Source organism: Pseudomonas sp. MT92, from assembly GCF_058792515.1.
Genome location: NZ_JBXAFA010000009.1, coordinates 214,809 through 272,479 on the forward strand (window position 1 = coordinate 214,809; position 57,671 = coordinate 272,479).

Here is a 57,671-nt window from a genome sequence, read left to right on the forward strand (position 1 = left end):
GACAACTACTCCACCCTGCGTAACATCGGCGCCAGTTTCAATTACAACTTCGACCTCTGGGGTGGCCAGCGAGACGCTTGGGAAGCCGCATTGGGCCAGGCCCGTGCCGCTGAAATCGATCAGCAGGCCGCACAGTTGACCTTGTCCGCTGACGTGGCCCGCGCGTACAGCGATCTGGGGCAGGCGCACATCGTTTATGACTTGTCTGCCGAAGACCTCAAGCGCACCCGGCAGATGCTCGATTTGAGCCAGCGCCGCCTGAGCGCCGGGATCGACAGTCAGTACCAGTTCCAGCAGACCGAAAGCCTGGAGGCCACCTCTGAAGCGAACCTGATCGACGCCGAGAAACGCCTGCAAAGCGCCAAAATCGCCCTGGCCGTACTGCTGGGCAAGGGCCCGGACCGCGGTAACGAGATCGCCCGGCCGAAAGTCCTTCAGGCCAGCGCCGTGGCGTTGCCATCGGTGCTGCCGGCCGAGTTGCTCGGTCGTCGCCCGGACCTGGTAGCGGCGCGCTGGCGGGTTGAGGCAGCCAGTAAAAACATCGACGCTGGCAAAACCCAGTTTTATCCCAACTTGAACCTGAGTGCGGCGGCTGGTGCCCAATCGTTGTTGGGTGACGCGATGTTCGGTTCGGCCAGTCGTTTCTTCAATGTCGGGCCGACGATTTCACTGCCGATCTTCGATGGCGGCCGCCTGCGCGCCGACCTCGACTCCCGCGACGCCGATTACGACCTCGCGGTGGCGCAGTACAACAAAAGCCTGGTGAAGGCGTTGGGGGATGTCAGCGACAGCATCAACCAGTTGCGTGACATCGGCCGGCAAATCGCCGCCCAACAACACGCCACTGACATCGCCCAGGACTCTTACAACACCGTGGTCCAGCGGTACGGTTCCGGCATCGGTAACTACCTGGACGTGCTCAGCATCGAGCAACAACTGCTCCAGGCCCAGCGGCAGCTGGCCAACCTGAATGCCGAGCAGATCGACTTGTCGATCCAACTGATGCAGGCGCTGGGTGGCGGGTTTGCACCCGACAACCTCGCGTCTGCCAACACATCGCCAGCCACGCTGAGCCACTAATTCAAGGTATTTGCCATGGCCACTGCCGATACAACTCAAACTGCTGAAAACACTCCAGGCAATCCCAACTCGGGCAAGCGCAAGTTCATGCTGCTGATCCTCGCGGTGGCGGTGGCGCTGAGCGGTGCGGGCGTCTGGGCCTACCACGAGTTTTACGGTCGCTGGAGCGAAAGCACCGACGACGCCTACGTGAATGGCAACGTGGTGGAAATCACTCCGCTGGTGACCGGCACCGTGGTCAGCATCGGTGCCGATGATGGCGATCTGGTGCACGAAGGTCAGGTATTGGTGAACTTCGACCCGAACGATGCCGAAATCGGTTTGCAAAGTGCCCAGGCCAATCTGGCCCGTACCGTGCGTCAGGTGCGCGGCCTGTATAGCAACGTCGACGGCCAGAAAGCCCAGGTCAATGCCCAGCAGGCAGAAGTGCAGAAAGCCCAGGACAACTTCAATCGCCGCAAGAACCTCGCGGCGGGCGGGGCGATTTCCCAGGAGGAACTGTCCCACGCCCGTGATGACCTCACCTCGGCGCAAAACGCCTTGGCCGATGCGAAGCAGCGACTGAAAACCACCAGCGCCCTGGTGGATGACACCGTGGTGTCGTCGCATCCGGACGTGATGGCCGCCGCCGCGCAATTGCGTCAGGCGTACCTGAACAATTCGCGCAGCACCTTGATCGCGCCGGTCACCGGTTACGTGGCCAAGCGCACCGTGCAGCTTGGCCAGCGTGTGCAGCCGGGCACGGCGCTGATGGCGGTGATCCCGCTGGATCAGTTGTGGATCGACGCCAACTTCAAGGAAACCCAGTTGCGTGACATGCGCATCGGCCAGCCAGTGGAAATCGAAACCGACCTTTACGGAAGTGCCGTGAAATACAGCGGCACCATCGACAGCCTTGGCGCCGGGACTGGCAGCGCGTTTGCCCTGCTGCCCGCGCAGAACGCCACCGGTAACTGGATCAAGATCGTGCAGCGCGTGCCGGTGCGGATTCACGTCAACGCCGATGAGCTGGCCAGGCACCCGCTGCGGGTCGGCCTGTCGACCGTGGTCGATGTGAACCTGCATGACCAGAGTGGCCCGGTGCTGGCGCAACAGCCACCGCAAAAGGCGTCGTTCAGCACCAACATCTATGACCGTCAGCTGGCCGAGGCCGACGCGATGATTACTCAGCTGATCCACGACAACAGCGCGGCAGTCAGCAAAACCGCGCAACGCTGATGCAGCACGCCGCCCCTCTGTGGGAACGAGCAAGCTCGCTCCCACAGGGTCAGCTGCGTCTGTAACAGGCGCAGCGCCAATCCCGCTGCAAAAAATTCAGCTCCAAAGGATTCGCGATGAGCAATAACGCGTCTTTTTCCCCGCCCAGCCTGCTGCTGAGCACCATCGGCCTGTCGCTGGCGACCTTTATGCAGGTGCTCGACACCACCATCGCCAACGTGGCGCTGCCGACGATTTCCGGCAACCTCGGGGTGAGTTCGGAGCAGGGCACCTGGGTGATCACTTCATTTGCCGTCAGCAACGCCATCGCCTTGCCGCTGACCGGCTGGCTCAGTCGGCGTTTCGGTGAGGTGAAGCTGTTTGTCTGGGCGACGCTGCTGTTCGTGCTCGCCTCGTTCCTGTGCGGCATTTCCACGTCCATGCCGGAATTGGTGGGCTTTCGCGTGCTGCAAGGCGTGGTGGCGGGGCCGTTGTATCCGATGACCCAGACACTGCTGATTGCGGTTTACCCTCCGGCGAAACGGGGGATGGCGCTGGCGCTGTTGGCGATGGTCACGGTGGTGGCGCCGATTGCCGGGCCGATCCTCGGCGGCTGGATCACCGACAGTTACAGCTGGCCGTGGATTTTCTTCATCAACGTGCCGATCGGTTTGTTCGCCGCATGGGTGGTCACCCAGCAGATGAAGACGCGTCCGGTGGTCACCAGCCGCCAACCCATGGATTACGTGGGTCTGATCGCGTTGATCATCGGCATCGGCGCATTGCAGATCGTCCTCGACAAAGGCAACGATGCCGACTGGTTCGAGTCCAGTTTCATCATTATCGGCTCGGTGATTTCCGTGGTTGCCCTGGCGTTTTTCGTGATCTGGGAAATGACTGATGAGCACCCGGTGGTGAACTTGCGGCTGTTCGCCCACCGCAACTTCCGCTTTGGCACCATCGTGTTGGTGCTGGGCTATGCCGGATTCTTCGGGATCAACCTGATCCTGCCGCAATGGTTGCAGACCCGCTTGGGCTACACCGCGACCTGGGCCGGTTTTGCCGTGGCGCCATTGGGCATTCTGCCGGTGCTGCTGTCGCCTTTCGTCGGCAAATACGCACCGCGATTCGACATGCGGGTACTGGCGGGCGGGGCATTCCTGGCCATCGGTCTGAGTTGTTTCATGCGCGCCGGCTTCACCAATGAGGTGGATTTCCAGCACATCGCCCTGGTGCAGCTGTTCATGGGGATTGGCGTGGCACTGTTCTTCATGCCGACCCTGACCATCCTGCTGTCGGACCTGCCGCCGAGCCAGATTGCCGACGGCTCGGGCCTGGCGACGTTCCTGCGTACGCTGGGCGGTAGTTTCGCGGCGTCGTTGACCACCTGGATCTGGATCCGCCGCGCCGACCAGCACCATGCCTACCTGACGGAAAGCATCACCCCGTTCGACCCGGCCACCCGCGAGGCATTGCATCAATTGGGCGGGGCAGGGGCCAAGGCTTATACGCAGATGGACCAAATGGTGATCAGCCAGGCGTACATCATGTCCACGGTGGACTATTTCACGCTGCTGGGCTGGATGTTCATGGGGTTGATCCTGATCGTATGGCTGGCCAAGCCCCCCTTTACCGCCAAGGCCGGGCCAGCGGCTTCCGCCGGACATTGATACAAGCACAATCCCTGTAGGAGCGAGCAGGCTCGCTCCTACAGGTTATTTGTTGTGCAAATTAGTTGGCGGGGGCAGCCAATTGCGGCGGCGGGGCGAAATCGAACGGCGCCAACGCAAACCCGTGATCATCCACTTGCAACGCCCACCCTTGACGATCCCAATCCCCCAAGACAATACGCCGGGCGGCTTGATCGCCCAGTTGCAGCTTGTGCACGGCGGGGCGATGGGTGTGGCCGTGAATCAGGGTTTTCACCCCGTATTCCTGCATGATTCGCGGAATTTCTTCGGGGGTGACATCAACGATGTCGTTGGCCTTCATCCGCGTTTGCGCACGGCTTTCACTGCGCAGCTTGCGCGCCAGTTTATGCCGCGTGCGCAGCGGCAGATGCCGCAGGATGAACAACGTGACGGGGTTACGCAGGTAGCGACGCAGCTTCATATAGGCTTCGTCGCGGGTGCAGAGGCTGTCGCCGTGCATCAATAGCACCGGCTCGCCTGCCAGTTGCACGACACTCGGATCCTTCAGCAAGGTGCAGCCGGCCTGTTTGCAAAAGGCCTGGCCGAGCAGGAAGTCGCGATTGCCGTGCATCAGAAAAATGGCCGTGCCGCTGTCGCTGAGGTCGCGCAGGGCCTGGCAGATGGAGCGCTGGAACGGCGTCATGGCATCGTCGCCAATCCATGCCTCGAAAAAGTCGCCCAGAATGTACAGCGCACTCGCCGAGCGGGCGCGTCCGGCGAGCAAATCCAGAAACGCCCGGGTGATGTCCGGGCGCTCCTCTTCCAGATGCAAGTCTGAAATCAGCAATATCACTCAATGATCTCGGCTTTCTCGATGATCACGTCGTCTGCTGGTACGTCCTGGTGGCCGGCCTTCATGGTGGTGGAAACGCCCTTGATCTTGTCGACAACGTCGGTGCCTGCAACGACTTTGCCGAACACGGCGTAGCCCCAGCCCTGAGTGGTCTTGGCGCTGTGGTTCAGGAAGCTGTTGTCAGCCACGTTGATGAAGAACTGGGCGGAAGCCGAATGCGGCTCCATGGTGCGCGCCATGGCCACGCTGTACTTCTCGTTCGGCAGACCGTTGTCGGCTTCGTTCTGGATGCTTGGGCGCTTGTCTTTCTTTTCTTTCATGCCAGGCTCGAAACCGCCGCCCTGGATCATGAAGTTACCGATGACGCGGTGGAAAACAGTGTTTTCGTAGTGACCGGCTTTGACGTATTCGACGAAGTTGGCCACGGTGATCGGGGCTTTCTCGGCGTTCAGTTCCAGGACGATGTCGCCATGGTTGGTGGTCAGTTTGACTTGGGTCATGATTACTACTCATTCAGGGAATTCGTGGATTTCGGGACATTGCGGTCCCTTCACCGGTTCAGCCGTTTTCGGCCAAGGTGCGCAGTTTAGCGTGCCAGACGCGAATTTCGAGGCTGTTTTTCATTTACGCCCCATTAAATGCGACCGTTTGCAGGCCTGCTCTGTCAGCTGCTTGACGGCATCGGCTATGATAGCGGCTTTGTTTTGTCCGGCCTTTATTACGGCCACGCACTTGTACGTTCAAGGATCCTATGAGCAAGCCCACTGTCGACCCTACCTCGAATGCCAAGACCGGCCCTGCTGTGCCGGTCAATTTCCTGCGGCCGATCATCCAGGCAGACCTGGACTCGGGCAAGCACACGCAGATCGTCACGCGTTTCCCGCCTGAGCCCAACGGCTACCTGCACATCGGTCACGCCAAGTCGATCTGCGTGAACTTCGGCCTGGCCCAGGAGTTCGGCGGCGTCACGCACCTGCGTTTCGACGACACCAACCCGGCCAAGGAAGACCAGGAATACATCGACGCAATCGAAAGCGACGTCAAATGGCTGGGCTTCGAATGGTCCGGTGAAGTGCGCTATGCCTCGCAGTATTTCGACCAGTTGCACGACTGGGCCGTCGAGCTGATCAAGGCCGGCAAGGCCTATGTCGACGACCTGACCCCTGAGCAAGCCAAGGAATACCGTGGCAGCCTGACCGAGCCAGGCCGCAACAGCCCGTTCCGCGACCGCAGCGTCGAAGAGAACCTGGACTGGTTCGCCCGCATGCGCGCCGGCGAATTCCCGGACGGTGCACGTGTGCTGCGAGCCAAGATCGACATGGCCTCGCCGAACATAAACCTGCGCGACCCGATCATGTATCGCATCCGTCACGCCCACCACCACCAGACCGGTGACAAGTGGTGCATCTACCCGAACTACGACTTCACCCACGGTCAGTCGGACGCCATCGAAGGCATCACCCACTCGATCTGCACCCTGGAATTCGAAAGCCACCGTCCGCTGTACGAGTGGTTCCTCGAGAACCTGCCCGTGCCGGCCAACCCGCGCCAGTACGAGTTCAGCCGCCTGAACCTGAACTACACCATCACCAGCAAGCGCAAGCTCAAGCAGTTGGTCGACGAAAAGCACGTCAACGGCTGGGACGACCCGCGCATGTCCACGCTGTCGGGCTTCCGTCGCCGTGGCTACACGCCGAAATCGATCCGCAACTTCTGCGAGATGATCGGCACCAACCGTTCCGACGGCGTGGTCGACTTCGGCATGCTCGAATTCAGCATCCGCGACGACCTCGACCACAGCGCCCCGCGCGCGATGTGCGTACTGCGTCCGCTGAAAGTCGTGATCACCAACTACCCGGAAGGCCAGGTCGAGAACCTCGAACTGCCATGCCATCCGAAAGAAGACATGGGCGTGCGCGTCCTGCCGTTCGCCCGTGAGATCTACATCGACCGTGAAGACTTCATGGAAGAGCCGCCAAAAGGCTACAAGCGCCTGGAGCCAAACGGCGAAGTGCGCCTGCGCGGCAGCTACGTGATCCGTGCCGACGAAGCGATCAAGGACGCCGACGGCAACATCGTCGAGCTGCGTTGCTCGTACGACCCGGACACCCTGGGCAAGAACCCCGAAGGCCGCAAGGTCAAGGGCGTGGTCCACTGGGTGCCGGCCGCTGCCAGCGTCGAGTGCGAAGTCCGTCTGTACGATCGTCTGTTCCGCTCTCCGAACCCGGAGAAGGCTGAAGACAGCGCGAGTTTCCTGGACAACATCAACCCTGATTCGCTGCAGGTACTCACCGGTTGTCGTGCTGAACCCTCGCTGGGCAATGCACAGCCGGAAGACCGTTTCCAGTTCGAGCGCGAAGGTTACTTCGTCGCCGATATCAAGGATTCGAAACCAGGTCAGCCGGTATTCAACCGTACCGTGACCCTGCGTGATTCGTGGGGCCAGTGATTCTGCGTCAAGGAAATTTAAAGTGCTGACGATCTACAACACGCTCACCAAGAGCAAAGAAGTCTTCAAGCCGCTGGATGGCAACAATGTGCGCATGTACGTCTGCGGGATGACCGTGTATGACTACTGCCACATAGGCCACGGCCGCAGCATGGTCGCGTTCGACCTGGTGACCCGCTGGTTGCGGTTCAGCGGTTACAACCTGACCTATGTGCGCAACATCACCGACATCGAAGACAAGATCATCAATCGTGCCCGCGAGAACGGCGAGCCGTATGACGCGCTGACCGAGCGCATGATCGCCGCAATGCACGAGGACGAGGCGCGCCTCAACATCCTCAAGCCGGACATGGAGCCACGTGCCACGGACCACATCCCGGGCATGCTGTCGATGATCCAGACCCTGATCGACAAGGGTTACGCCTACGCCCCGGGCAATGGCGACGTGTACTACCGCGTCGCGAAGTTCATGGGTTACGGCAAGCTGTCGCGCAAGAAGGTCGAGGACCTGCGCATCGGTGCGCGGATCGAGGTCGACGAAGCGAAGGAAGATCCGCTGGACTTCGTGCTGTGGAAAGGCGTCAAGCCGGGCGAGCCGAGCTGGGAATCGCCGTGGGGCGCCGGGCGTCCGGGCTGGCACATCGAGTGCTCGGTGATGTCCACCTGCTGCCTCGGTGAGACCTTCGACATTCATGGCGGCGGCAGTGACCTCGAGTTCCCGCACCATGAAAACGAAATCGCCCAGAGCGAAGCGGCCACCGGCAAGACCTACGCCAACGCGTGGATGCATTGCGGCATGATCCGCATCAATGGCGAGAAGATGTCCAAGTCCTTGAACAACTTCTTCACCATTCGCGACGTGCTTGCCAAGTACCACCCGGAAGTCGTGCGTTACCTGCTGGTGTCGAGCCACTACCGCAGCGCGATCAACTATTCGGAAGACAACCTCAAGGATGCCAAAGGCGCACTGGAGCGTTTCTACCACGCGCTGAAGGGCCTGCCGAGCGTGGCTCCGGCTGGCGGCGAAGCGTTCGTCGAGCGCTTCACCACGGTGATGAACGACGACTTCGGCACGCCTGAAGCCTGTGCGGTGTTGTTCGAGATGGTGCGCGAGATCAATCGCCTGCGCGAGACCGATCTCGATGCGGCGGCCGGTCTGGCGGCGCGCCTGAAAGAACTGGCCAGCGTGTTGGGTGTGTTGCAGCTTGAGGCTGACGACTTCCTGCAGGCCGGTGCCGAAGGGCGCGTGGATGCCGCTGAAGTGGAGGCGCTGATTGCTGCGCGTCTGGCGGCACGTGCCGGCAAAGACTGGGCCGAGTCCGACCGCATCCGCGACCAGCTCACCGCCATGGGCGTGGTGCTGGAAGACGGCAAGGGTGGGACGACCTGGCGTCTGGCTGACTGATTGCTTGATCCGTAAAAAACAAAACCCGCCTTGTGCGGGTTTTGTTTTTTTGTGGCGGGCGTTAGCTCAGGAGTCCGGTGCTGACCGCGACAATCAGGAAGATCCCGAGCACCGCGCGGTAGATGACAAACGGCCAGGTGGAGAACTTCTCCAGAAAGCGCATCAGGCCCCAGATGGCAAAAAACGCCGAGATGCTGGCGATCACCAGGCCAAAAAACAGGTGCGCCCAGGCTTGCGCGGGAAGATCAGCATGGAACAACACCCACAGCTCCTTCAAGCCGGCCAGGGCGATCGCGGGCAGCCCCAGCAGGAAGGAGAACCGCGCGGCCTCTTCACGTTTGAAATTGAGGAACAGCGCCGCCGTCAACGTTGACCCCGATCGCGACACGCCGGGAATCAGCGCGCCGATCTGGGCAATGCCAACGATCAGTGCATCACGCAGGCGCATTTCGCCAACGGTGCGGCGATGCCGGCAACTGAGTTCGGCGGCCGCGAGCAAAACCGCCATGACCACGCAGGAAATCCCGATCACCATCAGCCCCCGCAACGGCGAGTTGCAGGCATTGAGCGTCGAGGACAAGGCCACGCCGGCAATACCGATGGGAATGGTCGCCAGCACGATGGCCACCGCGAGGATGAACCACTGGTTGTTGTAATCGCGTTGGCGTACCGCGCCGACACTGCCGCTGACAACTTGCCTGACGTCACGCCAGAAATAACTGACCACCGCCGCCAGTGCGGCCAACTGCATGGCCGCGGAAAACGCCGAGCCGGGATCGGGCCAGCCGAGCAGGGCGGGCACGATGCGCATGTGCGCGGTGGAGGACACGGGCAACAATTCGGTGATGCCCTGAACGATGCCCAGGAAGCCGATTTGCAGGTAATCCAGCGAGGCAAAGCCGATATCAAGGCCGGTAGAACAGATGTTGGTCAAAGCACTTTTCCTGTGAAGATCAGGAGGAGGAAGGGTCTGGAAAAAAAGGAGTGGGGCGAAAAGCTGAAACATTTCGTCACAGTCTGGTCGCTGCGGTCAATGGGGGGAGTGATTGGTTTTTGCGGTGACCGGGTTGGCGCCTTCGCGAGCCTGCTCGCGATTGACTGCGCAGCAGTCAGCTTTCCAGGTGGCGCAAGCGCTTGTAGAGCGTATTGCGACTAACCCCCAACCGCCGCGCCAGATGCGAAATATTCCCCCCGGCAGCCTTCAGTTCCCGGTTCAACGCCTGGGCATCATTCAGATCAACCCCCAACGGCTCCGGCGCCTCCACCGGCTCCATCTCCAGGTCGACGAAGAAATCATCCGGCAAATGCTCCGGCCGCACCGGTTGTTCCTCGGCCATGGCCAGCGCCACCTGCATCACGCTGCTGACCTGGCGCAGGTTGCCGGGCCACGGATGACGGCTGAACAGCTCCAGAACCTCATGGCTAAGACCCGCCCATTGGGTGGGCTCCCGATGCTGCTCCCACAAACGCTTGAACAGTGCCTGCTTGTCGCTACGCTCGCGCAGCGGCGGCAACTCCAGGGTCAGGCCGCCGATGCGGTAGTACAAATCTTCGCGGAAACGCCCCAATTGCACCTGCTCGCGCAAGGAGCGGTTGGTCGCGGAGATGATGCGGATGTCCACCGCAAACAAGTCACTGCTGCCCACCGGTTGCACGCAGCGCTCCTGCAGCACCCGCAGCAAGCGTGCCTGGGTCGGCAGCGGCATGTCGCCGATTTCGTCGAGGAACAAGGTGCCTTTGTCGGCCTTGCGAATCAGGCCGATGCTGCCTTTCTGGTTCGCTCCGGTGAACGCGCCTTTCTCGTAGCCAAACAGCTCGGATTCCACCAATTCGGCGGGGATCGCCGCGCAGTTGACGGCAATGAACGCTTGTTTATGGCGGGAGCTGGCTTGATGCAGGGCCTTGACGAAGACTTCCTTGCCAACCCCGGTTTCCCCGTGAATCAACAGCGGAATGTCTTTCTCCAGCAAGCGCTCGGCCTGGCGCACGGCCTTTTCCACGCGACTGTCGCCAAAGTGCAGGGTCTTCAGGCTGATGGTGGCGGGTTTAGCGTCCGCCACGGCGCTCTTGGGGTCAGCACTTTTGCTTTCAGAAAACAGCCGCGGCTGAATCGGTGACTGCTTCGGCCGTTTCAACAGGCACTGGAAGCGGTTGCGTCCGCGAGTCTGCAGGGCGAAGGGCAGGCCCTCTGGCTGATTCAGCAGTTCCAGCAGCGAGACGTTGAACAGGCTCTCCACACTCACTCGCGACAGGCGGATGCCCAGCAGGTTGTCAGCGCGGCGGTTGGCGGACAGCACCTGGCCACTTTCATCGAAAATCAGCAACCCGGCCCACTGGCTGTCGAGGTTGTTCAGGCCCGTGTTGAAGGTCAACTGGAAATGCTGGCCGTGAAACAGGTTGAGGATCAGCCGGTTTTCCACGGTCTGGCTCATCATCTTGACCATGCCCAGGGTGTGGGACGGCGGCAGGTAGCTGTCGCTGGAGACATCCAGCACGGCAATCACTTTGCGCTCGGCATCGAAAATCGGCGCGGCGGAACCGGTCATGAAGCGGTTGGCCTTGAGAAAGTGTTCATCGTGTTCGATGTGCACCGCTTGTTCGCAGGCCAAAGCGGTGCCGATGGCGTTGGTCCCGCTGCAGTGCTCCAGCCAACTGGCGCCGGCGCTGAAACCGCGGGTCAGGCTCGGCTCGATGAAGCGCTGGGTGCCCCAAGACGTCAGCACCTGGCCTTGATTGTCGGCGAGCATGATCAGGCAATTGGAGTTGCTGAGGATGTTTTCGTAATACGGCAGGACTTCCTGGTGGGTGGTCTGCACCAGCGAGTGCTGGCTCTCGAGCAACTGCGCGATGCCTTCGGCGGGCAACTGATCGAACGCCGGAGCGCTTTGATGATTGAGACCGAACGCGCGGCAGCGGGACCAGGAGTCCTGGATGATGGCGTCGTGGGACAGCGGCAGGGCAGGTAGGGCCATTACAGGTCAGCCTCTGATTTACGCTTTTTATTGTTGTTATAGGTTTTCCTTGTGGGAGCGAACCTGCTCGCGATGAGGGAGTGTCAGTCGACATGAATGTTGGCTGATCCAACGCTATCGCGAGCAGGCTCGATTCCACAGGTTTTGCGTCCGTTTCAGGGCGCGTGAAACGGTTTGTAGAGTGTTGTTCACTAATGTTCATTGTCAATCGGTGAACTGTTCAATTGTTCACTTTCGATTGTTCATTTGTGTTCAGCAACGAACGTGACTCGGTAGTCACGTTCAAGGATTTCAAGCCAAATCAACGGCTTGTGATTTTTGGCACAAATGTCGCTATGTAGCTTCGGTCGCTTGACTCCAAAAATAAAAAAGGCCGAGCCATGTCATTAACCCTGGAGCATGTCAGCCGTACCGTCGAGGGCCAGACCTGGATCGACGATGCGTGCCTGAGTTTCGAACCCGGTTCCTTCAACGTTTTGCTCGGTCGCACGCTGTCCGGCAAAACCAGTCTCATGCGCTTGATGGCCGGGCTGGACAAGCCTGACACCGGGCGCATCCTGATGAATGGCGTGGATGTCACCCAACGCCCGGTGCGCCTGCGCAATGTGTCGATGGTCTATCAGCAGTTCATCAACTACCCGACCATGACGGTGTTCGAGAACATCGCCTCGCCGTTGCGTCAGGCCCGCGTGTCCAATGAGCAGATCCAGAGCAAGGTGCTGGAAACCGCCAGGATGCTGCGCATCGAGAAGTTTCTGCAGCGTTATCCGCTGGAGCTCTCCGGGGGCCAGCAACAGCGCACGGCCATGGCCCGGGCGCTGGTCAAGGACGCCGAGCTGATTCTGTTCGATGAGCCGCTGGTCAACCTCGACTACAAACTGCGCGAGGAACTGCGCCAGGAAATGCGCGAGCTGTTCAAGGCCCGCCACACCATCGCGATCTACGCCACCACCGAACCCAACGAGGCGCTGGCCCTCGGCGGCACCACGACCATTCTTCACGAAGGTCGGGTGATCCAGAGCGGCAAGTCTTCCGCTGTCTATCACCAGCCGCAGACTGTGTTGGCGGCCGAGCTGTTTTCCGAACCGCCGATCAACCTGATGCCGGGGCGCATCGCCGGTAATGAAGTGAGTTTCGCCAATTTCGTGCATTTCCCGCTGAACGTCGATTTGCGGCCGGTGGGCGAGGGCGAGTTTCGCTTCGGCGTGCGGCCCAGCCATATCTCGCTGGTGCCGAGCAACGACGACGACCTGGAGTTGGCGGTGACCGTCGAAGTCGCGGAAATCAGCGGCTCGGAAACCTTCCTGCACGTGCGCAACGAGCATTTCCTGCTGGTGCTGCACTTGCCCGGTGTCCACGAATACGACGTCGATGCGCCGATCCGCATCTACATCCCGACCCATAAACTGTTTGTGTTCGATACGCAGGGGCGGCTGATCCAGGCGCCGGGCCGGCGTGTCGCGAGGGTTGCCTGATGGCCGAAATCCGTTTGCAGAACCTCGCCCACAGCTACACCAAAACCCCGGGCGGACCCGAGGATTACGCGATCCGCGAGATGGACCACATCTGGGAGCAGGGCGGTGCCTATGCCTTGCTCGGCCCGTCGGGGTGCGGCAAGTCGACCTTGCTCAACATCATTTCCGGGTTGCTCAGCCCGTCCCAGGGCCATGTGTTGTTCGATGGCAAAGCGGTCAATGACCTGACCCCGGAGAAGCGCAACATCGCTCAGGTTTTCCAGTTTCCGGTGGTCTACGACACCATGACGGTGTTCGACAACCTGGCTTTCCCGCTGCGCAATCAGGGCATGGCCGAGGCGAAGATTCACACCAAGGTGCAGGAAATAGCCGAAGTGCTCGACCTGCAGAACCTGCTGAGCAAAAAAGCACGCAACCTCACCGCCGACGAAAAGCAGAAAGTGTCCATGGGCCGTGGGCTGGTGCGTGATGACGTGTCGGCGATTCTCTTCGATGAACCGCTGACCGTGATCGACCCGCACCTGAAGTGGAAGCTGCGGCGCAAGCTCAAGCAGATCCACGAGCAGTTCAACATCACCATGGTCTATGTCACCCACGATCAACTGGAAGCCTCGACCTTTGCCGACAAGATCGCGGTGATGTACGGCGGGCAGATCGTGCAGTTCGGCACGCCACGGGAATTGTTCGAGCGGCCGAGCCACACCTTTGTCGGTTACTTCATCGGCAGCCCGGGGATGAACCTGATCGAGGTGCAGCCGCAACCGGGCGGCGTCGGTTTTGCTTCGACCCATTTGCCCTTGTCCGCCGCCATGCAGCAACGCATCGCCGAGACCCAGTGGAAAACCTTGAAAGTCGGTATCCGACCCGAGTTCGTCCATGTGTGGGAAGAGCCATTCGATGACGCGATGCGGGCTCATGTCGTACACGTCGAAGACCTTGGCACCTACAAGATCATGACCCTGAACCTCGATGGCGCGCCGCTGAAAGTTCGCCTGGCCGAAGACAAACCGGTGCCTGAAGGCACGGCTTACATCAGTTTTCCGGGGCAGTGGCTGATGGTCTACGCCGACGAATTCCTGCTGGAGCCCCATGCCGTCAACGAAACAATGGCCAATGAAGAGGCGCAGCCATGAACAAGGTGCAGAACAACAAGGCCTGGTGGCTGGTGCTGCCGGTGTTCCTGCTGGTGGCGTTCAGTGCGGTGATCCCGATGATGACCGTGGTCAACTATTCGGTGCAGGACATATTCGACCAGTCCAGCCGCTACTTCGTCGGTGCCGACTGGTACAGGCAAGTGCTGCTCGATCCGCGCCTGCATGACTCGCTGCTGCGCCAGTTCATCTACTCGGCCTGTGTGTTGCTGATTGAAATTCCCCTGGGCATTGCCATCGCCCTGACCATGCCGACCAAGGGGCGCTGGTCGTCGCTGGTGCTGATTATTCTGGCGATCCCGTTGCTGATTCCGTGGAACGTGGTGGGCACCATCTGGCAGATCTTCGGCCGCGCGGACATCGGTCTGCTGGGTTCGAGCCTTAATGCCATGGGCATCAGCTACAACTATGCGGCGAACACCATGGACGCCTGGGTCACCGTGCTGGTGATGGACGTGTGGCACTGGACGTCGCTGGTGGCGCTGTTGTGTTTCTCCGGTCTGCGGGCCATTCCGGACGTGTATTACCAGGCGGCGCGGATCGATCGGGCTTCGGCCTGGGCGGTGTTCCGGCACATCCAGCTGCCCAAGCTCAAGAGCGTGCTGCTGATCGCGGTGATGCTGCGGTTCATGGACAGTTTCATGATCTATACCGAACCGTTCGTGCTCACGGGCGGCGGGCCGGGTAATGCCACGACCTTCCTCAGTCAGACATTGACCCAGATGGCCGTAGGGCAATTCGACCTGGGCCCGGCAGCGGCGTTTTCGCTGGTGTATTTCCTGATCATCCTGTTGGTGTCGTGGCTGTTTTATACCGCCATGACTCACTCTGACGCCAACCGCTGAGGCCCGCCATGAGCAAGAGAAAGCTGATTCCGCTGCTGCTCTACATCCTGTTCCTGCTGGTGCCGATCTACTGGTTGCTGAACATGTCCTTCAAGAGCAACACCGAAATCCTCGGCGGCCTGACGCTGTTTCCCGCGGATTTCACCCTGCATAACTACAAAGTGATCTTCACCGATCCGAGCTGGTACACCGGTTATCTCAACTCGCTGTACTACGTGAGCCTGAACACGGTGATCTCCCTGAGCGTGGCGCTGCCGGCGGCCTATGCGTTCTCGCGTTACCGTTTCCTCGGTGACAAGCACCTGTTCTTCTGGCTGCTGACCAACCGCATGGCACCGCCGGCGGTGTTCCTGTTGCCGTTCTTCCAGCTGTATTCGTCAATCGGGCTGTTCGACACCCACATAGCCGTGGCCCTGGCGCACTGCCTGTTCAACGTACCGCTGGCGGTGTGGATTCTCGAGGGGTTCATGTCTGGCGTGCCCAAGGAAATCGACGAAACCGCCTACATCGATGGCTACAGTTTTCCCAAGTTCTTCGTGAAGATTTTCATCCCGCTGATCGGCTCCGGCATCGGTGTCACGGCGTTTTTCTGTTTCATGTTTTCCTGGGTCGAACTGCTGCTGGCGCGCACCCTGACGTCGGTGAACGCCAAACCGATCGCGGCGGTCATGACCCGCACGGTCTCGGCGTCAGGCATCGACTGGGGCGTGCTGGCGGCAGCAGGGGTATTGACCATCCTGCCGGGCATGCTGGTGATCTGGTTTGTTCGCAACCACGTGGCCAAGGGCTTTGCCCTGGGCCGGGTATGAGGAGCTGATGATGGAATGGATGAGTTGGACGATTCCCACCGCAGCGTTCTTCGTCGTCATTGGCCTGATTCTGGTGGGCATGACGACCTGGGAATTGCGTTCGCCGAGCATTCTTCGGCGTGGTTTTCTGCCGATTGCCACCACCCGTGGCGACCGGCTGTTTATCGGTCTTCTCGGTAGCGCCTACCTGCATCTGCTGGTCATCGGCGTGACCGACTGGAGCATCTGGGTCGCCTTCGCGTCGTCCCTGGTGTGGCTGTTGGCTGTGATGCGGTGGGGCTAGTCGAATCGCTCGGCAATGTTGCTCCGAAACTTAAACAGGAGGTCTCTATGTTCGACAAAAACAATAAGCTGCGACATAGCATTTCATTGGCAGCCATGCTGGCACTCAGCGGTTTGAGCGCCGCGGCCTGGGCCGATGCCTATGAAGACGCTGCGAAGAAATGGATTGGCAGCGAGTTCAAACCGTCCACCCTGACGGCCGATCAGCAGCTCGAGGAGTTGAAGTGGTTCATCAAGGCCGCCGAGCCGTTTCGCGGGATGGACATCAAGGTCGTTTCCGAAACCCTGACCACCCACGAATATGAATCCAAGGTGCTGGCCAAGGCCTTCACCGAGATCACCGGGATCAAGGTGACCCACGACCTGCTGCAAGAAGGCGATGTGGTGGAAAAACTGCAGACCGTGATGCAGTCGGACAAAAGCATTTATGACGGCTGGGTCAACGACTCGGACCTGATCGGTACGCACTTTCGTTACGGCAAGACTGAAGCCATCACCGACCTGATGGCCAATGAAGGCAAGAACTTCACTTCGCCGACTCTGGACCTCAAGGACTTCATTGGTACTTCTTTCACAACGGCTCCGGACGGCAAGCTCTATCAACTGCCCGATCAGCAGTTTGCCAACCTGTATTGGTTCCGCGCCGACTGGTTCGAGCGCCCGGACCTCAAGGCCAAGTTCAAGGAGAAATACGGCTACGAGCTGGGCGTCCCGGTGAACTGGTCGGCCTATGAAGACATCGCCAAGTTCTTCAGCGAAGACGTCAAGGAGATCGACGGCAAGCGTGTCTACGGGCACATGGACTACGGCAAGAAAGACCCCTCCCTGGGCTGGCGTTTCACCGATGCCTGGTTCTCCATGGCCGGTGGCGGCGACAAGGGCTTGCCCAACGGTTTGCCGGTGGACGAGTGGGGCATTCGCGTCGAGGATTGCCATCCGGTGGGCTCCAGCGTGACTCGCGGTGGCGACACCAACGGCCCGGCGGCGGTCTTCGCCACCCAGAAGTACGTCGACTGGATGAAGGCCTATGCGCCACCGGAAGCGGCGGGCATGACTTTCTCCGAATCCGGCCCCGTGCCTTCCCAGGGCAACATCGCCCAGCAGATCTTCTGGTACACCGCGTTCACGGCCGACATGACCAAGCCGGGTCTGCCGGTGGTGAATGCCGACGGCACGCCGAAATGGCGCATGGCACCGTCGCCGCGCGGCCCGTACTGGGAGGAGGGCATGAAGCTGGGGTATCAGGACGTGGGTTCCTGGACGTTCATGAAGTCCACGCCCGAGAAGCAGAAACTCGCCGCCTGGCTCTATGCGCAGTTCGTGACGTCGAAAACCGTGTCACTGAAGAAAACCATCGTCGGCCTGACGCCAATCCGCGAGTCGGACATCAACTCGCAAGCCATGACCGACCTGGCGCCGAAGCTCGGTGGCCTGGTGGAGTTCTACCGCAGCCCGGCCCGCGTGCAATGGACCCCGACCGGGACCAACGTGCCTGATTATCCTCGCCTCGCGCAGTTGTGGTGGAGCCACATCGCCGAAGCGGCCAGCGGCGAGAAAACTCCGCAGCAGGCACTGGACGGTCTGGCCAAGGACCAGGACGCAATCATGTCCCGCCTGGAACGTTCGAAAGCGCAAACCACCTGCGCGCCGAAGATGAACCCGGAACGCGACGCGCAATACTGGTTCGACCAGCCGGGCGCACCGAAACCGAAACTGGCCAACGAGAAGCCAAAAGGGGAGACCGTGAGCTACAACGAACTGCTGAAGTCGTGGGCGGATGCGCGTAAGTAAATGACTGGAGAGTGAAAGGCGAACGGCACCGAGAGGTGCCGTTTTTTGTTTGTGCCACTGCTTTCGTCGGCATGCCGGCGCTTGCGGATGCCGAGTCGGACGCAGCCCCTGGATTGATTCACGATCACTTACAGGCGCTGGCTTGCCAGCGATGGTGTCGTGTCGGTCAGCACAGAATGGTGAGGGCAGCGCTGCGCGTCCAGCAACGTCCAGAATGCAAAAACGGCACCCGAAGGTGCCGTTTCTGTTTGCTACCGATAACGCTAAGCGATCAACCCGCCAGGCCCGATTGCTGAACCAGGCTCAGCAGCGGTTGTGGGTACAGGCCGAGGAAGAAGGCCAGTACCGCGATGGCCAGCAGCATCACGCCGCCTGCTTTCTGTTCCCAGTGCAGTTGCGCATCGTGGCGACGCAGGTTCGGTTCGATCAGGTACAGGGTGACCATCACACGCAGGTAGTAGAACACGCCGATGGCGCTGCCCAGTACCAGCGAGCCGACCAGCCACCACTGATGGGATTCGACACCGGTGGCGATGATGTAGAACTTGCCGATGAAGCCCGCGGTCAGCGGGATACCAGCCAGGGACAACATCATCACGGTCAGTACGGCAGTCAGGTACGGACGGCGCCAGAACAGGCCGCGGTATTCGTACAGGGCGTCCGCGTCACGGCCTTTGTACGGCGAGGACATCAGGGTGATCACGCCGAAGGCGCCGAGGCTGGTGATCACGTAGGTGACCAGGTACACGCCGATAGCTTCCACGGCCATGCCTTTGCTCGCCACCAGGGCGATCAGCAGGTAACCGAAGTGGGCGATGGACGAGTAACCCAGCAGACGCTTGAGGTTGCTCTGGGTCAGGGCCAGCAGGTTACCGAACAGGATCGACGCGATGGCGATGATGGTCAGTACGTTGCTCAGCACACCGCTGCTTGCCGCTGGCGAGATCTGGAACAGACGCACCATCACGGCAAACACGGCGACCTTGGAAGCGGTTGCCAGGAACGCTGCGACCGGCGCTGGAGCACCTTCGTAAACGTCCGGGGTCCACAGGTGGAACGGTACCAGCGACAGCTTGAACGCCAGGCCGATCAGCATCATGCCCAGGCCCAGTTGCGCCAGCGAACTTGGCAGACCGGTAGCCGCCAGCGCCTGACCGATACCGACGAAGCTCAGGGAGCCGGAGTCAGCGTAGAGCAGGGCCATACCGAACAACAGGAATGCGGAACCGGCTGCCGACAGCACCATGTACTTGATGCCGGCTTCCAGCGAACGCTTGTTGAAGAAGGCGTAGGCCACCAGACCGTAGACCGGCACCGACAGCAGCTCCAGACCGATGAACAACCCGGCCAGGTGCTGCGCGCTGACCAGAACCAGGCCACCGGCGGCGGCCATCAGGATCAGCAGGTACAGTTCTTCACGGTTGCCCGGGTAACCCGAACCGCCCTCGCCGAGGTAGGCGTGGGCGAGGGTGACGCAGGCGAGGGTGGCGACCAGGATCAGCGCCATGTACAGGCAGGCAAAGGTGTCGATTTGCAGCAATGGCGTCACGGCCAGGGGCGCGACTTTCAGGGCTGGCAGGATCGACAGCAGCGCCAGGTTCAGACCCGCCACGGAAATCAGGAAGGTCTGCGAGTGGTTGCGGCGCCAGGCGATCGCCAGCATCGCCACGATGATCGTGGCGCTGGTGATCAACAACGGCGCAAGCGCGATAAAGTGTTGAGTCGTGAATTCCATAGCGCTCTTACCGTGCCGAAGCGAGTTGAGTGAAGGCGGTGCCGAGCCACTGCTGCACGCCATGCATCGTCGCGGCAGAGGTGTCGAGGAACGGTTGCGGGTAGACGCCGATGTAGACCAGCAGCGCTGCCAGACCGACCACCATGATCAGTTCGCGAGCATCCATGCCCTGCAGGACCGCGTCCGATTTGGACGGACCGAAGTAGGCACGGTGGATCATGATCAGCGAGTAGACTGAACCGAACACCAGGCCGGACGTCGCGATCACGGTGACCCATGGAGCGCTGGCGAAGGTGCCGATCAGGATCAGGAACTCGCCGACGAAGTTACCGGTACCCGGCAAGCCCAGGGACGCGGCTGCAAAGAACAGGCTGATGGCCGGCAGGTAGGCGATCTTCGACCACAGGCCACCCATTTCACGCATGTCGCGGGTGTGGGTGCGTTCGTACAGCTGACCGCTGAGGATAAAGAGTGCCGCGGCCGACAGACCGTGCGCCAGCATCTGAATCACCGCGCCCTGCAGCGCCAGTTGGCTGCCGGAGTAGATGCCGATCAGTACGAAGCCCATGTGGGAAACGGACGAGAAGGCGATCAGACGCTTGATGTCGGTTTGCGCGAACGCCAGGAACGCACCGTAGAAGATCCCGATCAGACCCAGGGTCATGGCGATCGGCGCGAACTCGGCCGACGCATTCGGGAACAGCGGCAGGGCGAAACGCAGCAGGCCGTAGGCAGCGGTTTTCAGCAAGATACCGGCCAGGTCCACGGAACCTGCGGTCGGCGCCTGGGCGTGAGCGTCAGGCAGCCAGGAGTGGAACGGTACGACTGGCAGCTTGACCGCGAAGGCGATGAAGAAGCCGAGCATCAGGACGTACTCGGTGGTCATCGACATCTTGGTTTTCAACAGGTCGGCGTAGTTGAAGGTCATCACGCCGGTGTTGTTGAAGTTGACCAGTACCAGACCCAGGATCGCCACCAGCATGATCAGGCCGGAAGCCTGAGTGAAGATGAAGAACTTGGTCGCCGCGTAGATCCGGGTTTTCTTGCCGTCCGAAGAACTGTGACCCCAGAGCGCGATGAGGAAATACATCGGCACCAGCATCATTTCCCAGAAGAAGAAGAACATGAACAGATCGAGGGCCAGGAACACGCCGACGACACCGCCCAGGATCCACATCAGGTTCAGGTGGAAGAAGCCGACGTGGCGCTGGATCTCTTTCCACGAGCAGAGTACCGAGAGGACACCCAGCAGGCCGGTCAGCAGGATCATCAACAGCGACAGGCCGTCGAGGGCCAGGTGCACGTTGATGCCGAAGCGCTGGATCCAGACGTGCTTGAACTCAAGCGACCAGGTCGGATCGGCGCCAGGCGCCGGGGCAAATGAATAATCACCGTGGGCCCACAGCCAGAGGCCGAGAGCGAGTTCCAGGGTCATGGTCAACAGCGCAATCCAGCGGGGGAGGGTGGCGCCGAAGCGCTCACCCATCCAGCACAGCAGGCCGCCGATGAAGGGGATCAGGATTAGCCAAGGCAGAATCATGACGGGCTCAATTCCTTTCGCAAGTTCGCAAGGTTCATATCAGACCGCTACCAGCACGACGGCGCCAATGACCAGCACGGCACCAGCAGCCATCGAGGCGGCATACCAACGCAGTTGACCGGTTTCGGTACGGCTCAGGGCGGTGTGACCGCCTTTGGCCATGCGCGGGATCAGACCGATGGTCTGGTCGAGCGGGTCTTTGCGCAGGATGTGGCTGATCGCCAGGTAAGGCTTGACGAACAGTTTGTCGTAGATCCAGTCGAAGCCCCAGGCAGCGAACCACCAGGCCGACAGGAAACGGCCGATGCCGCTGTTGGCGATGGCGGTCACGAAGCGACGCTTGCCGAGGAACAGCAGCGCGGCCAGCAGGATACCGGCCAGGGCGATGGCGCCCGAAGCGAGTTCCAGACTGTGCTTGGCTTCGCCACCGGCATGGCCGACGCTTTCCGGCAGCACGCCGTGCAACGGTGGAACGATCATCGCGCCGACGAAAGTCGACAGGACGATCAGCACCGACAGCGGCAGCCAGTGAGCAATGCCGTGACCGGCGTGGGCTTCGGTCTTCGCTTCACCGTGGAACGTGATGAAGATCAGGCGGAAGGTGTACAGGGAGGTCATGAACGCGCCGACCAGACCGGCGTAAAGCAGACCGTGGTTGCCGCTGGCGAACGCTTCCCAGAGGATTTCGTCCTTGGAGTAGAAGCCCGCAGTCACCAGTGGCAGGGCCGCCAGGGCCGCGCCGCCAACGATGAAGCTGGCGTAGGCCAGAGGCAGTTTCTTCCACAGGCCACCCATCTTGAAGATGTTCTGCTCGTGGTGGCAGGCAACGATCACCGCACCGGAGGCAAGGAACAGCAGGGCCTTGAAGAAGGCGTGGGTCATCAGGTGGAAGATCGCGCCATCCCAGGCGCCGACGCCCAGGGCCAGGAACATGTAGCCGATCTGGCTCATGGTCGAGTAGGCGAGGATACGCTTGATGTCGGTCTGTACCAGTGCGGCGAAACCTGCAAGCACCAGGGTCACGCCACCGACGATGCCCACCAGGTGCAGGATTTCCGGCGCCAGGGTGAACAGGCCGTGAGTACGGGCGATCAGGTAGACACCGGCGGTCACCATGGTCGCGGCGTGGATCAGTGCCGAAACCGGAGTAGGACCGGCCATCGCGTCCGCCAGCCAGGTTTGCAGCGGCAGTTGCGCGGATTTACCGACAGCGCCACCCAGCAGCATCAGGGTCGCCAGGACCATCCAGAAGTTGCCGGCCTGGAATTTCTGCGGTGCCAGCACCAGCAGTTCCTGGATGTTCAGCGTGCCCAGTTGAGCGAACAGGATGAACAGGCCGATGGCCATGAACACGTCACCGATACGGGTCACGATGAAGGCCTTGAGTGCCGCGTTACCGTTGTTGCGGTTGCTGTAGTAGAAACCGATCAACAGGTACGAGCACAGGCCCACGCCTTCCCAGCCGAAGTACAGGAACAACAGGTTATCGCCCAGTACCAGGAACAGCATGCTGGCGATAAACAGGTTGGTGTAGGCGAAGAAGCGCGAGTAACCGTCTTCACCGCGCATGTACCAGGACGCGAACAGGTGGATCAGGAAGCCGACGCCCACCACCACGCCGAGCATGGTGATCGACAGGCCGTCGATGTAGAGGGCGAAGTCAGGCTTGAAGCCTTCGACCGCCATCCATTGCCACAGCACCAGGGTGTAGTGACCACCCTCGGGTGGCGCGACATTGAATTGCCAGATCACGTAGGCCGCGACCACTGCGGACAGGCCGATGGAGCCTACGCCGATCAGTGCCGAGAGGTTTTCCGAGAAGCGTCCGCGGGAGAACGACAGCAGGAGAAACCCGATCAGGGGAAATACGAAAGTCAGAAAGATCATGTTCATCCGCGCATCTCACTGGCAGCGTCGATATCGAGCGTGTGGAAGCGGCGATACAGTTGCAGCAGGATCGCCAGGCCGATACTGGCCTCGGCGGCAGCCAGGCTGATCACCAGGATGAACATGATCTGTCCATCCGGCTGCGCCCAGCGGCTACCGGCAACGATGAACGCCAGCGCGGAGGCATTCATCATGACCTCCAGGCTCATCAGCACGAAAAGGATATTGCGGCGGACCATCAGGCCGACCAGACCGAGGCAGAACAGGATGCCGGCGACCGCCAGACCATGCTCCATGGGGATAGCAGGCATCGTCATTGCTCCTTGGCTTCGTTGCGGCCCAAGTGGAACGCCGTGACGGCTGCGGCGAGCAGCAGCATCGAGGCGAGTTCGACCACCAGCAGATAAGGACCGAACAGGCTGATGCCCACGGCCTTGGCGTCCACGGTGGTGTGGCCGATGGCCTGACCGCTCTGGTGGGAGAACAGCACATACAGCAGTTCCACCAGCAGCAAGGCGGCGAGGGCGACCGGGCCGCCCCATATGCCGGGCTTGAGCCAGACGCGCTCTTGCTGAACCGAGGCCGGGCCCAGGTTCAGCATCATCACCACGAACACGAACAGCACCATGATGGCGCCAGCGTAGGCGATCACTTCCAGCACACCGGCAAACGGCGCGCCGAGGGCGAAGAACGTCATCGCCACGGAGATCAGCGAAATGATCAGGTAGAGTAGGGCGTGCACAGGGTTGGTGTTGGTGACCACGCGAAGCGTGGACACCACAGCGATACCCGATGCGAAATAGAAAGCGAATTCCATCTTTCTTCCTTAAGGCAGCAAGCTCTTCACGTTGATCGGTTCGGCTTCATTCTGCGCGGAGCCTTTTGGCTTACCGGCAATCGCCATACCTGCAACACGATAGAAGTTGTAATCAGGGTTTTTGCCGGGGCCGGAGATCAGCAGATCTTCTTTCTCGTAAACCAGGTCCTGACGTTTGAACTCGGCCATTTCGAAATCCGGCGTGAGCTGGATCGCGGTGGTCGGGCAGGCTTCCTCGCAGAGGCCGCAGAAAATGCAGCGCGAGAAGTTGATGCGGAAGAAGTCCGGGTACCAGCGACCGTCTTCGGTTTCAGCTTTCTGCAGCGAAATGCAACCGACCGGGCAAGCCACGGCGCACAGGTTGCACGCTACACAACGCTCTTCGCCGTCGGGGTCGCGGGTCAGGACGATACGCCCACGGTAGCGCGGTGGCAGGTAGACCGGTTCTTCCGGGTACTGCAGCGTGTCGCGCTTGCGGAAGGCGTGGCCGAAAATCATCACCAGGCTGCGAAGCTGGGTGTAGAGGCCATGCACGATGTCAAATATGTACTTCATGATTCTCTATCCTCACTGAGCCGCGACGGCGGGCGTGTTGAGCAACACGATCGCAGCGGTCACCAGCATGTTGACGAGGGTCAGCGGCAGGCAGAACTTCCAGCTGAAATCCATCACTTGGTCATAGCGTGGGCGCGGAATCGACGCGCGCAACAGGATGAACATCATGATGAAGAACGCGGTTTTCAGTGCGAACCAGATGAACGGGATCTGCGGCAGGATGCCGAACGGACCGTGCCAGCCACCGAAGAACAAGGTCACCAGCAGCGCCGAGATCAGCACGATGCCGATGTACTCGCCGACGAAGAACATGCCCCATTTCATGCCGGCGTATTCAATGTGGTAACCGTCGGCCAGTTCCTGTTCCGCTTCCGGCTGGTCGAACGGGTGACGGTGAGTCACGGCCACGCCAGCGATGAAGAAGGTCAGGAAACCGAAGATCTGCGGAATGATGAACCACAGGTGCTGGGCCTGGTAGTCAACGATGTCGCGCATGTTGAACGAGCCGACCTGAATCACGATGCCCATCAGTGACAGGCCCATGAACACTTCGTACGACACGGTTTGCGCCGAAGCCCGCAAGCTGCCCAGCAGGGCGAACTTGTTGTTGCTCGACCAGCCGGCGAACAGCACCGCGTAGACCGACAGACCGGCCATGGCGAAGAAGAACAGGATGCCGATGTTCAGGTCCGCCACGCCCCAGGTCGGGGTGATCGGGATGATCGCGAAGGCAATCAGCAGGGCGCTCATGGCCACGACCGGTGCCAGGGTGAAGATCATCTTGTCGGCGAACGGTGGCGTCCAGTCTTCCTTGAAGAACATCTTGATCATGTCGGCGGCGATCTGGAACGCACCGAACGGACCCACGCGGTTCGGACCGTAACGATCCTGCCAGAGGGCGAGCAAACGACGCTCGACCCAGCTCAGCAGTGCACCGCAGACCACCACGGCCAGCAGAATCACCACGGCCTTGAGGACCGCGATGATGATGTCGATCACTTCAGGAGTGAACAAGGTCATTGAGCTGCCTCCTGCAGACCGTCAACGGATTTGCCAAAGATCGCTGGCGGAATGCCGGCGATGCCCGCGGGCAATGCCACCATGCCGGCGCCCAGTTCTTCATTGATGCGCAGTGGCAGACGCAGGGTCTGGCCAGCCACGTTCAGGCTCAGCAGTGCGCCGTCGTTGACACCCAGGCGGTCGGCTTCGGACTTGGCCAGGGCGACGTAGGCCGCCGGGATGCGTTCCTGAACCGGCGCGGCTTTCGAAGAGGTTTCTTCGCTGCCGAACAGGTGGAAGAACGGCACAACCTGCCAGGTGCCCTGGGCCGGGTTGAACGCGCGCGGAACGTTGGCGAACCACTTCAGCGAATCACCGGTGCTTTCGATCAGGCGGGTGCCCGGGTCGCCAGCGCGGATGTGACCACCGACTTCATCCTGGAACTTGTTCCAGGCTTGCGGTGAGTTCCAGCCCGGAGACCAGGCGAATGGCACTTGCTGACGAGGTTCGACCGAGCCCGAGTAACCTTCCATCGAGAAGGCGAACGCGGTGTCTTTGTCCTGCGGTGTACGGGGCTCGTGCACGCTGATGTCGGCGCGCATGGCGGTACGACCGGAGTAACGCAGCGGTTCGCGCGCCAGTTTCAGGCCTTTGATGCGGAACGCGGCGGACGGTGCCGCGTCGACGATGGCCGCCAGTTGCGGGGTGCTCGAGGCGACCGCAGCGGTGACGTGGTCCAGCTGCGTCCAGTCGATTGGCTGGTTCAGCAGGGTCGAACGCAGGGCATGCAGCCAGCGCCAGCCTTCGTGAACCAGGATGCTGGCGTCCATGTATTGCGGGTCGAAAACCTGGAAGAAGCGCTGGGCACGGCCTTCCTGGCTGACCAGGGTACCGTCGCCTTCAGCGAAGCTCGCAGCCGGCAGGATCAGGTGCGCACGATCACTGGTGGCGGTCTTCTGATGGTCCGCCACGATCACCACTTTCGCGGCGGTCAGGGCGGCATCGACCTTGGCTTTGTCGGTACGGGTGTACAGATCGTTTTCCAGCACGACGATGGCGTCGGCCTTGCCGTCGATCACCGCTTGCAGGGCTGCATCGACCGATTCGCCACCGAGCATGGCCAGGCCGAGGCTGTTGGCCTCTGGCACGATCAGGCTGATGGAACCGTTCTTCTCGCGCAGTTTCAGGGCCTTGGCGATGTTCGCGGCGGCTTCGATCAAGGCTTTGGAGCCCAGGGAAGTACCGGCGATGATCAGTGGGCGCTTGGCGGCGAGCAGGGCGTCGGCGATACGCTTGGCCAGCTCAAGGGCTTCGGCGTCCAGGCCTTCAACGGCAGGCGCGCTGGCGTCGAGGGCGTGAGCCACGGCGAAACCGATGCGAGCCAGGTCGTCCGGCGCGGCGTGAACGCACTCTTCGGCCACGTCGTCGAGCTTGGTTTCAGCCAGGCTGGCGATGAACAGCGGGTTCAGCGCGTGCTGACCGATGTTCTTCACCGCGGCGTCGAGCCAAGGCTGTACGCGCATGGCTTCGGCCATGTCTTCGGCCTTGCCCTTGACCGATTGGCGCAGGGCCAGGGCCATGCGTGCAGCGGTCTGGGTCAGGTCTTCACCGAGGACGAACACGGCGTCGTGGTCTTCGATGTCGCGCATGTTCGGTACCGGCAGCGGGCTGTCTTTCAGCACTTGCAGGACCAGGCGGATGCGCTCCAGTTCGGAGGCTTCGATACCGGAGTAGAAGTGCTCGGCACCGACCAGTTCGCGCAACGCGTAGTTGCTTTCGAGGCTGGCGCGGGGCGAACCGATACCGACGATGTTGCGGCCGCGCAGCAGGTCGGCGGCTTTATCCAGGGCTTCGTCGAGGCCCAGTTTGGTGCCGTTGGCCAGCAGTGGCTGACGCGGACGGTCCTCGCGGTTGACGTAGCCATAGCCGAAACGGCCACGGTCGCACAGGAAGTACTGGTTTACCGAGCCGTTGAAACGGTTTTCGATACGACGCAGCTCACCGTAGCGTTCGCCCGGGGAGATGTTGCAACCGCTGGAGCAGCCATGGCAGATGCTCGGCGAGAACTGCATGTCCCACTTGCGGTTGTAGCGCTCGGAGTGAGTCTTGTCGGTGAACACACCGGTCGGGCAGACCTCGGTGAGGTTGCCGGAGAACTCGCTTTCCAGGGTGCCGTCTTCAACGCGACCGAAGTACACGTTGTCGTGGGCGCCGAATACACCGAGGTCGGTGCCGCCGGCGTAGTCCTTGTAGAAGCGCACACAGCGATAGCAAGCGATGCAGCGGTTCATTTCGTGGGAAATGAACGGGCCCAGTTGCTGGTTCTGGTGGGTACGCTTGGTGAAGCGGTAACGGCGCTCGTTGTGGCCGGTCATTACCGTCATGTCTTGCAGGTGGCAGTGACCGCCTTCTTCACAGACCGGGCAGTCGTGAGGGTGGTTGGTCATCAGCCATTCGACAACACTGGCGCGGAAGGCCTTGGATTCTTCATCTTCGATGGAGATCCAGGTGTTGTCGGTGGCAGGGGTCATGCAGGACATGACGATGCGACCACGGGTGTCGTTCTCGTCGGTGTACTGCTTGACCGCGCACTGGCGGCAAGCGCCAACGCTGCCCAGGGCAGGGTGCCAGCAGAAATAAGGGATATCGAGGCCTAGCGACAGACATGCCTGTAACAGGTTGTCTGCCCCATCGACTTCGAGCTCTTTGCCGTCTACGTGGATAGTGGCCATGGTTCAAAGTTCTTCGTTGGCCCGGTGTCAGCGGGCGTGGCTAATGGAATCTTGTTGTTCGTCCGAATCCAAACAGCCCTTGAAAGGCGTCATCGAACGAAAGACGAAGGGCACGGACCCTTCGCCTTTTTAAGCATTTACGCGCCGACTACGATCGGCCTTGCCAGAGGCGGGACGGCGGCGCTGGTGGGCGCGATGCCGGCTTCGAACTCTGGACGGAAGTATTTGATTGCGCTGCCCAACGGCTCCACGGCGCCCGGTGCGTGAGCACAGAAGGTCTTGCCTGGGCCGAGGAAACCGACCAGACCCAGCAGGGTCTCGATGTCGCCTGGCTGACCCTGACCTTTCTCGATAGCCATCAATAGCTTGACGCTCCATGGCAGGCCATCGCGGCAAGGGGTGCAGAAACCACAGGATTCGCGAGCGAAGAACTGCTCCATGTTGCGCAGCAGGGACACCATGTTGACGCTGTCGTCGACCGCCATGGCCAGGCCGGTACCCATACGGGTGCCCACCTTGGCGATGCCGCCGGCGTACATTTGTGCATCCAGGTGCTCCGGCAACAGGAAGCCGGTACCGGCGCCGCCCGGCTGCCAGGCCTTGAGTTTGTAACCGTCGCGCATGCCGCCGGCGTAGTCTTCGAACAGCTCGCGCGCGGTCACGCCGAATGGCAGTTCCCACAGGCCAGGGTTTTTGACCTTGCCGGAGAAGCCCATGAGCTTGGTGCCCATGTCTTCGCTGCCTTCGCGGGCCAGCGATTTGTACCAGTCCACGCCGTCGGCAATGATCGCCGGTACGTTGCACAGGGTCTCGACGTTGTTCACGCAGGTCGGTTTGCCCCACACGCCAACGGCGGCCGGGAAGGGCGGCTTGGAGCGCGGGTTGGCGCGGCGGCCTTCGAGGGAGTTGATCAGTGCGGTTTCTTCACCGCAGATGTAACGCCCGGCGCCGGTGTGGACGAACAGCTCGAAATCGAAGCCGCTGCCCAGAATGTTTTTACCCAGCAGGCCCGCGGCCTTGGCTTCTTCCACGGCACGGTTGAGGTGCTTGGCGGCGGTGGTGTATTCGCCACGCAGGAAGATGTAGCCACGGTAGGTTTTCAGTGCGCGGGCACTGATCAGCATGCCTTCGATCAGCAGATGGGGCAGTTGCTCCATCAGCATGCGGTCTTTCCAGGTGTTCGGCTCCATCTCGTCCGCGTTGCACAGCAGGTAGCGGATGTTGATGGATTCGTCTTTGGGCATCAGGCCCCACTTCACGCCAGTGGGGAAGCCTGCACCGCCACGACCCTTGAGGCCGGCGTCCTTCACGGTCTGGACGATGTCGTCCTGGGCCATGTCGGCGAAGGCCTTGCGGGCAGCGGCGTAACCGTTCTTGGCCTGGTACTCGTCGAGCCAGACGGCTTCGCCGTCGTCACGCAGACGCCAGGTGAGCGGGTGAGTCTCGGCCGAACGCTTGATGCGGTTGGCCGGGCCGAAGGAAGTCAGGGTCATACGTAGCCCTCGAGCAATTTGGCGACGCCTGCTGGCTGCACATCACCGAATGTGTCGTCGTCGATCATCAACGCCGGTGCCTTGTCGCAGTTGCCGAGGCAGCAGACCGGCAGCAGGGTGAAACGACCATCGGCGGTGGTCTGACCCAGGCCGATGCCGAGCTTGCTCTGGATTTCGCTGACCACGGACTCGTGGCCGCCGATGTAGCAGACCATGCTGTCGCAGACGCGAATGATGTGGCGGCCAACCGGTTGACGGAAGATCTGGCTGTAGAACGTCGCCACGCCTTCAACGTCGCTGGCCGGAATGCCGAGGATCTCGCCGATGGCGTACAGGGCGCCATCTGGCACCCAGCCACGTTCCTTCTGGACGATCTTCAGGGCTTCGATCGACGCCGCGCGCGGGTCTTCGTAGTGATGCAGCTCGTGCTCGATGGCCGAGCGCTCGGTTTCGCTCAGGGCGAAACGGTCTGTCTGGATAAGCGTGCTGTTCATGCTTAGCGGTCCACGTCGGCCATAACGAAATCGATACTACCCAGGTACGCGATCAAGTCCGCGACCATGCTGCCTTTGATCACCGAAGGGATCTGCTGCAGGTGCGGGAAGCTTGGGGTGCGAATCCGGGTGCGGTAGCTCATGGTGCCGCCATCGCTCGTCAGGTAATAACTGTTGATGCCCTTGGTCGCTTCGATCATCTGGAAGGATTCGTTGGCCGGCATCACCGGGCCCCACGAAACTTGCAGGAAGTGCGTGATCAAGGTCTCGATGTGCTGCAGGGTGCGCTCTTTGGGTGGCGGCGTGGTCAGCGGGTGATCCGCCTTGTACGGGCCTTCCGGCATGTTGCGCATGCACTGCTCGATGATCTTGATGCTCTGGCGCATCTCCTCGACGCGCACGATGCAGCGGTCATAGGCATCGCCGTTGGCGGCCAGCGGCACTTCGAATTCGAAGTTCTCGTAGCCCGAGTAAGGACGCGCCTTGCGCAGGTCGAAGTCGCAACCGGTCGAACGCAGGCCGGCACCGGTGACACCCCATTCCAGGGCTTCCTTGGTGTTGTAGGCCGCGACGCCGATGGTACGGCCACGCAGGATGCTGTTGTCGAGGGCGGCTTTCTGGTATTCGTCCAGACGCTTTGGCATCCACTCGACGAAATCCTTCACCAGCTTTTCCCAGCCGCGTGGCAGGTCGTGGGCGACGCCACCGATGCGGTACCAGGCCGGGTGCAGACGGAAACCGGTAATGGCTTCGATCACCGTGTACGCCTTCTGGCGGTCGGTGAAGGTGAAGAACACCGGGGTCATGGCGCCGACGTCCTGGATGTAGGTACCCAGGAACAGCAGGTGGCTGGTGATCCGGAAGAACTCGGCCATCATGATGCGGATGACGTCGACCTTCTCGGGTACCTTGATGCCGGCCAGCTTCTCGACCGAGAGCACGTACGGCAGGTTGTTCATCACGCCGCCGAGGTAGTCGATACGGTCGGTGTACGGAATGAAGCTGTGCCAGGACTGACGCTCGGCCATCTTCTCGGCGCCACGGTGGTGGTAACCGATGTCCGGTACGCAGTCGACGATCTCTTCGCCGTCCAGCTGCAGGATGATGCGGAACGCACCGTGCGCCGAAGGGTGGTTCGGGCCGAGGTTGAGGAACATGTAGTCCTCGTTCGGGCCGGAACGCTTCATGCCCCAGTCTTCAGGCTTGAAGCGCGCGGCTTCTTCCTCAAGCTGTTGCTTGGCCAGGGTCAGGCTGTACGGATCGAATTCGGTGGCGCGCGCAGGGAAGTCCTTGCGCAGCGGGTGACCTTCCCAGGTCGGCGGCATCATGATGCGCGACAGGTGAGGGTGGCCTTTGAAGTCGATGCCGTACATGTCCCAGACTTCACGCTCGTACCAGTTGGCGTTCGGCCAGATGCTGGTGACGGTCGGCAGGCTGAGGTCGCTCTCGGAGAGGGCAACCTTGATCATGACGTCGCTGTTACGTTCGATCGACATCAAGTGATAGAACACAGAGAAGTCGGCGCCGCTCGGCAGCCCTTGACGCTTGGTGCGCAGACGCTCGTCCACGCCGTGCAGGTCATAGAGCATGACGTACGGCTTGGGCAGGTTGCGCAGGAAAGTCAGGACTTCGACGAGTTTGGCACGGGCAACCCAAAGCACCGGCATGCCGGTGCGCGTAGGCTGGGCGGTGAACGCCTCGGGGCCAAAACGGTTGTTCAGTTCGACGACCACATCCTGGTCGTCTGCCTTATAAGGCGGGATGTACAGAGCACTGCCTGTAGTCATGATTTTTTTATCGCTTTCGGTCAACGTAAAGAATGAAGCCAGCTTCTCGTTTCTTTGAAACAGCAGATCTGGATCAGACTTCGTCGGGGCTGCGCAGGTTGGTTACCTGAATACGCTGTTCGCGGCGCTTTTCCTTCTCGGAAGGCATCTCGGCGCGGTAAACGCCTTGATCGCCAACGACCCAGGAAAGAGGGCGACGCTCCTGGCCAATCGACTCCTGCAACAGCATCAAGCCTTGCAGGAAAGCTTCAGGGCGGGGCGGGCAGCCAGGCACGTAGACGTCCACGGGCAGGAACTTGTCCACCCCTTGAACGACAGAGTAGATGTCGTACATGCCACCGGAGTTGGCGCACGAACCCATGGAGATGACCCATTTAGGTTCGAGCATTTGCTCGTACAGACGCTGAATGATCGGCGCCATCTTGATGAAGCAGGTACCGGCGATAACCATGAAATCCGCCTGACGCGGTGATGCCCGGATAACCTCGGCGCCAAAGCGCGCGATGTCGTGGGGCGCCGTGAAGGCGGTGGTCATTTCCACATAGCAGCACGAAAGGCCGAAGTTATACGGCCACAGGGAGTTCTTGCGCCCCCAGTTGATCGTGCCGTTAAGCACGTCTTCGAGCTTGCCCATGAAAATGTTTTTGTGGACTTGATCTTCTAACGGATCGGAAACGGTTTCCCGTTCGCCAATCGGATACTGCTCGTTAGGAGCATCGGGGTCGATCCTGGTGAGATTGTATTGCATTGCCAAAGCCTCATTGTTTCAGCTTCGCTTGCCGCTTGCGCCGAGCTTCCGGAGCCCAGTCAAGGGCGCCCACTCGGAATAGGTAGACAAGACCTGCCAACAGAATTGCTATGAAAACGAGAGCTTCGACGAATCCGGTCCAGCCGCTTTCGCGGACGGACACAGACCATGCAAAGAGAAAGAGGGCTTCGATATCGAAGATCACGAAGAGCATCGCGACCAGATAGAATTTGGCAGAGAGCCGCAAGCGGGCGCCACCTGTAGGTAGCATGCCGGACTCGAACGGTTCGTTTTTGCTGCGGCCCCAGGCTTTTGACCCGAGGAGGCTGGAGACGCCGAGCATGAAGGCACAGAGGCCGACTACGCCCAGAAGGAAAATGGCAAAGCCCCAGTTGTGGGCCATGAGTCCTGTCGCTTCGGGCATGCTGGTAATCCTTAACAGAGAGCAAAGGTCTCTGAGCTTGAAAAGAAACAACGCAGTGACGATATGTCGCAGCAATCAATCCCGCTGATTTTATGGCTAAACACCCAGCAAGTAAAATTCCTATAGCGAAATTATTTATAGGAATAAGGACATGGCGAGCGGCAAAAGCGCTGTAGCCCTTGCGTTACGGGCATTAGATGGCATTTCGTCAATTATGTTTTGTAGGGAGTGTAACGAACAAAGCTTTGCATGAATGATAATCAATATTATTTGAGCTGGTTTTTAATCTGTTTAACGGGTCAGTGTTCGTTAAGTTGTCTTATATGTACGTTACTTGAAGTAGTGGCGGTGATCTTTTTAGCGGATTTTTCCGATGTTGATGCCGCTCTGGATCAGTATTTTTCCAGATCGCCACCAGCCCCTGTAGGAGCGAGCTTGCTCGCGATGGTGGTCAGCGATGACGCTGGGGGGGCTGACACCCCGCGGCGCCCTCAGGGTCATCGCGAGCAGGGCGTTCATTGAAACGCAGGCAAAAAAACGCCCCGAACCAGTCGGGGCGTCAGATGTGCAGCGCTGCGGTTTGCTTTCTATGCGGTCCGCAGCGGCTGGTATTTCAGGTGAAGCAGATCAGTGGAACTGTTCTTCTTCGGTCGAGCCGGTCAGCGCGGTTACCGAAGACGAGCCACCCTGGATCACGGTGGTCATGTCGTCGAAGTAGCCGGTGCCCACTTCCTGCTGGTGAGCCACGAAGGTGTAACCCTTGGCGGCGTCGGCGAATTCCTGCTCCTGCAGTTTCACGTAGGCAGTCATGTCGTTGCGGGCGTAGTCGTGCGCCAGGTTGAACATGCTGTGCCACATGTTGTGAATGCCGGCCAGGGTGATGAATTGGTGCTTGTAGCCCATGGCGGACAGTTCGCGCTGGAACTTGGCGATGGTCGCGTCGTCCAGGTTTTTCTTCCAGTTGAAGGAAGGCGAGCAGTTGTACGACAGCAGTTGGTCCGGGTATTCCTTCTTGATCGCTTCGGCGAAGCGACGAGCTTCTTCCAGATCAGGCTTGGCGGTTTCGCACCAGATCAGGTCGGCGTACGGCGCGTAGGCCAGGCCGCGAGCGATGGCCTGGTCGAGACCAGCGCGCACTTTGTAGAAGCCTTCCTGAGTACGTTCGCCAGTAACGAATGGCTGGTCGTACGGATCGCAATCGGAAGTCAGCAGGTCAGCAGCGTTAGCGTCGGTACGAGCCAGGATGATGGTCGGAGTACCGGCAACGTCAGCGGCCAGGCGAGCAGCGATCAGCTTCTGTACGGCTTCCTGGGTTGGAACCAGTACCTTGCCGCCCATGTGGCCGCACTTCTTGACGGAGGCCAGTTGGTCTTCGAAGTGAACGCCGGCGGCGCCCGCTTCGATCATGCTCTTCATCAGTTCGTAAGCGTTCAGTACGCCGCCGAAACCGGCTTCAGCGTCAGCCACGATTGGCGCGAAGTAGTCGATGTAGCCTTCGTCGCCCGGGTTCTTGCCGGCTTTCCACTGGATCTGGTCAGCACGACGGAACGAGTTGTTGATGCGCTTGACCACGGTTGGAACCGAATCCACCGGGTACAGCGACTGGTCCGGGTACATCGATTCGGCGGAGTTGTTGTCCGCAGCTACTTGCCAGCCCGACAGGTAGATCGCCTGGATGCCGGCCTTGACTTGTTGCACAGCCTGGCCGCCGGTCAGGGCGCCCATGCAGTTGACGAAATCTTTCTCAGGACGGAAGGCTGGCTTGGCACCTTGGGTAACCAGGTTCCACAGCTTTTCGGCGCCCATTTTTGCAAAAGTGTGCTCAGGTTGAACCGAGCCACGCAGGCGGACGACGTCAGCAGCGGAGTAAGTGCGTGTCACGCCTTTCCAGCGCGGGTTTTCAGCCCAGTCTTTTTCGAGGGCTGCAATTTGCTGTTCGCGTGTCAGTGCCATGGAGATAAACCTCGTCGCATAGGTCTTGGGGTGGAAAATTCCTGCTCCTGCCACGTACGCATCCTGAAATTGGCGTAAGAGGCTGCTCGCTGACCAGAAGCTTAAGCGGTCAAGTCGGATTCGGCGGGGGAGGCGACGGGATGAACGATGGGCTCGAGGGGAAGTGAGCAGGTACGGGCGAACTGCGGGCGCATTCGGGCGTCGTGGGCCTTGGTGCGAACATCAGTGTGGTGCCGGGTTACCTAATTACGCTTCCGTCCCTCGGGACAACTTCGTTCCAGTCGACAACCTCGTCAAACACACCTTGTGGGCGGTACAGACACGAATCGGCTTGCGTGGGGTAAGTTGCAAGCGGCGACTCGAAGGCCCTTGCCGGGGCCTCTGATTAGCGGGAGCGAGGCCATCATGCCTTCGGTTTTTTAGCTCGTCAAACACTTTGTAGTGCTTTTTTTTAAGCACTACATCTTTGGTCTAATACGACTTGTCAGTCAGTTTTCGGTGACTTAGTCCAAAGTGTCGACTTTCACCCGTAACGTCATGTCATCCCGGCCTTGAGTCGAGTAGCTGCGGGTAAGGCCCTGTTTGTCGGCCTGTGTCTGGCCGTTTACGCCAGCCAGCAGGATCCATTCGCCCAAGTGCCCGGTGACAGTTGTGTCGGTACTTTGTACGTTCACTACATCGGGACGTTCCTGACTCATGCGGTCATGGTTGGTGCTGATCGACAGGTGAACGATGTCGCCGGTGACGCTGGCGGTGACATAGAACCCCTGAGTGACGTTGCGGTATTCGGTCTGGCTGCGCAGGTCGCCGTAGGAGTCGGTCTGGCTGCTGGTGAGCGGTACGCTCTGGCCGACCTGGATCAGTGCTGGCGTGCCTTCGCTGGTCTGGACTTGCTGAATGCCGCCATTACGGCTGGCGGTGTTGTAACTGATGATGCGGGTCTGGTTGGGCTTGGCGCCGTTCACTGAATATCCCTGGTCGCCCTGGGTGTTGTTGTCACTGGTATCGACAGTGATCAGCAGGCGTTTTGGCGCCGTGTCGAGCTGGGAAAGAAGGGCTTTAAGTTCGTCGATCTTGCGCTGATCAGCGTTGACTATAAGCTGATTCCCGTAAGCGCTGACCTGGCCGTCCTTGCCGATGAAATCCTGTGCGACCGGCAACATATCGGCGCTGGTGTGGTAGTTCAATGGCACGATTTCGGTGGCTGCCATGACCGAAAAACTGCAGGTCACCAACAGCGTGGTGAGCAGGGTGCGTAGGGACATATCCGTTATCTCCGCAATCAAAGGCTTGATAGTGCCACTTTGTCGGCCCGCAATGGGGCAAGTTGAATCGTAGACAGCAAAACGCCCCGGCATCCGAACATGGCGAGGCGTTTTGTGGTGTTTGCGTGTTGCTTTTGTGGTGAGGGAGCAAGCCCCCTCACTACAGGTCTCAAGCTGAATGGCGAACCATGTCGACATGCGGAATCCCTGCTTCCAGGAACTCCTCACTGACCATGCTGAAGCCCAGGCGCTCATAGAACGCCGTGGCTTGGACCTGGGCGCTGAGCATCTGTTGTTTTAGCCCGCGCTTTTCGGCTTCGCCGATGACCTCTTGCATCAACGCATCGCCGACTTTCAGGCCGCGCCAATCCTTGAGTACCGACACCCGGCCAACATGACCGTCAGGCAGCAGGCGGGCGGTACCGATTGGAAAGTCGCCTTCGAATGCCAGGAAGTGCACGGCAGTCGCGTCGTCGGCATCCCATTCAAGCTCAGGTGGAACGCATTGCTCGGCAACGAACACCGTCTCACGAATGCGCCGGATCTCGGCGTTGTCCTTCTGCCAGTCTGCGACACGTACGTGAATCTTATTCATCGGCAAACCCCAGGCTACCTTGCTTGACCAGCTCGCACAGCAGGCTGCGGCCATCTTCATCGCTCAGCCACTGACCAAGGTTGTCGCTGTGCAACGCATCGGCGGCGCAGATCATCTTCAGCAGCTCGCGCAGTTTGCCCGGCAGATAACGGCTCTGGCCGCTGGCGAACAGCAGCAAGTCATCATCGACTTCCGACCAGGCCAGACGCGCGCTTGGGTTGCGGATCAGTACGGCGCCCTGTTCGAGCGCGCTGAGGACGTCTTCCTCTTCGACGTCTTCCGGGCCGACGACCAATTCCGGATAGCGTGGCTCGGTCATGAACTGGCCGAACCAGGTCAGCAGCAGGCGCTCGTCGCTCATGTGTTCGGCCAGCAGGCCTTTCAGGCGGTCGAGGGCGTCGTGCTGGATCTGGTGCGGATCGACCGCTGGCAGGGCGTCGGCGTCGGTGTAGCGCTCTTCGTCAGGCAGGAACTGGCTGAGGAAGTCAGTGAAGTGGGTCAGCACTTCAGCAGCGCTCGGTGCGCGGAAGCCGACGGAGTAAGTCAGGCAGTCATCGACCGCGACGCCGCAGTGGGCCAGGCGTGGTGGCAGGTAGAGCATGTCACCCGGTTCCAGGACCCATTCATCGGTCGCTTCGAATTCGGCGAGGATGCGCAAGTCCGCGTGCTGCAGCAGCGGGCTTTCGGAGTCGCACATCTGGCCGATCTTCCAGTTGCGCTTGCCGTGGCCTTGCAGCAGGAACACGTCGTAGTTGTCGAAATGCGGGCCGACGCTGCCACCTGGTGCCGCGTAGCTGATCATTACGTCGTCGATGCGCCAGCTCGGCAGGAAGCGAAAGTGCTCCAGCAGTTCGCCGACTTCCGGAACGAACTGGTCCACGGCTTGTACCAGCAGGGTCCACTCGCGTTCCGGCAGCTTGCTGAATTCGTCCTCGGCAAACGGGCCGCGGCGCAGTTCCCAGGGGCGCTCGCCGTGCTCGATGATCAGGCGCGATTCGACTTCTTCTTCCAGCGCCAGGCCGGCCAATTCGTCGGCATCGAGCGGGCTTTCGAAGTCCGGGATGGCCTGACGGATCAACAGCGGCTTTTTCTGCCAGTAGTCGCGCAGGAACTCCCGTGCCGTGATGCCGCCCAAAAGTTGAAGAGGAATGTCAGGATTCATGTGTAACCTATTGAAAAAATGCACTTTTCATACGGGAATAAAAACGCCCGGCGCGGCCGGGCGTCTTAAAAGGGTCAAGCGGTCGATCAGATGCGTCTGGCTTGCTCTGCAGCGTTGCCGATGTAGTTTGCCGGGGTGAGCAATTTCAGTTCGGCCTTGGCGGCGGCTGGCATGTCCAGGCCGTCGATGAAAGTCTGCAACGCTTCAGGGCTGATGCCCTTGCCGCGGGTCAATTCTTTCAGCTTCTCGTACGGGTTTTCGATGTTGTAGCGACGCATCACGGTCTGGATGGGCTCGGCCAGGACTTCCCAGCACGCGTCCAGGTCGGCGGCGATTTTCTGCTCGTTGAGCTCCAGCTTGCTGATGCCTTTGAGGCTTGCTTCGTACGCGATCACGCTGTGGGCGAAGCCGACGCCGAGATTACGCAGAACGGTGGAGTCGGTCAGGTCGCGCTGCCAGCGGGAGATTGGCAGTTTGCTCGCCAGGTGCTGGAACAGTGCGTTGGCGATACCCAGGTTGCCTTCGGAGTTTTCGAAGTCGATCGGGTTGACCTTGTGCGGCATGGTCGACGAACCGATTTCGCCGGCGATGGTGCGCTGCTTGAAGTAGCCCAGGGAGATGTAGCCCCAGATGTCGCGGTCGAAGTCGATCAGGATGGTGTTGAAGCGGGCGATCGCATCGAACAGCTCGGCGATGTAGTCGTGCGGCTCGATTTGCGTGGTGTACGGGTTGAAGCCCAGGCCCAGCTCGTCTTCGATGAAGGCGCGGGCGTTGGCTTCCCAGTCGATCTCAGGGTAGGCCGACAGGTGTGCGTTGTAGTTGCCGACGGCGCCGTTGATCTTGCCGAGCAGCGGAACGGCAGCGACTTGAGCGATTTGACGCTCCAGGCGGTAAACCACGTTCGCCAGCTCTTTGCCCAGGGTGGTCGGCGAAGCCGGTTGGCCGTGGGTGCGCGACAGCATTGGCACGTCAGCGAAACGGATGGCCAGTTCGCGGATGGCGTTGGCGGTCTGGCGCATCAGCGGCAGCATCACGTCATCGCGGCCTTCGCGCAGCATCAGGGCGTGGGACAGGTTGTTGATGTCCTCGCTGGTGCAGGCAAAGTGGATGAACTCGCTGACCTTGGCCAGTTCCGGCAGCTTGGCCGCTTGCTCTTTGAGCAGGTATTCGATGGCTTTTACGTCGTGGTTGGTGGTGCGTTCGATCTCTTTGACGCGCTCGGCGTGCTCCAGAGAGAAGTTTTCCGCCAGGGTGTTCAGCACCGCGTTGGCTTCGGCGGAGAACGCCGGCACTTCGCTGATGGCAGGGTGAGCGGCCAGGCGCTGGAGCCAGCGTACTTCAACCAGAACGCGGGCACGGATCAGGCCGTACTCGCTGAAAATTGGGCGCAGGGCCTGGGTTTTGCCGGCGTAGCGGCCGTCAACAGGGGAAACCGCAGTGAGCGAAGAGAGCTGCATGGGGTGTTCTCGGACAGTCGGGCAACGAAATGGGGCGCGTATCATACATGAAAAAATCCGCCGGTCCGTTGCCAACTGACCAGCGTATTACGCGTTACTGACTACAAAGGGGTGTTGCGGATACGCCTCAGCTGGCGCGCATCAACGGATAAAGCTCTTTCAGCAATTTGCGTCGGCTGATCACCAACTGCCAGCGATGGCCGCCCAACTGCCGCCACAGGCGTGCCGAGCGAATGCCGGCCAGCAATAGCGCGCGAATTTTCGACGCGTTGCTCGGTTGCTGCAGGTTGCGCATGTCGCCGTGGACCTGGATGCGTTGGCGCAAGGTGCTCAGGGTGTCCTGGTACAGCGCGCCACACGCGGCGATCACGTTTTCATGGGCCGGGCCGAAGTGTTCGACCTGGGACTGAATCTGGGGCAGGCGTTTGCCGATGATGTCCAGCATGTCGCTGCGCTTGGCCAGTTGGCGCTCAAGGCCGAGCATGGCCAGCGCGTAGCGCAGTGGTTCGCGCTGCAGGGTGCTCGGATCGCGTTCCAGGGCGCCGATCAAGGCGCGATAGCCTTCGCGCAGATTGATATCGTCGCCGCCGTAGACTTCCAGGGTGTCCTTGGGGTCGCGGATCAGCAGGCTACCCAGCATGCAGGTCAGGCCGGCCTCGTTGGTCTGGCCGGTCTTGGCAATTTTATCGACCAGCACGGCGGCGAGAAACACACCGCCCAGAGCCGTCAGTTGCTCCTGGGTCGGGCTCATTGGGGCTGCCCTTTGCCGGTGCTCTTGCTGGTCCAGGGCTCCGCCACTTCGATCACTCCGCCACCCAGGCAGATTTCACCGTCATAGAACACCACGGACTGGCCCGGAGTGACCGCGCGTTGCGGGTCGTCAAACGTGGCGCGGTAACCGGTGGCGGTTTTTTCCAGGGTGCAGGGCTGGTCGCTCTGGCGATAGCGGACCTTGGCGGTCAGTCTGCGCGGCTCGCTCAGGTCGATCGGATTGACCCAGTAGATGTCCGAAGCGAGCAGGGCGCGGGAGAACAACCACGGGTGGTCATTGCCCTGGCCGACGATCAGCTCGTTATGTTCCAGGTCTTTGATCAGCACGTACCACGGCTCGTCGCTGGCGTCTTTCAGGCCGCCGATGCCCAGGCCCTGGCGCTGGCCGATGGTGTGATACATCAGGCCATGGTGGCGGCCGATGACTTCACCTTCGGTGGTCTTGATCTCGCCCGGTTGTGCCGGCAGGTACTGCTTGAGGAAGTCGCTGAAGCGACGCTCGCCGATAAAGCAGATCCCGGTGGAGTCCTTCTTCTTCGCGGTTGCCAGTTCGTATTTCTCGGCAATCGCGCGTACTTCCGGCTTTTCCAGCTCGCCGACCGGGAACAGGGTCTTGGCGATCTGTTCGCCGCCGACGGCGTGCAGGAAGTAGCTCTGGTCCTTGTTCGCGTCCAGGCCCTTGAGCAATTCGGTGCGACCGTCGATGTCACGGCGGCGCACGTAGTGGCCGGTGGCGATCAGGTCGGCGCCCAGCATCATGGCGTAGTCGAGGAACGCCTTGAACTTGATTTCGCGGTTGCACAGGATGTCCGGGTTCGGCGTGCGGCCGGCCTTGTATTCGGCCAGGAAGTGCTCGAAGACGTTGTCCCAGTACTCGGCGGCGAAGTTGGCGGTGTGCAGCTTGATTCCAATCTTGTCGCACACAGCCTGGGCATCCGCCAGATCATCCATGGCGGTGCAGTATTCCGTTCCATCGTCTTCTTCCCAGTTCTTCATGAACAGGCCTTCCACCTCATAACCCTGCTCGATCAGCAGGAGGGCGGAAACGGAAGAGTCCACGCCGCCGGACATGCCGACAATGACGCGCTTCTTTTGTGTGTCAGAAGGGGCTGGATCACGCATAGGGATTCAATGAGTGTCTTGAAAAAGGACGCGATTCTAACAGGCTGGAGCCCGCAAGGCTAAAGAGAAGGGCGGATCAATTCGAGACCGAAGTGTTTGCCGTCCCGATAGTCGTCGATACAGCGGATAATCAGCTCGCTGCGCCAGCTGTCCCTCTGCTCGATTAATTCGTCGCGGGTCAACCACTTGGCGCCGACGATACCGTCGTCCAGCTGGTAGTCCGGGTGGTGTTTGAGCGGCTTGGCGATGAAGCAGACCCGTTGGTAGGTCACGCCGTTGCTGGGTGCGGTATAGAGATAAATGCCCAGCACGCCGGTCGGCTCGACGTCCCAGCCGGTTTCCTCGAGGGTTTCGCGCACGGCGGCCTCGGTCAGGGTTTCGTTCGGGTCGAGGTGGCCGGCGGGCTGGTTGAGCACCACGCGTCCGTGCTTGAGTTCCTCGACCATCAGGAAGTGGCCGTTGTCTTCGACGATGGTGGCGACGGTGATGTGGGGTTGCCAGTCCATGAAATGCCCTCAATTTTCAAAAGTTGAAACACTATCCCTGTGGGAGCTGGCAAGCCAGCTCCCACAGGGTTTTGAGTCGATCATAAATCCCAAAAACACAAACCCCGGCACGGGGCCGGGGTTTGTGATGTTCCTTGCAGCCTTAAACCAGCGCAGCAATCGCCGCGTTGAACGTGGCGCTCGGACGCATGGCCTTGCTGATCAGATCGGCATTGGCGTGGTAGTAACCGCCGATGTCCACTGGTTTGCCCTGAACGGCATTGAGCTCGGCAACGATGGTTGCTTCGTTCTCGGTCAGGGTTTTGGCCAGGGTCGCGAACTGCGCTTGCAGGGCCTTGTCTTCGGTCTGGGCAGCCAGGGCTTGAGCCCAGTACAGCGCCAGGTAGAAGTGGCTGCCGCGGTTGTCGATGTTGCCGACTTTGCGCGATGGCGACTTGTTGTTGTCCAGGAACTGGCCGGTGGCCTGGTCCAGGGTCTTGGCCAGAACCAGCGCCTTGGGATTGTTGTAGGTCACGCCCAGGTGTTCCAGGGACGCAGCCAGTGCCAGGAATTCACCCAGCGAGTCCCAGCGCAGGAAGTTTTCTTCCAGCAGCTGTTGAACGTGCTTCGGTGCGGAACCGCCAGCGCCGGTTTCGAACAGGCCGCCGCCCTTCATCAGCGGAACGATCGACAGCATCTTGGCGCTGGTGCCCAGTTCCATGATCGGGAACAGGTCGGTCAGGTAGTCGCGCAAAACGTTGCCGGTCACCGAGATGGTGTCCTTGCCTTCGCGGGTGCGCTTGAGGGTGTACTTCATCGCGTCGACTGGCGCCATGATCTGGATGTCCAGGCCGGTCGTGTCGTGATCCTTCAGGTAAGCCTGAACTTTCTCGATCACTACGCCGTCGTGAGCGCGCATTGGGTCCAGCCAGAAGATCGCTGGTGTGTTGCTTGCGCGGGCACGGTTGACGGCCAGTTTGACCCAGTCCTGGATCGGCGCGTCTTTGGCCTGGCACATGCGGAAGATATCGCCGGCTTCAACCGGTTGTTCCAGCAGCAGGGTGCCTTTGGCATCGGTCACACGGACAACACCGTTGGTCTTGATCTGGAACGTCTTGTCGTGGGAGCCGTACTCTTCGGCTTTTTGCGCCATCAGGCCAACGTTCGGCACGCTGCCCATGGTGGTTGGATCGAAAGCGCCATTGGCCTTGCAGTCTTCGATCACTGCCTGGTAGATGGTGGCGTAGCAGCGATCCGGAATCACGGCCTTGGTGTCGTGCAGCTGGCCGTCGGTGCCCCACATTTTGCCGGAGTCACGGATCATGGCTGGCATCGAGGCGTCGACGATGACGTCGCTCGGCACGTGCAGGTTGGTGATGCCTTTGTCGGAGTTGACCATCGCCAGCGATGGGCGAACAGCGTAGACCGCTTGAATGTCGGCTTCGATCTGGGCTTGTTGCTCGGCGGGCAGGGCCTTGATGCGAGCGTACAGGTCGCCGATGCCGTTGTTCAGGTTAAAGCCGATCTGCGCCAGCACGTCAGCGTGCTTGGCCAGTGCGTCTTTATAGAACTCGGCAACGATCTGGCCGAACATGATCGGGTCGGAAACCTTCATCATGGTCGCTTTCAGGTGAACCGACAGCAGCACGCCTTTGGCTTTGGCGTCTTCGATCTCGGCAGCGATGAAGCTGCGCAGGGCGTTTTTGCTCATGACCGCGCAATCGATGATCTCACCGGCTTGCACGGTGGTTTTTTCTTTCAGGACGGTGGTGGTGCCGTCTTGAGCGATCAGTTCGATTTTCACAGCGCCAGCGGCGTCGATCAGGGCAGCTTTTTCGCTGCCGTAGAAATCGCCGGTGGTCATGTGCGCGACATGGGATTTGGAGTCAGCAGCCCAGACACCCATTTTGTGCGGGTGCTTGCGCGCATAGTTCTTGACTGACAGCGGAGCGCGGCGGTCGGAGTTGCCTTCGCGCAGGACCGGGTTCACGGCGCTGCCCTTGATCTTGTCGTAACGGGCCTTGGCTTCTTTGTCGGCTTCGGTGGTCACGGTTTCCGGGTAGTCCGGCAGAGCGTAGCCCTGGGCCTGCAGCTCTTTGATCGCGGCCTGCAGTTGCGGAACCGAGGCGCTGATGTTCGGCAGCTTGATGATGTTCGCTTCAGGCGTAATCGCCAGGGCGCCCAGTTCGGCGAGGTGGTCGGCTACGGCTTTGTCGCCCAATTGCTCGGGGAAGCTGGCCAGGATACGCCCTGCAAGAGAGATATCGCGGGTTTCAACGGCGATATCAGCCGAGGCGGTGAAGGCCTCTACGATAGGCAACAGTGAATAGGTGGCGAGGGCGGGAGCTTCGTCGGTGAAGGTATAGATGATCTTCGAGCGGGTGGGCATATTCGGATTAACTCTCTCTTCTTTGCTAAAGCGTGCGCAGAAACTCGAGGGCGCCGGGTAAGCGCGTTCGTTCAAAGTCATCCATGAGCCGAATATCGAGGTTTCGTTGCTGTGATGTTGGGTGCATCAGTAGAGCGACAAGCAAGCGGGCTGCGGTAACAGACCGGCTTATGCGGCGGAAAGGCTCATCATGGAGCAGTTCAGTCGTCGTGACTCTGTGGTCAGCGGGCAGCATTATACATAGGTAGCTGGCAATCTGTTGATGGTTCATACGCGACGATTGTCGTCCATTGGTCTAAAGGTCGCAGGGGCGCGTCGGGCGTAGAGTCATTCGTCGTGCTGTAGTTTGGCGCTTTTCCCTTTGCTTTCAGGCTTGTAGGCCGCCAGTTGTGCAGCTTTGCGGCACGTGGATGGAACATAGGGTTTGCGCGCAGATTTAACTGGGTTACGCTCGAATGAAGCCAGATGTTCAATCCAATCAATGGAGTTCAGCATGGGTTACAAGAAGATTCAGGTTCCAGCCGTCGGCGACAAAATCACCGTCAATGCAGACCATTCTCTCAATGTTCCTAATAACCCGATCATTCCCTTCATCGAAGGCGACGGCATTGGGGTTGATATCAGCCCCGTCATGATCAAGGTTGTCGATGCTGCCGTGAAGAAGGCTTACGGTGGCGAGCGCAAGATTTCCTGGATGGAAGTGTACGCCGGGGAAAAAGCGACTCAGGTTTACGATCAGGACACCTGGCTGCCCCAGGAAACCCTGGACGCGGTCAAGGACTACGTGGTTTCCATCAAGGGTCCGCTGACTACTCCGGTCGGTGGTGGCATTCGTTCGCTGAACGTGGCGCTGCGTCAACAACTCGATCTCTATGTCTGCCTGCGTCCGGTGCGCTGGTTCGAAGGCGTGCCGAGCCCGGTCAAGAAGCCTGGCGACGTCGACATGACGATCTTTCGCGAGAACTCCGAAGACATCTATGCCGGTATCGAGTGGAAGGCCGGTTCGGCCGAGGCCACCAAAGTCATCAAATTCCTTAAAGAAGAAATGGGCGTTACCAAGATCCGTTTCGACGAAAACTGCGGTATCGGCATCAAGCCGGTGTCCCTGCAGGGCACCAAGCGTCTGGCGCGCAAGGCGCTGCAATATGTGGTCGATAATGACCGCGATTCGCTGACCATCGTGCACAAAGGCAACATCATGAAGTTCACCGAAGGTGCCTTCAAGGAATGGGCCTACGAGGTGGCCGCCGAAGAGTTCGGCGCGACCCTGCTCGATGGTGGCCCGTGGATGCAGTTCAAGAACCCTAAAACCGGCAAGAACGTCATCGTCAAGGATGCCATCGCCGATGCCATGCTCCAGCAGATCCTGCTGCGCCCGGCCGAGTACGATGTCATCGCGACCCTGAACCTGAACGGCGACTACCTCTCCGACGCCCTGGCGGCGGAAGTGGGCGGTATCGGTATCGCGCCAGGCGCCAACCTGTCCGACACCGTGGCGATGTTCGAAGCCACCCACGGTACTGCGCCGAAGTACGCCGGCAAGGACCAGGTCAACCCGGGTTCGTTGATTCTGTCCGCTGAAATGATGTTGCGCCACATGGGTTGGACGGAAGCGGCTGACCTGATCATCAAAGGCACCAACGGCGCGATTTCCGCCAAAACCGTGACCTACGACTTCGAACGCCTGATGGACGGCGCCACGCTGCTTTCGTCTTCGGCGTTCGGCGATGCCCTGATCTCGCACATGTAAGCGAATCCAGGCTGCAAAAAAATACGCCCGGCTCAATTGATCCGGGCGTTTTTCATGGCCGGGGCGGTCAGCTCAGAGCCGTGCCTTGGGTGCTGGTGGAGGCGGTAGTGGCGGTCGCGGTGGTGGTTTTGGCCAGGGCGTCGTTGATCTCGACCGCATGCAGCCCCTTGGGCCCCTGGATGATGTTGAAGGTCACAGCCTGTCCGGCCTTCAGGGTTTTATAGCCATCCATTTTGATGGCCGAGTAGTGGGCAAACAGATCTTCTGTCTTGCCGTCCTCGTTGATGAAGCCGTAACCCTTGGCGTTGTTGAACCACTTGACCTTGCCGACTGCCATACACATATCCCTCTGCAACAGACTCCATCACTGGAGTATCATCCAGTTCATCCGCAGTCGCTTTTTAGAAAAAAGTTGACTCCGCGGACCTTTTTTACCCACTGTGGGCTCTATTGGTTGTAACACCGTTTTGCTGATAGTCAAGGTGACCCGGCAGTCGGAGTTGAAATTGGCCATAGCTGCCCCCACCACTGTATTTGCACAACTGACGAACCTTTCTTTCCATGCATGCAATCAGCCAGATTCGACTAACATTCAATCAGGATCGCCCTGATTTACACGACGACGATTCCGCAGGCATTGCTGTTCAGGAGGCCAAGCCTGCTCTACAGGCGCCGCCGATGTACAAGGTGGTTTTGTTCAATGATGACTACACACCGATGGATTTCGTCGTCGAAGTGCTCGAGGTGTTTTTTAACCTGAATCGCGAGCTGGCGACCAAGGTCATGCTGGCCGTCCATACAGAAGGGCGGGCAGTATGTGGAGTGTTTACCCGCGACATCGCCGAGACCAAGGCCATGCAGGTCAACCAGTACGCCAGGGAAAGCCAGCATCCGCTACTCTGTGAAATCGAGAAGGACGGTTAATCGCCGGACACTTGGGTATGAGGTGAAGCTATGTTAAACCGCGAGCTCGAAGTCACCCTCAATCTTGCCTTCAAGGAGGCCCGTTCGAAGCGTCATGAATTCATGACCGTCGAGCATCTCCTGCTGGCCCTATTGGACAATGAGGCTGCCGCCACCGTATTGCGTGCCTGCGGCGCAAACCTCGACAAACTCAAGCACGACCTGCAGGAGTTCATTGACTCCACCACGCCGTTGATCCCCGTGCATGACGAGGACCGCGAAACCCAGCCAACCCTGGGCTTCCAGCGTGTACTGCAACGTGCTGTGTTTCATGTACAGAGCTCGGGCAAACGTGAAGTGACTGGCGCCAACGTGCTGGTCGCGATCTTCAGTGAGCAAGAGAGTCAGGCAGTGTTCCTGCTGAAACAGCAGAGCGTTGCCCGTATCGATGTCGTCAACTACATCGCCCATGGCATTTCCAAGGTGCCGGGGCACGGCGATCACTCTGAGGGCGAGCAAGATATGCAGGACGACGAGGGCGGTGAGTCTTCTTCTTCAGGCAACCCACTGGATGCTTATGCCAGTAACCTCAACGAACTCGCGCGCCAGGGTCGTATCGATCCGTTGGTCGGTCGTGAGCTGGAAGTCGAGCGCGTTGCGCAGATCCTGGCGCGTCGTCGCAAAAACAATCCGCTGCTGGTAGGCGAGGCGGGCGTGGGTAAAACCGCGATTGCCGAAGGTCTGGCCAAGCGCATTGTCGACAACCAGGTACCGGACCTGCTGGCCAACAGCGTGGTTTACTCCCTCGATCTGGGTGCCTTGCTGGCCGGGACCAAATATCGCGGTGATTTCGAGAAGCGCTTCAAGGCGTTGCTCAATGAACTGAAAAAACGTCCACAGGCAATCCTGTTCATCGATGAGATCCACACCATCATCGGTGCGGGGGCAGCGTCCGGCGGCGTCATGGATGCTTCGAACCTGCTCAAGCCGCTGCTGTCGTCGGGTGATATCCGTTGCATCGGTTCGACGACCTTCCAGGAGTTCCGCGGCATCTTCGAGAAGGACCGTGCCTTGGCTCGGCGCTTCCAGAAGGTCGATGTGTCCGAGCCTTCGGTGGAAGACACCATCGGTATCCTGCGCGGCCTGAAAGGGCGTTTCGAGACCCATCACAATATCGAATACAGTGATGAAGCCCTGCGCGCCGCTGCCGAACTGGCCTCGCGCTACATCAATGACCGGCACATGCCGGACAAGGCCATCGACGTCATCGACGAGGCGGGTGCCTACCAGCGCCTGCAGCCGATCGAGAAGCGCGTAAAACGCATCGAGGTGGCTCAGGTCGAGGACATCGTCGCGAAAATCGCGCGGATTCCGCCAAAACACGTCACCAGTTCCGACAAGGAGCTGCTGCGTAACCTTGAGCGTGACCTGAAATTGACGGTGTTTGGTCAGGATGCCGCGATCGACTCCCTGGCGACCGCGATCAAACTGTCCCGTGCCGGACTCAAGTCGCCTGACAAGCCTGTCGGTTCGTTCCTGTTTGCCGGTCCTACCGGTGTCGGTAAAACCGAAGCGGCGCGCCAGCTCGCCAAGGCGTTGGGTGTCGAGCTGGTTCGTTTCGACATGTCCGAGTACATGGAGCGCCACACCGTATCGCGTCTGATCGGTGCGCCTCCGGGCTATGTCGGGTTCGATCAGGGCGGTCTGCTGACCGAAGCCATTACCAAGCAGCCTCACTGCGTGCTGTTGCTCGATGAAATCGAGAAAGCGCATCCGGAAGTCTTCAACCTGCTGCTGCAGGTCATGGATCACGGTACGTTGACCGATAACAACGGGCGCAAGGCGGATTTCCGTAACGTGATCGTCATCATGACGACCAACGCCGGTGCCGAGACCGCAGCCCGTGCCTCGATCGGTTTCACCTATCAGGATCACTCTTCCGATGCGATGGAAGTGATCAAGAAAAGCTTCACGCCGGAATTCCGCAACCGCCTGGACACCATCATTCAGTTTGGTCGCCTCAGTCACGAGGTTATCAAGAGCGTGGTGGACAAGTTCCTCATCGAGCTTCAGGCGCAGCTGGAAGACAAGCGTGTGCTGTTGGAGGTTTCCGATGCGGCCCGCAGCTGGCTGGCGGCCGGTGGTTACGACGCAGCAATGGGTGCTCGACCAATGGCTCGCCTGATCCAGGACAAGATCAAGCGTCCGCTGGCAGAGGAGATTCTCTTTGGCGAACTGGCCGAACATGGCGGTGTGGTGCACATCGACATCAAGGACGGCGAGCTGACCTTCGAGTTCGAGACCACGGCCGAAATGGCCTGACGTTAAACCGCTGCAAAGCAAAAAGGCGCCGATTGGCGCCTTTTTGCGGTCTGTCAGATGTACGTCTGCCCCTTGTGGGAGCGAGCCTGCTCGCGAATGCGTTATAGCAGTGAAAGAGATGCTGGCTGACACGACGCTTTCGCGAGCAGGCTCGCTTCCACATTGGTTGCGGTGGGCTTCAAATTTCGGACATACAAAAACGCCCGGCATAAGCCGGGCGTCTTGTATTGACTTGATTAGCGAGCGCGGTAAGTGATGCGCCCTTTGCTCAAGTCATAGGGCGTCAGCTCGACGCGCACTTTGTCACCGGTAAGAATACGAATGTAGTTCTTGCGCATCTTGCCGGAAATATGCGCGGTTACGACGTGCCCATTTTCCAACTCCACACGAAACATGGTGTTGGGCAGGGTGTCGACGACAGTGCCTTCCATTTCGAAGCTGTCTTCTTTCGACATGCAGTAAAGCCCTCGGTGTCCAATGAATGGCCCGGTGCAACTGCGCCAGGCAAAAGCGGCGTGCATTGTGCCCGAAAAGTGGGGTTCAAGCCAAGGGGTTTAGGCCGTGCTCTAGTTCAGGGCAACCCAACGCTGGTTAATCAGCAATTCAATGGGTCGATATTGCGTCTTGTAGCTCATTTTTTTGCAGTTCTTGATCCAGTAACCCAGGTAGACCGCGTCCAGCCCCAGGCGCCGGGCCTCGCCAATCTGCCACAGGATCGCGAAACGCCCCAGGCTTCGGCGGTCTTCTGCAGGCTCATAGAAGGTGTAGACCGCCGACAGACCGTTCGGCAGAAGGTCGGTGACAGCGATGGCCAGCAGCCGCCCGTCGAGGCGAAATTCATAGAAACGCGAGAAAGGCAGGTCACGTACCAGGAATGTCGAAAATTGATCGCGGCTCGGCGGATACATGTCGCCATCGGCATGACGCTGTTCGATGTAGCGCTGGTAAAGGTCGAAATACTCTTCGCTGAAGCCTGGTTTTGCCGGGCGTACCTGCAAGTCGGCATTGCGTTTGAAAATGCGCTTCTGCTGACGGTTGGGGGTGAATTGTCCTACGGGGATGCGTGCAGGCACGCACGCATTGCAGTTTTGACAATGCGGCCGATAGAGGTGATCGCCACTGCGACGAAAACCCATTTCCGACAGGTCCGCATAGACATGCACATCCATGGGCTGGCTAGGATCGAGGAACAGGGTTGTAGCCTGCTCCTCTGGCAGATAACTGCAAGAGTGGGGCTGAGTGGCATAGAACTTCAAACGCGCCAACTCGGTCATGATCAACCCTCGGGATAAACTTTTAATTAGGGGGCGTCTCTAAGTGTAAGCCACGCGCGCGAAAGTCGCTCAGCAAACCCAGGTCGCACGGCTGGGCTGGCCCAGGTACTGCGACAGATAGCCGGCAAACGCGCTGCGGGGAATCGCTCGCGCACCGAGGCTATGCAGATGGTCGGTCGGCATCTGGCAATCGATCAGCACGAAACCCCATTCTTTCAGGTGTTGCACCAAGGTGGCAAAGCCATACTTGGAGGCGTTGTCGGCGCGGCTGAACATGGACTCGCCGAAAAACAATTGCCCCATTGCCAGGCCGTACAGCCCGCCAACCAGTTCACCCTGATCCCAGACCTCCACCGAATGCGCATAACCGCGCTTGTGCAGTTCCAGGTAAGCGTCCTGCATGGCTTGCGTGATCCAGGTGCCATCGGCGTAGTCGCGCGGTGCTGCGCAGGCACGGATGACGGCGGCAAAATCCTGGTCGAAGGTCACCTGATAGCGTTGTTGGCGCAGCAATTTGTTCAGGCTGCGCGAGACGTGCAGTTCGTCGGGAAAAAGCACGGTGCGCGGGTCCGGCGACCACCAGAGAATCGGCTGGCCTTCCGAGAACCAGGGAAAGCAACCGTGCCGGTACGCCCGGATCAGCCGGTCGGCGGACAGATCGCCGCCGGCGGCCAGCAGACCGTTGGGGTCGCGCATGGCTTTATCCAGCGGCGGGAACGTCAGGGTATTGCGTTGTAACCAAGTAAGCATGGCGTCCGGGCTTGCAGAGAGGGGAGGGCAGTGGCGGATTGTCGATCCGCCACTTAGTGTGCCGTCAAACGACGGGAATGTCGTCGAGGTATTTTTCCGCGTCCAGTGCCGCCATGCAGCCGGCTCCTGCCGAAGTGACGGCCTGGCGATAGACATGGTCGGCCACATCACCCGCGGCAAATACACCGGCGATGGCCGTCGCTGTGGCGTCGCCTTCGCTGCCACCCTTGACCAGCAGGTAGCCGTCACGCATTTCCAGCTGGCCGGTGAAAAGGTCGGTGTTGGGCTTGTGGCCGATGGCAATGAACACGCCAGCGAGTGGCAGCTCCTGGGTGGCTCCGGTGTGGCTGTCACGCAGGCGCGCACCGGTGACGCCACTGGCATCGCCCAACACTTCATCCAGATGCTGGTTCCAGTGCAGGCGGATATTGCCATTGGCGGCTTTCTCGAAGAGTTTGTCCTGAAGGATCTTCTCCGAGCGCAACTTGTCCCGACGGTGAATCAGATGCACTTCCCTGGCAATGTTGGACAGGTACAACGCTTCTTCAACCGCCGTATTGCCGCCACCGATCACGGCGACGACCTGATTGCGATAGAAGAAGCCGTCGCAAGTCGCGCAAGCCGAAACCCCTTTGCCGGCAAACGTTTCTTCCGAGGGCAGACCCAGGTATTGCGCGGAGGCTCCAGTGGCAATAATCAGCGCATCGCACGTGTAGGTTCCGCTGTCTCCCGTGAGTTCAAACGGGCGCTGTTGCAACTTGGCCGTGTGGATGTGGTCGTAGACGATCTCTGTGTCAAAACGTTCGGCGTGTTTTTGCATGCGCTCCATCAGGGCAGGGCCTGTGAGGCCTTCGACATCGCCGGGCCAGTTATCGACTTCGACGGTGGTGGTGAGCTGGCCACCTGCCTGTATGCCGGTAATGACAACGGGTTTGAGGTTGGCGCGGGCGGCATACACGGCTGCGCTGTAACCGGCGGGGCCGGAACCCAGAATGATCAGGCGGTGATGCTTCGCTTTGCTCATAAAAACACCTCATAAGCCTTTGTCACAAAAGAGAATGCGTGCTCAAATTGAGTCGCACGTAATGTGCTTTTGACTATGCTGCAACCTAAGGTTTCAAGCATGGCATCGGACGAACAAACCCGTACAATGCGTGGCTGTCACAGTGTTTGTAACAAAATAAGCAGTGCGTTTCGTGTTTATAAAAACCGAGGCGCAATGTTAAAAGTAGTACTTGTTACGCCCGTTAACTTTTTACCTGCCTGGATTGGGCAGTTTTTTTGGCAGTTTTTATAGTCATTCAACAGATGGACGCGCCATAGGCGCAGGAAAAGAAGCGTTTTGAAGAAATCCACCGCAGCACCTAAACCAGCCGTCGTTCCGCTCTGGCGCCAGCATTTGCACTACCGACTCAAGGAAGGTGCATTGATCGCCATTGGTGCCTTGTGCCTGTTCCTGATGATGGCCTTGTTGACCTATGGCAAGGACGATCCGGGGTGGAGCCACAACAGCAAGATCGACGACGTACAGAATTTCGGCGGGCCGGCGGGCTCCTATAGCGCCGATATCCTGTTCATGGTGCTCGGTTATTTCGCCTACGTCTTCCCGCTGCTGCTTGCGATCAAGACCTACCAGATATTCCGTCAACGCCACGAGCCATGGCAGTGGAGCGGCTGGCTGTTTTCCTGGCGGCTGATCGGCCTGGTGTTTCTGGTGCTGTCCGGCGCTGCATTGGCGCACATCCATTTCCATGCCGCGACCGGGTTGCCGGCCGGTGCTGGCGGCGCGCTGGGGGAAAGCCTCGGCGATCTGGCAAAGAACGCTCTGAACATCCAGGGCGGAACGCTGCTGTTCATTGCGCTGTTCCTGTTTGGCCTGACGGTGTTCACCGACCTGTCCTGGTTCAAGGTGATGGACGTCACCGGCAAGATCACCCTCGACCTTTTCGAACTGTTCCAGGGCGCGGCCAATCGCTGGTGGGCGGCCCGTACCGAGCGCAAGCAACTGGTCGCGCAGTTGCGTGAAGTCGATGATCGCGTGCATGACGTGGTCGCGCCGACCGTCACCGACAAACGCGAGCAGGCCAAGGTCAAGGAGCGCCTGATCGAACGTGAGCAGGCGCTGAGCAAGCACATGTCCGAGCGCGAGAAGCAGGTACCGCCTGTGATCGCGCCGGCCCCGGTCAAGGCGCCCGAGCCAAGCAAGCGCGTACAGAAAGAGAAACAGGCACCGCTGTTCGTCGACAGCGCCGTGGAAGGCACCTTGCCACCGATCTCGATTCTCGACCCTGCGGAAAAGAAACAGCTCAATTACTCACCGGAGTCCCTGGCGGCGGTCGGTCACTTGCTGGAAATCAAACTCAAGGAATTCGGCGTCGAAGTTACCGTGGACTCGATCCATCCGGGTCCGGTGATCACCCGTTACGAAATCCAGCCGGCGGCCGGGGTCAAGGTCAGCCGTATCTCCAACCTGGCCAAAGACCTGGCGCGCTCCCTGGCCGTGACCAGTGTGCGGGTCGTGGAAGTGATTCCCGGCAAGACCACGGTCGGTATCGAGATCCCCAACGAAGACCGCCAGATCGTGCGTTTCTCCGAAGTGCTCTCGACGCCCGAGTACGACAATTTCAAATCGCCGGTCACCCTGGCCCTGGGCCATGACATCGGCGGCAAGCCGGTGATCACCGACCTGGCGAAAATGCCTCACCTGCTGGTGGCCGGTACCACCGGTTCCGGTAAGTCGGTGGGCGTGAACGCGATGATCCTGTCGATCCTGTTCAAGTCCGGCCCGGAAGACGCCAAGCTGATCATGATCGACCCGAAAATGCTCGAGCTGTCGATCTACGAGGGCATTCCGCACCTGCTTTGCCCGGTGGTCACCGACATGAAGGACGCCGCCAACGCCCTGCGCTGGAGCGTTGCCGAGATGGAGCGGCGCTACAAGCTGATGGCGAAGATGGGCGTGCGAAACCTGTCGGGCTTCAACGCCAAGGTCAAGGAAGCCCAGGACGCCGGCGAGCCGTTGAGCGATCCGCTGTACAAGCGCGAAAGCATCCACGACGAAGCGCCGTTGCTGCAAAAGCTGCCGACCATCGTGGTGGTGGTCGACGAATTTGCCGACATGATGATGATCGTCGGCAAGAAGGTTGAAGAACTGATTGCCCGTATCGCGCAGAAGGCGCGTGCCGCCGGTATTCACTTGATTCTTGCGACCCAGCGTCCGTCGGTGGACGTGATCACCGGTCTGATCAAGGCCAACATCCCGACCCGCATGGCGTTCCAGGTATCGAGCAAGATCGACTCGCGCACCATCATCGACCAGGGCGGCGCCGAACAGCTGCTGGGCCATGGTGACATGCTGTACATGCCGCCGGGCACCAGTCTGCCGATTCGCGTCCACGGTGCGTTCGTTTCCGATGACGAGGTACACCGGGTGGTCGAAGCCTGGAAACTGCGCGGTGCGCCGGAGTACAACGACGACATTCTCAACGGTGTCGAAGAGGCCGGTAGCGGCTTTGAAGGCAGCAGCGGTGGTGGCGACGGCGATGATCCCGAAGCTGATGCACTGTACGACGAGGCGGTGCAGTTCGTTCTGGAAAGCCGTCGCGCGTCCATTTCCGCGGTTCAGCGCAAGCTGAAAATCGGCTACAACCGCGCTGCGCGCATGATCGAAGCCATGGAAATGGCCGGGGTCGTGACGTCCATGAACACCAACGGCTCGCGTGAAGTCCTGGCCCCCGGCCCGGTGCGCGACTGACCTGATTTTTGAAGGACGGCGTCTTGAGGCGCCGTCTGCACTCCCACGAATATTATGAGGACTCCCATGCGTCTTATCCGCATGCTGTTGCCGGTACTGGCCTTGACCACGCTCTCGGCCCACGCCGATGAAAAGGACGTGGCGCGTCTGACCCAACTGCTGGAAAAATCCCAGACCCTGACCGCACGTTTCTCCCAGTTGACCCTCGATGGTACAGGCACCCAATTGCAGGAAACGGCCGGTGAAATGTCCCTGCAACGCCCGGGATTGTTCTACTGGCACACCAATGCGCCAGCCGAACAGACCATGGTCTCCGACGGCAAGAAAGTGACCCTGTGGGACCCCGATCTGGAGCAGGCCACCATCAAGAATCTCGACCAACGCCTGACCCAGACCCCAGCCTTGCTGCTGTCCGGTGACGTGTCCAAGATCAGCCAGAGCTTCGACATCAGCGCCAAGGAAGCCGGCGGCGTGATCGACTTCACCTTGAAGCCGAAAACCAAGGACACCCTGTTCGACAGCCTGCGTCTGTCGTTCCGCAATGGCCTGGTCAATGACATGCAATTGATTGACAGTGTCGGTCAGCGCACCAATATCCTGTTCACTGGCGTGAAGGCCAACGAGCCGATCCCGGCTTCGAAATTCAAGTTCGACATCCCCAAGGGTGCGGACGTGATCCAGGAATAACACACAACACCCTTGTAGGAGCGAGCCTGCTCGCGATGGGCGTTAACGATAACGCTGGCGGCCTGACACCCAGCGGTGCCCTTGAGTCCATCGCGAGCAGGCTCGCTCCTACAGTGGGGACGGTGTTCAATTGAGGTTTCAGAGGTAGTGATGGACCTGTTTCGCAGTGCCCCGATTGCCCAGCCATTGGCCGCCCGTTTGCGCGCGACCAATCTGGACGAGTACGTCGGTCAGGAACACGTGCTCGCTCGCGGCAAGCCATTGCGCGAAGCCCTGGAGCAGGGTGCCCTGCATTCGATGATCTTCTGGGGGCCGCCGGGCGTGGGCAAGACCACCCTGGCGCGTCTGCTGGCGGAAGTCTCGGACGCGCACTTCGAAACGGTGTCGGCGGTGTTGGCCGGGGTCAAGGAAATCCGCCAGGCCGTGGAAATCGCCAAGCAACAGGCCGGGCAATACGGCAAGCGCACCATCCTCTTCGTCGATGAGGTTCATCGCTTCAACAAGTCGCAGCAGGATGCGTTCCTGCCGTACGTCGAAGACGGCACGCTGATTTTCATCGGCGCGACCACGGAAAACCCGTCTTTCGAACTCAATAACGCCTTGCTCTCCCGCGCCCGCGTCTACGTGCTCAAGAGCCTCGACGAAGCGGCGCTGCGCAAACTGGTGCAGCGTGCGTTGACCGAAGAGCGTGGCCTGGGCAAGCGCCAGCTGACCTTGAGCGATGAAGGCTTCCAGATGCTGTTGTCGGCCGCCGATGGCGATGGCCGGCGCCTGCTCAATTTGCTGGAGAACGCCTCGGACCTCGCCGAAGACAGCAGCGAGATCGGCGTCGATCTGCTGCAAAGCCTGCTGGGCGATACCCGTCGGCGTTTCGACAAGGGCGGCGAAGCGTTCTACGACCAGATTTCCGCGCTGCATAAATCCGTACGCGGCTCCAATCCCGATGGCGCGTTGTACTGGTTCGCGCGAATGATCGACGGTGGGTGCGATCCGCTGTACCTGGCCCGGCGCGTGGTGCGCATGGCCAGCGAAGACATCGGCAATGCCGACCCGCGTGCGCTGAGCCTGTGCCTGGCGGCGTGGGAGGTGCAGGAGCGCCTCGGCAGCCCCGAAGGCGAACTGGCGGTGGCCCAGGCCATCACCTACCTGGCCTGCGCGCCGAAAAGCAACGCGGTGTACATGGGCTTCAAGGCCGCGATGCGCAGCGCCACCGAGCACGGTTCCCTGGAAGTGCCACTGCACCTTCGCAATGCCCCGACCAAACTGATGAAACAGCTGGGCTATGGCGACGAATACCGTTATGCCCACGATGAGCCGGATGCCTATGCCGCCGGCGAAGACTATTTTCCGGAAGAACTCGAGCCTCAACGCTTCTATCAGCCCGTACCACGTGGCCTGGAATTGAAAATTGGCGAGAAGCTCAATCACCTCGCACAACTGGATCGTTTAAGCCCCCGGCAGCGGAGAGAATAGTGGTTCCCCTGATCATTGCGGTTTCCGTCGGCGGGATGGCCGGCACGCTGTTGCGCTTCGCCACCGGTAACTGGATCAACGCTAATTGGCCGCGGCACTTCTATACCGCGACGCTGGCCGTTAATATCGTCGGCTGTTTGCTGATCGGCTTTCTATACGGTCTGTTTTTGATCCGCCCGGAGGTGCCGTTCGAGGTGCGCGCCGGGCTAATCGTCGGCTTCCTCGGAGGGCTGACGACTTTTTCATCCTTTTCACTGGATACGGTGCGCCTGCTGGAAAGCGGGCAGGTGCCGCTGGCCCTGGGCTATGCTGCCATCAGCGTATTCGGCGGGCTGCTCGCCACCTGGGCTGGCCTGTCCTTGACCAAACTTTGATAACGAGAGACCGACATGCTCGATTCCAAACTGT

At 60.1% G+C, this 57,671-nt stretch carries 51 protein-coding genes (2 of these 51 cut by a window edge); 20 read left to right on the forward strand and 31 right to left on the reverse strand.

From position 1 onward, the window contains the following. The 3 genes from AC1Q6D_RS18515 to AC1Q6D_RS18525 form a co-directional block, all read left to right on the forward strand. Positions 1–1,080 carry the 3' portion of an efflux transporter outer membrane subunit gene (locus AC1Q6D_RS18515; RefSeq protein ID WP_103405047.1) on the forward strand. The gene continues 390 nt to the left of window position 1, outside the view, so 1,080 of the gene's 1,470 nt are visible here — the last part of the coding sequence; its start codon lies beyond the left edge, outside the window; its stop codon occupies positions 1,078–1,080. Between the two features lie 15 nt (positions 1,081–1,095). Next, complete coding sequence (locus AC1Q6D_RS18520; RefSeq protein WP_103405048.1) at positions 1,096–2,298, forward strand: HlyD family secretion protein; 1,203 nt, start codon at positions 1,096–1,098, stop codon at positions 2,296–2,298. A gap of 116 nt (positions 2,299–2,414) precedes the next feature. Continuing rightward, a complete protein-coding gene (locus AC1Q6D_RS18525) occupies positions 2,415–3,947 on the forward strand; it encodes a DHA2 family efflux MFS transporter permease subunit (protein WP_103405049.1) in 1,533 nt (510 codons plus the stop codon). 61 nt (positions 3,948–4,008) lie between these two features. On the opposite strand, the gene lpxH is transcribed toward AC1Q6D_RS18525, so the two are convergent. Both lpxH and AC1Q6D_RS18535 read right to left on the reverse strand, forming a co-directional pair. Then, positions 4,009–4,761, reverse strand: a complete 753-nt coding sequence (gene lpxH / locus AC1Q6D_RS18530; RefSeq protein ID WP_103405050.1) for a UDP-2,3-diacylglucosamine diphosphatase — start codon at positions 4,759–4,761, stop codon at positions 4,009–4,011. Then, entirely contained in the window at positions 4,758–5,261 is a 504-nt protein-coding gene (locus AC1Q6D_RS18535; RefSeq protein WP_090323535.1) for a peptidylprolyl isomerase, read from the reverse strand. Before AC1Q6D_RS18535 ends, lpxH begins: the two co-directional genes overlap by 4 nt. Positions 5,262–5,512: 251 nt before the next feature. Between AC1Q6D_RS18535 and AC1Q6D_RS18540 the strand changes: the two genes are divergently transcribed. Continuing rightward, positions 5,513–7,210: a glutamine--tRNA ligase/YqeY domain fusion protein gene (locus tag AC1Q6D_RS18540; RefSeq protein WP_103405051.1), complete on the forward strand. Its 1,698-nt coding sequence runs from the start codon at positions 5,513–5,515 to the stop codon at positions 7,208–7,210. A gap of 22 nt (positions 7,211–7,232) precedes the next feature. Then, positions 7,233–8,615 carry a cysteine--tRNA ligase gene (gene cysS, locus AC1Q6D_RS18545; protein WP_047527626.1) on the forward strand — a complete coding sequence of 461 codons (1,383 nt, stop codon included), beginning with the start codon at positions 7,233–7,235 and terminating at the stop codon, positions 8,613–8,615. Positions 8,616–8,676: 61 nt separating this feature from the next. Here the strand turns inward: cysS and uppP are convergent, their stop codons facing one another. Together uppP and AC1Q6D_RS18555 are read right to left on the reverse strand one after the other, a co-directional pair. Next, on the reverse strand, positions 8,677–9,549 hold the full coding sequence (gene uppP, locus AC1Q6D_RS18550) for an undecaprenyl-diphosphatase UppP (protein WP_090468403.1): 873 nt from the start codon (positions 9,547–9,549) through the stop codon (positions 8,677–8,679). 175 nt (positions 9,550–9,724) lie between these two features. Then, positions 9,725–11,587, reverse strand: coding sequence for a sigma-54-dependent Fis family transcriptional regulator (locus AC1Q6D_RS18555; protein WP_103405052.1), 1,863 nt, complete (start codon positions 11,585–11,587; stop codon positions 9,725–9,727). Between the two features lie 380 nt (positions 11,588–11,967). Here AC1Q6D_RS18555 and AC1Q6D_RS18560 point away from each other — a divergent pair, with 380 nt between their 5' ends. The 6 genes from AC1Q6D_RS18560 to AC1Q6D_RS18585 are packed head-to-tail and all read left to right on the forward strand — an operon-like array spanning position 11,968 to position 17,940. Beyond that, positions 11,968–13,062 (forward strand): ABC transporter ATP-binding protein, encoded by a 1,095-nt coding sequence (locus AC1Q6D_RS18560; RefSeq protein ID WP_103405053.1) that lies wholly within the window; start codon positions 11,968–11,970, stop codon positions 13,060–13,062. Further along, positions 13,062–14,195 (forward strand): ABC transporter ATP-binding protein, encoded by a 1,134-nt coding sequence (locus AC1Q6D_RS18565; protein WP_103405054.1) that lies wholly within the window; start codon positions 13,062–13,064, stop codon positions 14,193–14,195. The genes AC1Q6D_RS18560 and AC1Q6D_RS18565 overlap by 1 nt, the downstream gene beginning before the upstream one ends. Beyond that, positions 14,192–15,058 (forward strand): carbohydrate ABC transporter permease, encoded by an 867-nt coding sequence (locus tag AC1Q6D_RS18570; RefSeq protein WP_047527635.1) that lies wholly within the window; start codon positions 14,192–14,194, stop codon positions 15,056–15,058. Before AC1Q6D_RS18565 ends, AC1Q6D_RS18570 begins: the two co-directional genes overlap by 4 nt. An 8-nt stretch (positions 15,059–15,066) precedes the next feature. After that, the gene (locus AC1Q6D_RS18575) at positions 15,067–15,867 is read left to right on the forward strand and encodes a carbohydrate ABC transporter permease (protein ID WP_047527637.1); all 801 of its coding nucleotides are present in this window, start codon (positions 15,067–15,069) and stop codon (positions 15,865–15,867) included. Positions 15,868–15,877: 10 nt separating this feature from the next. Then, entirely contained in the window at positions 15,878–16,150 is a 273-nt protein-coding gene (locus AC1Q6D_RS18580; RefSeq protein ID WP_047527639.1) for a DUF2160 domain-containing protein, read from the forward strand. Between the two features lie 47 nt (positions 16,151–16,197). Beyond that, positions 16,198–17,940 (forward strand): ABC transporter substrate-binding protein, encoded by a 1,743-nt coding sequence (locus AC1Q6D_RS18585; protein WP_047527641.1) that lies wholly within the window; start codon positions 16,198–16,200, stop codon positions 17,938–17,940. A gap of 271 nt (positions 17,941–18,211) precedes the next feature. Here the strand turns inward: AC1Q6D_RS18585 and nuoN are convergent, their stop codons facing one another. The 13 genes from nuoN to AC1Q6D_RS18650 all read right to left on the reverse strand — a co-directional run bounded on the left by nuoN (position 18,212) and on the right by AC1Q6D_RS18650 (position 33,151). Further along, positions 18,212–19,675 (reverse strand): NADH-quinone oxidoreductase subunit NuoN, encoded by a 1,464-nt coding sequence (gene nuoN, locus AC1Q6D_RS18590; protein WP_047527643.1) that lies wholly within the window; start codon positions 19,673–19,675, stop codon positions 18,212–18,214. Positions 19,676–19,682: 7 nt separating this feature from the next. After that, positions 19,683–21,215: an NADH-quinone oxidoreductase subunit M gene (gene nuoM, locus AC1Q6D_RS18595; RefSeq protein ID WP_090468407.1), complete on the reverse strand. Its 1,533-nt coding sequence runs from the start codon at positions 21,213–21,215 to the stop codon at positions 19,683–19,685. Between the two features lie 39 nt (positions 21,216–21,254). Then, complete coding sequence (nuoL, locus tag AC1Q6D_RS18600; RefSeq protein ID WP_103405055.1) at positions 21,255–23,108, reverse strand: NADH-quinone oxidoreductase subunit L; 1,854 nt, start codon at positions 23,106–23,108, stop codon at positions 21,255–21,257. Further along, positions 23,105–23,413 carry an NADH-quinone oxidoreductase subunit NuoK gene (nuoK, locus tag AC1Q6D_RS18605; protein ID WP_007946416.1) on the reverse strand — a complete coding sequence of 103 codons (309 nt, stop codon included), beginning with the start codon at positions 23,411–23,413 and terminating at the stop codon, positions 23,105–23,107. The genes nuoL and nuoK overlap by 4 nt, the downstream gene beginning before the upstream one ends. 2 nt (positions 23,414–23,415) lie before the next feature. Further along, positions 23,416–23,919, reverse strand: a complete 504-nt coding sequence (gene nuoJ, locus AC1Q6D_RS18610; protein WP_047527652.1) for an NADH-quinone oxidoreductase subunit J — start codon at positions 23,917–23,919, stop codon at positions 23,416–23,418. Positions 23,920–23,928: 9 nt separating this feature from the next. Next, positions 23,929–24,474 (reverse strand): NADH-quinone oxidoreductase subunit NuoI, encoded by a 546-nt coding sequence (nuoI, locus tag AC1Q6D_RS18615; protein ID WP_178132024.1) that lies wholly within the window; start codon positions 24,472–24,474, stop codon positions 23,929–23,931. A 12-nt stretch (positions 24,475–24,486) separates the two neighbouring features. Then, positions 24,487–25,494, reverse strand: coding sequence for an NADH-quinone oxidoreductase subunit NuoH (gene nuoH, locus AC1Q6D_RS18620; RefSeq protein WP_047527655.1), 1,008 nt, complete (start codon positions 25,492–25,494; stop codon positions 24,487–24,489). Then, positions 25,491–28,205: an NADH-quinone oxidoreductase subunit NuoG gene (gene nuoG, locus AC1Q6D_RS18625; protein ID WP_103405056.1), complete on the reverse strand. Its 2,715-nt coding sequence runs from the start codon at positions 28,203–28,205 to the stop codon at positions 25,491–25,493. The genes nuoH and nuoG overlap by 4 nt, the downstream gene beginning before the upstream one ends. 137 nt (positions 28,206–28,342) lie before the next feature. Then, a complete protein-coding gene (nuoF, locus tag AC1Q6D_RS18630) occupies positions 28,343–29,698 on the reverse strand; it encodes an NADH-quinone oxidoreductase subunit NuoF (RefSeq protein WP_103405057.1) in 1,356 nt (451 codons plus the stop codon). Then, complete coding sequence (nuoE, locus tag AC1Q6D_RS18635) at positions 29,695–30,192, reverse strand: NADH-quinone oxidoreductase subunit NuoE (RefSeq protein ID WP_007970445.1); 498 nt, start codon at positions 30,190–30,192, stop codon at positions 29,695–29,697. The genes nuoF and nuoE overlap by 4 nt, the downstream gene beginning before the upstream one ends. 2 nt (positions 30,193–30,194) lie before the next feature. Then, the gene (gene nuoC, locus AC1Q6D_RS18640; RefSeq protein ID WP_047538433.1) at positions 30,195–31,979 is read right to left on the reverse strand and encodes an NADH-quinone oxidoreductase subunit C/D; all 1,785 of its coding nucleotides are present in this window, start codon (positions 31,977–31,979) and stop codon (positions 30,195–30,197) included. 73 nt (positions 31,980–32,052) lie between these two features. Beyond that, on the reverse strand, positions 32,053–32,727 hold the full coding sequence (locus AC1Q6D_RS18645; RefSeq protein ID WP_047527662.1) for a NuoB/complex I 20 kDa subunit family protein: 675 nt from the start codon (positions 32,725–32,727) through the stop codon (positions 32,053–32,055). A gap of 10 nt (positions 32,728–32,737) precedes the next feature. Next, a complete protein-coding gene (locus AC1Q6D_RS18650) occupies positions 32,738–33,151 on the reverse strand; it encodes an NADH-quinone oxidoreductase subunit A (protein ID WP_003223812.1) in 414 nt (137 codons plus the stop codon). A 249-nt stretch (positions 33,152–33,400) separates the two neighbouring features. On the opposite strand from AC1Q6D_RS18650, the gene AC1Q6D_RS18655 reads away from it, so the two are divergent. Then, positions 33,401–33,673: a hypothetical protein gene (locus AC1Q6D_RS18655; RefSeq protein ID WP_146041508.1), complete on the forward strand. Its 273-nt coding sequence runs from the start codon at positions 33,401–33,403 to the stop codon at positions 33,671–33,673. A gap of 105 nt (positions 33,674–33,778) precedes the next feature. Here the strand turns inward: AC1Q6D_RS18655 and aceA are convergent, their stop codons facing one another. The 9 genes from aceA to AC1Q6D_RS18700 form a co-directional block, all read right to left on the reverse strand. Continuing rightward, a complete protein-coding gene (gene aceA, locus AC1Q6D_RS18660) occupies positions 33,779–35,104 on the reverse strand; it encodes an isocitrate lyase (protein ID WP_103405058.1) in 1,326 nt (441 codons plus the stop codon). 503 nt (positions 35,105–35,607) lie between these two features. Continuing rightward, positions 35,608–36,369, reverse strand: a complete 762-nt coding sequence (locus AC1Q6D_RS18665; protein WP_047527670.1) for a secretin N-terminal domain-containing protein — start codon at positions 36,367–36,369, stop codon at positions 35,608–35,610. A 169-nt stretch (positions 36,370–36,538) separates the two neighbouring features. Then, a complete protein-coding gene (locus AC1Q6D_RS18670) occupies positions 36,539–36,964 on the reverse strand; it encodes a GNAT family N-acetyltransferase (RefSeq protein ID WP_103405059.1) in 426 nt (141 codons plus the stop codon). Continuing rightward, positions 36,957–38,126: a ribosomal protein uL16 3-hydroxylase gene (locus AC1Q6D_RS18675; protein ID WP_047527674.1), complete on the reverse strand. Its 1,170-nt coding sequence runs from the start codon at positions 38,124–38,126 to the stop codon at positions 36,957–36,959. Before AC1Q6D_RS18675 ends, AC1Q6D_RS18670 begins: the two co-directional genes overlap by 8 nt. A gap of 86 nt (positions 38,127–38,212) precedes the next feature. Next, positions 38,213–39,583: an adenylosuccinate lyase gene (gene purB / locus AC1Q6D_RS18680; protein ID WP_103405060.1), complete on the reverse strand. Its 1,371-nt coding sequence runs from the start codon at positions 39,581–39,583 to the stop codon at positions 38,213–38,215. 127 nt (positions 39,584–39,710) lie between these two features. Continuing rightward, positions 39,711–40,334 (reverse strand): high frequency lysogenization protein HflD, encoded by a 624-nt coding sequence (hflD, locus tag AC1Q6D_RS18685; protein WP_103405061.1) that lies wholly within the window; start codon positions 40,332–40,334, stop codon positions 39,711–39,713. Next, on the reverse strand, positions 40,331–41,476 hold the full coding sequence (gene mnmA / locus AC1Q6D_RS18690) for a tRNA 2-thiouridine(34) synthase MnmA (RefSeq protein ID WP_047527680.1): 1,146 nt from the start codon (positions 41,474–41,476) through the stop codon (positions 40,331–40,333). The genes hflD and mnmA overlap by 4 nt, the downstream gene beginning before the upstream one ends. A 59-nt stretch (positions 41,477–41,535) precedes the next feature. After that, positions 41,536–41,982, reverse strand: a complete 447-nt coding sequence (locus AC1Q6D_RS18695; RefSeq protein WP_103405062.1) for an NUDIX hydrolase — start codon at positions 41,980–41,982, stop codon at positions 41,536–41,538. A gap of 142 nt (positions 41,983–42,124) precedes the next feature. Next, a complete protein-coding gene (locus AC1Q6D_RS18700) occupies positions 42,125–44,350 on the reverse strand; it encodes an NADP-dependent isocitrate dehydrogenase (RefSeq protein WP_103405063.1) in 2,226 nt (741 codons plus the stop codon). A gap of 493 nt (positions 44,351–44,843) precedes the next feature. On the opposite strand from AC1Q6D_RS18700, the gene icd reads away from it, so the two are divergent. Then, positions 44,844–46,100 carry an NADP-dependent isocitrate dehydrogenase gene (icd, locus tag AC1Q6D_RS18705; protein WP_047527687.1) on the forward strand — a complete coding sequence of 419 codons (1,257 nt, stop codon included), beginning with the start codon at positions 44,844–44,846 and terminating at the stop codon, positions 46,098–46,100. 67 nt (positions 46,101–46,167) lie between these two features. Here icd and cspD read toward each other — a convergent pair whose 3' ends face one another. Further along, complete coding sequence (gene cspD, locus AC1Q6D_RS18710) at positions 46,168–46,437, reverse strand: cold shock domain-containing protein CspD (RefSeq protein ID WP_103405064.1); 270 nt, start codon at positions 46,435–46,437, stop codon at positions 46,168–46,170. A gap of 224 nt (positions 46,438–46,661) precedes the next feature. Between cspD and clpS the strand changes: the two genes are divergently transcribed. Beyond that, a complete protein-coding gene (gene clpS / locus AC1Q6D_RS18715) occupies positions 46,662–47,024 on the forward strand; it encodes an ATP-dependent Clp protease adapter ClpS (protein WP_015094394.1) in 363 nt (120 codons plus the stop codon). 30 nt (positions 47,025–47,054) lie between these two features. Continuing rightward, positions 47,055–49,325, forward strand: coding sequence for an ATP-dependent Clp protease ATP-binding subunit ClpA (gene clpA, locus AC1Q6D_RS18720; RefSeq protein WP_047527693.1), 2,271 nt, complete (start codon positions 47,055–47,057; stop codon positions 49,323–49,325). A 236-nt stretch (positions 49,326–49,561) separates the two neighbouring features. On the opposite strand, the gene infA is transcribed toward clpA, so the two are convergent. The 4 genes from infA to trxB all read right to left on the reverse strand — a co-directional run bounded on the left by infA (position 49,562) and on the right by trxB (position 52,373). Further along, positions 49,562–49,780, reverse strand: a complete 219-nt coding sequence (gene infA, locus AC1Q6D_RS18725; RefSeq protein WP_002553999.1) for a translation initiation factor IF-1 — start codon at positions 49,778–49,780, stop codon at positions 49,562–49,564. 111 nt (positions 49,781–49,891) lie between these two features. Further along, the gene (locus AC1Q6D_RS18730) at positions 49,892–50,599 is read right to left on the reverse strand and encodes an arginyltransferase (protein ID WP_047527699.1); all 708 of its coding nucleotides are present in this window, start codon (positions 50,597–50,599) and stop codon (positions 49,892–49,894) included. Positions 50,600–50,668: 69 nt separating this feature from the next. Further along, positions 50,669–51,349 (reverse strand): leucyl/phenylalanyl-tRNA--protein transferase, encoded by a 681-nt coding sequence (gene aat, locus AC1Q6D_RS18735; RefSeq protein ID WP_103405065.1) that lies wholly within the window; start codon positions 51,347–51,349, stop codon positions 50,669–50,671. Between the two features lie 64 nt (positions 51,350–51,413). After that, entirely contained in the window at positions 51,414–52,373 is a 960-nt protein-coding gene (gene trxB / locus AC1Q6D_RS18740) for a thioredoxin-disulfide reductase (protein ID WP_103405066.1), read from the reverse strand. Positions 52,374–52,691: 318 nt separating this feature from the next. On the opposite strand from trxB, the gene AC1Q6D_RS18745 reads away from it, so the two are divergent. The 5 genes from AC1Q6D_RS18745 to serS all read left to right on the forward strand — a co-directional run. Beyond that, the gene (locus tag AC1Q6D_RS18745; protein WP_081997843.1) at positions 52,692–55,103 is read left to right on the forward strand and encodes a DNA translocase FtsK; all 2,412 of its coding nucleotides are present in this window, start codon (positions 52,692–52,694) and stop codon (positions 55,101–55,103) included. A gap of 66 nt (positions 55,104–55,169) precedes the next feature. Next, complete coding sequence (gene lolA, locus AC1Q6D_RS18750; protein WP_047527704.1) at positions 55,170–55,790, forward strand: outer membrane lipoprotein periplasmic chaperone LolA; 621 nt, start codon at positions 55,170–55,172, stop codon at positions 55,788–55,790. Positions 55,791–55,940: 150 nt separating this feature from the next. Then, on the forward strand, positions 55,941–57,263 hold the full coding sequence (locus AC1Q6D_RS18755; protein ID WP_103405067.1) for a replication-associated recombination protein A: 1,323 nt from the start codon (positions 55,941–55,943) through the stop codon (positions 57,261–57,263). Then, the gene (crcB, locus tag AC1Q6D_RS18760) at positions 57,263–57,637 is read left to right on the forward strand and encodes a fluoride efflux transporter CrcB (protein WP_047527706.1); all 375 of its coding nucleotides are present in this window, start codon (positions 57,263–57,265) and stop codon (positions 57,635–57,637) included. Before AC1Q6D_RS18755 ends, crcB begins: the two co-directional genes overlap by 1 nt. Positions 57,638–57,652: 15 nt before the next feature. After that, positions 57,653–57,671, forward strand: the 5' end (the start) of a protein-coding gene (gene serS / locus AC1Q6D_RS18765; RefSeq protein WP_047527707.1) for a serine--tRNA ligase. It continues 1,262 nt past the right edge of the window; 19 of the gene's 1,281 nt are visible here — the first part of the coding sequence; the start codon lies at positions 57,653–57,655; the stop codon falls past the right edge of the window.

Coding starts and splice junctions, on each gene's coding strand:
- nuoC (WP_047538433.1), bottom strand. CDS start 31,979: ATGACTACAGGCAGTGCTCTGTACATCCCGCCTTATAAGGCAGACGAC.
- icd (WP_047527687.1), top strand. CDS start 44,844: ATGGGTTACAAGAAGATTCAGGTTCCAGCCGTCGGCGACAAAATCACC.
- AC1Q6D_RS18700 (WP_103405063.1), bottom strand. CDS start 44,350: ATGCCCACCCGCTCGAAGATCATCTATACCTTCACCGACGAAGCTCCC.
- AC1Q6D_RS18675 (WP_047527674.1), bottom strand. CDS start 38,126: ATGAATCCTGACATTCCTCTTCAACTTTTGGGCGGCATCACGGCACGG.
- AC1Q6D_RS18575 (WP_047527637.1), top strand. CDS start 15,067: ATGAGCAAGAGAAAGCTGATTCCGCTGCTGCTCTACATCCTGTTCCTG.
- AC1Q6D_RS18755 (WP_103405067.1), top strand. CDS start 55,941: ATGGACCTGTTTCGCAGTGCCCCGATTGCCCAGCCATTGGCCGCCCGT.
- nuoL (WP_103405055.1), bottom strand. CDS start 23,108: ATGAACATGATCTTTCTGACTTTCGTATTTCCCCTGATCGGGTTTCTC.
- AC1Q6D_RS18580 (WP_047527639.1), top strand. CDS start 15,878: ATGGAATGGATGAGTTGGACGATTCCCACCGCAGCGTTCTTCGTCGTC.
- AC1Q6D_RS18655 (WP_146041508.1), top strand. CDS start 33,401: ATGAATGATAATCAATATTATTTGAGCTGGTTTTTAATCTGTTTAACG.
- lolA (WP_047527704.1), top strand. CDS start 55,170: ATGCGTCTTATCCGCATGCTGTTGCCGGTACTGGCCTTGACCACGCTC.
- purB (WP_103405060.1), bottom strand. CDS start 39,583: ATGCAGCTCTCTTCGCTCACTGCGGTTTCCCCTGTTGACGGCCGCTAC.
- AC1Q6D_RS18565 (WP_103405054.1), top strand. CDS start 13,062: ATGGCCGAAATCCGTTTGCAGAACCTCGCCCACAGCTACACCAAAACC.
- nuoI (WP_178132024.1), bottom strand. CDS start 24,474: ATGAAGTACATATTTGACATCGTGCATGGCCTCTACACCCAGCTTCGC.
- aceA (WP_103405058.1), bottom strand. CDS start 35,104: ATGGCACTGACACGCGAACAGCAAATTGCAGCCCTCGAAAAAGACTGG.
- nuoK (WP_007946416.1), bottom strand. CDS start 23,413: ATGCCTGCTATCCCCATGGAGCATGGTCTGGCGGTCGCCGGCATCCTG.
- infA (WP_002553999.1), bottom strand. CDS start 49,780: ATGTCGAAAGAAGACAGCTTCGAAATGGAAGGCACTGTCGTCGACACC.
- AC1Q6D_RS18570 (WP_047527635.1), top strand. CDS start 14,192: ATGAACAAGGTGCAGAACAACAAGGCCTGGTGGCTGGTGCTGCCGGTG.
- AC1Q6D_RS18585 (WP_047527641.1), top strand. CDS start 16,198: ATGTTCGACAAAAACAATAAGCTGCGACATAGCATTTCATTGGCAGCC.
- nuoF (WP_103405057.1), bottom strand. CDS start 29,698: ATGACCCTGACTTCCTTCGGCCCGGCCAACCGCATCAAGCGTTCGGCC.
- AC1Q6D_RS18665 (WP_047527670.1), bottom strand. CDS start 36,369: ATGTCCCTACGCACCCTGCTCACCACGCTGTTGGTGACCTGCAGTTTT.
- cspD (WP_103405064.1), bottom strand. CDS start 46,437: ATGGCAGTCGGCAAGGTCAAGTGGTTCAACAACGCCAAGGGTTACGGC.
- trxB (WP_103405066.1), bottom strand. CDS start 52,373: ATGAGCAAAGCGAAGCATCACCGCCTGATCATTCTGGGTTCCGGCCCC.
- nuoN (WP_047527643.1), bottom strand. CDS start 19,675: ATGGAATTCACGACTCAACACTTTATCGCGCTTGCGCCGTTGTTGATC.
- AC1Q6D_RS18520 (WP_103405048.1), top strand. CDS start 1,096: ATGGCCACTGCCGATACAACTCAAACTGCTGAAAACACTCCAGGCAAT.
- AC1Q6D_RS18650 (WP_003223812.1), bottom strand. CDS start 33,151: ATGCCCGAAGCGACAGGACTCATGGCCCACAACTGGGGCTTTGCCATT.
- hflD (WP_103405061.1), bottom strand. CDS start 40,334: ATGAGCCCGACCCAGGAGCAACTGACGGCTCTGGGCGGTGTGTTTCTC.
- AC1Q6D_RS18730 (WP_047527699.1), bottom strand. CDS start 50,599: ATGACCGAGTTGGCGCGTTTGAAGTTCTATGCCACTCAGCCCCACTCT.
- AC1Q6D_RS18560 (WP_103405053.1), top strand. CDS start 11,968: ATGTCATTAACCCTGGAGCATGTCAGCCGTACCGTCGAGGGCCAGACC.
- nuoM (WP_090468407.1), bottom strand. CDS start 21,215: ATGATTCTGCCTTGGCTAATCCTGATCCCCTTCATCGGCGGCCTGCTG.
- nuoE (WP_007970445.1), bottom strand. CDS start 30,192: ATGAACAGCACGCTTATCCAGACAGACCGTTTCGCCCTGAGCGAAACC.
- AC1Q6D_RS18695 (WP_103405062.1), bottom strand. CDS start 41,982: ATGGACTGGCAACCCCACATCACCGTCGCCACCATCGTCGAAGACAAC.
- AC1Q6D_RS18525 (WP_103405049.1), top strand. CDS start 2,415: ATGAGCAATAACGCGTCTTTTTCCCCGCCCAGCCTGCTGCTGAGCACC.
- AC1Q6D_RS18555 (WP_103405052.1), bottom strand. CDS start 11,587: ATGGCCCTACCTGCCCTGCCGCTGTCCCACGACGCCATCATCCAGGAC.
- mnmA (WP_047527680.1), bottom strand. CDS start 41,476: ATGCGTGATCCAGCCCCTTCTGACACACAAAAGAAGCGCGTCATTGTC.
- nuoG (WP_103405056.1), bottom strand. CDS start 28,205: ATGGCCACTATCCACGTAGACGGCAAAGAGCTCGAAGTCGATGGGGCA.
- clpA (WP_047527693.1), top strand. CDS start 47,055: ATGTTAAACCGCGAGCTCGAAGTCACCCTCAATCTTGCCTTCAAGGAG.
- aat (WP_103405065.1), bottom strand. CDS start 51,349: ATGCTTACTTGGTTACAACGCAATACCCTGACGTTCCCGCCGCTGGAT.
- AC1Q6D_RS18670 (WP_103405059.1), bottom strand. CDS start 36,964: ATGAATAAGATTCACGTACGTGTCGCAGACTGGCAGAAGGACAACGCC.
- clpS (WP_015094394.1), top strand. CDS start 46,662: ATGCATGCAATCAGCCAGATTCGACTAACATTCAATCAGGATCGCCCT.
- AC1Q6D_RS18535 (WP_090323535.1), bottom strand. CDS start 5,261: ATGACCCAAGTCAAACTGACCACCAACCATGGCGACATCGTCCTGGAA.
- nuoH (WP_047527655.1), bottom strand. CDS start 25,494: ATGACCTTGTTCACTCCTGAAGTGATCGACATCATCATCGCGGTCCTC.
- AC1Q6D_RS18645 (WP_047527662.1), bottom strand. CDS start 32,727: ATGCAATACAATCTCACCAGGATCGACCCCGATGCTCCTAACGAGCAG.
- AC1Q6D_RS18540 (WP_103405051.1), top strand. CDS start 5,513: ATGAGCAAGCCCACTGTCGACCCTACCTCGAATGCCAAGACCGGCCCT.
- nuoJ (WP_047527652.1), bottom strand. CDS start 23,919: ATGGAATTCGCTTTCTATTTCGCATCGGGTATCGCTGTGGTGTCCACG.